Annotated in this window: 60 protein-coding genes and 1 tRNA gene (1 of these 61 only partly in view); 43 read left to right on the forward strand and 18 right to left on the reverse strand. The window is 65.0% G+C overall.

Annotated features, from left to right (window positions below):
• A partial coding sequence (locus tag Q1U94_RS01120; protein ID WP_300541057.1) for an RluA family pseudouridine synthase occupies positions 1-995 on the forward strand: 995 nt, incomplete at its 5' end.
• Here the strand turns inward: Q1U94_RS01120 and Q1U94_RS01125 are convergent.
• Positions 992-1,315, reverse strand: coding sequence for a DUF1244 domain-containing protein (locus tag Q1U94_RS01125; protein ID WP_300541059.1), 324 nt, complete (start codon positions 1,313-1,315; stop codon positions 992-994). The genes Q1U94_RS01120 and Q1U94_RS01125 overlap by 4 nt on opposite strands.
• A 109-nt stretch (positions 1,316-1,424) precedes the next feature.
• On the opposite strand from Q1U94_RS01125, the gene Q1U94_RS01130 reads away from it, so the two are divergent.
• From Q1U94_RS01130 to Q1U94_RS01145, 4 genes are read left to right on the forward strand one after another with little or no spacing between them, the layout of a single operon-like run.
• Positions 1,425-2,120, forward strand: coding sequence for an HAD-IA family hydrolase (locus Q1U94_RS01130; RefSeq protein ID WP_300541061.1), 696 nt, complete (start codon positions 1,425-1,427; stop codon positions 2,118-2,120).
• Positions 2,117-2,884: an ATP12 family protein gene (locus Q1U94_RS01135; RefSeq protein WP_300541063.1), complete on the forward strand. Its 768-nt coding sequence runs from the start codon at positions 2,117-2,119 to the stop codon at positions 2,882-2,884. Before Q1U94_RS01130 ends, Q1U94_RS01135 begins: the two co-directional genes overlap by 4 nt.
• Before the next feature lie 50 nt (positions 2,885-2,934).
• Positions 2,935-3,612 carry a 2OG-Fe(II) oxygenase gene (locus tag Q1U94_RS01140; protein WP_300541065.1) on the forward strand — a complete coding sequence of 226 codons (678 nt, stop codon included), beginning with the start codon at positions 2,935-2,937 and terminating at the stop codon, positions 3,610-3,612.
• Between the two features lie 21 nt (positions 3,613-3,633).
• Positions 3,634-4,158, forward strand: a complete 525-nt coding sequence (locus Q1U94_RS01145) for a GrpB family protein (RefSeq protein ID WP_300541067.1) — start codon at positions 3,634-3,636, stop codon at positions 4,156-4,158.
• A gap of 93 nt (positions 4,159-4,251) precedes the next feature.
• Here the strand turns inward: Q1U94_RS01145 and Q1U94_RS01150 are convergent, their stop codons facing one another.
• Both Q1U94_RS01150 and Q1U94_RS01155 read right to left on the reverse strand, forming a co-directional pair.
• Positions 4,252-5,043: a hypothetical protein gene (locus Q1U94_RS01150; RefSeq protein ID WP_300541069.1), complete on the reverse strand. Its 792-nt coding sequence runs from the start codon at positions 5,041-5,043 to the stop codon at positions 4,252-4,254.
• Positions 5,044-5,049: 6 nt separating this feature from the next.
• Positions 5,050-6,144: a GNAT family N-acetyltransferase gene (locus tag Q1U94_RS01155; RefSeq protein WP_300541071.1), complete on the reverse strand. Its 1,095-nt coding sequence runs from the start codon at positions 6,142-6,144 to the stop codon at positions 5,050-5,052.
• Between the two features lie 140 nt (positions 6,145-6,284).
• On the opposite strand from Q1U94_RS01155, the gene Q1U94_RS01160 reads away from it, so the two are divergent.
• Positions 6,285-7,817: an acyl-CoA carboxylase subunit beta gene (locus Q1U94_RS01160; protein ID WP_300541073.1), complete on the forward strand. Its 1,533-nt coding sequence runs from the start codon at positions 6,285-6,287 to the stop codon at positions 7,815-7,817.
• Positions 7,818-8,382: 565 nt separating this feature from the next.
• On the opposite strand, the gene Q1U94_RS01165 is transcribed toward Q1U94_RS01160, so the two are convergent.
• Positions 8,383-9,291 carry a fatty acid desaturase family protein gene (locus Q1U94_RS01165; protein WP_300541075.1) on the reverse strand — a complete coding sequence of 303 codons (909 nt, stop codon included), beginning with the start codon at positions 9,289-9,291 and terminating at the stop codon, positions 8,383-8,385.
• A 130-nt stretch (positions 9,292-9,421) separates the two neighbouring features.
• Between Q1U94_RS01165 and Q1U94_RS01170 the strand changes: the two genes are divergently transcribed.
• The 5 genes from Q1U94_RS01170 to Q1U94_RS01190 all read left to right on the forward strand — a co-directional run bounded on the left by Q1U94_RS01170 (position 9,422) and on the right by Q1U94_RS01190 (position 13,633).
• The gene (locus tag Q1U94_RS01170; protein WP_300541077.1) at positions 9,422-9,874 is read left to right on the forward strand and encodes a potassium channel family protein; all 453 of its coding nucleotides are present in this window, start codon (positions 9,422-9,424) and stop codon (positions 9,872-9,874) included.
• A gap of 90 nt (positions 9,875-9,964) precedes the next feature.
• Complete coding sequence (locus Q1U94_RS01175; protein ID WP_300541079.1) at positions 9,965-11,974, forward strand: acetyl/propionyl/methylcrotonyl-CoA carboxylase subunit alpha; 2,010 nt, start codon at positions 9,965-9,967, stop codon at positions 11,972-11,974.
• A gap of 17 nt (positions 11,975-11,991) precedes the next feature.
• The gene (locus Q1U94_RS01180; RefSeq protein ID WP_300541081.1) at positions 11,992-12,471 is read left to right on the forward strand and encodes a DUF805 domain-containing protein; all 480 of its coding nucleotides are present in this window, start codon (positions 11,992-11,994) and stop codon (positions 12,469-12,471) included.
• Between the two features lie 86 nt (positions 12,472-12,557).
• Positions 12,558-13,031 carry a DUF805 domain-containing protein gene (locus Q1U94_RS01185; RefSeq protein ID WP_300541083.1) on the forward strand — a complete coding sequence of 158 codons (474 nt, stop codon included), beginning with the start codon at positions 12,558-12,560 and terminating at the stop codon, positions 13,029-13,031.
• An 80-nt stretch (positions 13,032-13,111) separates the two neighbouring features.
• Entirely contained in the window at positions 13,112-13,633 is a 522-nt protein-coding gene (locus Q1U94_RS01190) for a hypothetical protein (RefSeq protein WP_300541085.1), read from the forward strand.
• Here Q1U94_RS01190 and lipB read toward each other — a convergent pair.
• Positions 13,563-14,324, reverse strand: coding sequence for a lipoyl(octanoyl) transferase LipB (gene lipB / locus Q1U94_RS01195; RefSeq protein WP_300541086.1), 762 nt, complete (start codon positions 14,322-14,324; stop codon positions 13,563-13,565). The two genes, Q1U94_RS01190 and lipB, sit on opposite strands and share 71 nt — an antisense overlap.
• Before the next feature lie 84 nt (positions 14,325-14,408).
• Between lipB and Q1U94_RS01200 the strand changes: the two genes are divergently transcribed.
• The 3 genes from Q1U94_RS01200 to Q1U94_RS01210 all read left to right on the forward strand — a co-directional run bounded on the left by Q1U94_RS01200 (position 14,409) and on the right by Q1U94_RS01210 (position 15,801).
• Positions 14,409-14,657 carry a FliM/FliN family flagellar motor switch protein gene (locus tag Q1U94_RS01200; RefSeq protein ID WP_300541088.1) on the forward strand — a complete coding sequence of 83 codons (249 nt, stop codon included), beginning with the start codon at positions 14,409-14,411 and terminating at the stop codon, positions 14,655-14,657.
• A gap of 63 nt (positions 14,658-14,720) precedes the next feature.
• A tRNA-Leu gene (locus Q1U94_RS01205) sits at positions 14,721-14,807 on the forward strand.
• A 151-nt stretch (positions 14,808-14,958) separates the two neighbouring features.
• Entirely contained in the window at positions 14,959-15,801 is an 843-nt protein-coding gene (locus tag Q1U94_RS01210) for an inositol monophosphatase family protein (RefSeq protein ID WP_300541090.1), read from the forward strand.
• Here Q1U94_RS01210 and Q1U94_RS01215 read toward each other — a convergent pair.
• The gene (locus Q1U94_RS01215; protein WP_300541092.1) at positions 15,793-16,440 is read right to left on the reverse strand and encodes a TetR/AcrR family transcriptional regulator; all 648 of its coding nucleotides are present in this window, start codon (positions 16,438-16,440) and stop codon (positions 15,793-15,795) included. The genes Q1U94_RS01210 and Q1U94_RS01215 overlap by 9 nt on opposite strands.
• 315 nt (positions 16,441-16,755) lie before the next feature.
• On the opposite strand from Q1U94_RS01215, the gene Q1U94_RS01220 reads away from it, so the two are divergent.
• The 8 genes from Q1U94_RS01220 (at position 16,756) to Q1U94_RS01255 (ending at position 26,015) form a co-directional block, all read left to right on the forward strand.
• A complete protein-coding gene (locus tag Q1U94_RS01220; protein WP_300541094.1) occupies positions 16,756-17,658 on the forward strand; it encodes a phytanoyl-CoA dioxygenase family protein in 903 nt (300 codons plus the stop codon).
• A 119-nt stretch (positions 17,659-17,777) separates the two neighbouring features.
• Entirely contained in the window at positions 17,778-19,169 is a 1,392-nt protein-coding gene (gene mgtE, locus Q1U94_RS01225; protein WP_300541096.1) for a magnesium transporter, read from the forward strand.
• Between the two features lie 48 nt (positions 19,170-19,217).
• On the forward strand, positions 19,218-20,165 hold the full coding sequence (locus Q1U94_RS01230; RefSeq protein WP_300541098.1) for a kelch repeat-containing protein: 948 nt from the start codon (positions 19,218-19,220) through the stop codon (positions 20,163-20,165).
• 66 nt (positions 20,166-20,231) lie between these two features.
• Positions 20,232-22,076, forward strand: coding sequence for a hypothetical protein (locus Q1U94_RS01235; protein WP_300541100.1), 1,845 nt, complete (start codon positions 20,232-20,234; stop codon positions 22,074-22,076).
• Between the two features lie 63 nt (positions 22,077-22,139).
• The gene (locus tag Q1U94_RS01240; RefSeq protein WP_300541102.1) at positions 22,140-23,312 is read left to right on the forward strand and encodes an isovaleryl-CoA dehydrogenase; all 1,173 of its coding nucleotides are present in this window, start codon (positions 22,140-22,142) and stop codon (positions 23,310-23,312) included.
• A gap of 86 nt (positions 23,313-23,398) precedes the next feature.
• Positions 23,399-24,652 (forward strand): serine hydrolase domain-containing protein, encoded by a 1,254-nt coding sequence (locus Q1U94_RS01245; protein ID WP_300541104.1) that lies wholly within the window; start codon positions 23,399-23,401, stop codon positions 24,650-24,652.
• A 75-nt stretch (positions 24,653-24,727) separates the two neighbouring features.
• Positions 24,728-25,432: a flavodoxin family protein gene (locus tag Q1U94_RS01250; RefSeq protein ID WP_300541106.1), complete on the forward strand. Its 705-nt coding sequence runs from the start codon at positions 24,728-24,730 to the stop codon at positions 25,430-25,432.
• Between the two features lie 73 nt (positions 25,433-25,505).
• On the forward strand, positions 25,506-26,015 hold the full coding sequence (locus Q1U94_RS01255) for a lysozyme inhibitor LprI family protein (RefSeq protein ID WP_300541108.1): 510 nt from the start codon (positions 25,506-25,508) through the stop codon (positions 26,013-26,015).
• On the opposite strand, the gene Q1U94_RS01260 is transcribed toward Q1U94_RS01255, so the two are convergent.
• Together Q1U94_RS01260 and Q1U94_RS01265 are read right to left on the reverse strand one after the other, a co-directional pair.
• Positions 26,012-27,757, reverse strand: a complete 1,746-nt coding sequence (locus tag Q1U94_RS01260) for a patatin-like phospholipase family protein (RefSeq protein WP_300541110.1) — start codon at positions 27,755-27,757, stop codon at positions 26,012-26,014. The two genes, Q1U94_RS01255 and Q1U94_RS01260, sit on opposite strands and share 4 nt — an antisense overlap.
• 86 nt (positions 27,758-27,843) lie before the next feature.
• Positions 27,844-28,479 (reverse strand): hypothetical protein, encoded by a 636-nt coding sequence (locus tag Q1U94_RS01265; protein WP_300541112.1) that lies wholly within the window; start codon positions 28,477-28,479, stop codon positions 27,844-27,846.
• A gap of 327 nt (positions 28,480-28,806) precedes the next feature.
• Between Q1U94_RS01265 and Q1U94_RS01270 the strand changes: the two genes are divergently transcribed.
• The 8 genes from Q1U94_RS01270 to Q1U94_RS01305 all read left to right on the forward strand — a co-directional run bounded on the left by Q1U94_RS01270 (position 28,807) and on the right by Q1U94_RS01305 (position 37,056).
• Positions 28,807-30,414: a carboxyl transferase domain-containing protein gene (locus Q1U94_RS01270; protein WP_300541114.1), complete on the forward strand. Its 1,608-nt coding sequence runs from the start codon at positions 28,807-28,809 to the stop codon at positions 30,412-30,414.
• A gap of 134 nt (positions 30,415-30,548) precedes the next feature.
• Complete coding sequence (locus tag Q1U94_RS01275; RefSeq protein ID WP_300541116.1) at positions 30,549-30,860, forward strand: hypothetical protein; 312 nt, start codon at positions 30,549-30,551, stop codon at positions 30,858-30,860.
• A gap of 120 nt (positions 30,861-30,980) precedes the next feature.
• Positions 30,981-31,373 (forward strand): hypothetical protein, encoded by a 393-nt coding sequence (locus Q1U94_RS01280; protein WP_300541118.1) that lies wholly within the window; start codon positions 30,981-30,983, stop codon positions 31,371-31,373.
• Positions 31,374-31,500: 127 nt separating this feature from the next.
• Positions 31,501-32,295, forward strand: coding sequence for an enoyl-CoA hydratase-related protein (locus Q1U94_RS01285; protein WP_300541120.1), 795 nt, complete (start codon positions 31,501-31,503; stop codon positions 32,293-32,295).
• Between the two features lie 96 nt (positions 32,296-32,391).
• Complete coding sequence (locus tag Q1U94_RS01290; RefSeq protein ID WP_300541206.1) at positions 32,392-33,168, forward strand: DUF817 domain-containing protein; 777 nt, start codon at positions 32,392-32,394, stop codon at positions 33,166-33,168.
• Positions 33,169-33,174: 6 nt separating this feature from the next.
• Positions 33,175-35,175, forward strand: a complete 2,001-nt coding sequence (locus Q1U94_RS01295; protein ID WP_300541122.1) for an acetyl/propionyl/methylcrotonyl-CoA carboxylase subunit alpha — start codon at positions 33,175-33,177, stop codon at positions 35,173-35,175.
• 101 nt (positions 35,176-35,276) lie between these two features.
• Complete coding sequence (locus tag Q1U94_RS01300) at positions 35,277-36,230, forward strand: hypothetical protein (protein ID WP_300541124.1); 954 nt, start codon at positions 35,277-35,279, stop codon at positions 36,228-36,230.
• Between the two features lie 103 nt (positions 36,231-36,333).
• The gene (locus Q1U94_RS01305; protein WP_300541126.1) at positions 36,334-37,056 is read left to right on the forward strand and encodes a hypothetical protein; all 723 of its coding nucleotides are present in this window, start codon (positions 36,334-36,336) and stop codon (positions 37,054-37,056) included.
• Here the strand turns inward: Q1U94_RS01305 and Q1U94_RS01310 are convergent.
• Entirely contained in the window at positions 37,053-37,478 is a 426-nt protein-coding gene (locus Q1U94_RS01310; RefSeq protein WP_300541128.1) for a hypothetical protein, read from the reverse strand. The two genes, Q1U94_RS01305 and Q1U94_RS01310, sit on opposite strands and share 4 nt — an antisense overlap.
• Positions 37,479-37,587: 109 nt before the next feature.
• Here Q1U94_RS01310 and Q1U94_RS01315 point away from each other — a divergent pair, with 109 nt between their 5' ends.
• Positions 37,588-38,025 carry a DUF1489 domain-containing protein gene (locus Q1U94_RS01315; protein WP_300541130.1) on the forward strand — a complete coding sequence of 146 codons (438 nt, stop codon included), beginning with the start codon at positions 37,588-37,590 and terminating at the stop codon, positions 38,023-38,025.
• 4 nt (positions 38,026-38,029) lie between these two features.
• On the opposite strand, the gene Q1U94_RS01320 is transcribed toward Q1U94_RS01315, so the two are convergent.
• Genes Q1U94_RS01320 through panC form a run of 3 tightly spaced genes read right to left on the reverse strand, consistent with a single transcriptional unit; the run spans position 38,030 to position 40,203 of the window.
• Positions 38,030-38,461: a hypothetical protein gene (locus Q1U94_RS01320; protein WP_300541132.1), complete on the reverse strand. Its 432-nt coding sequence runs from the start codon at positions 38,459-38,461 to the stop codon at positions 38,030-38,032.
• A gap of 51 nt (positions 38,462-38,512) precedes the next feature.
• A complete protein-coding gene (locus Q1U94_RS01325) occupies positions 38,513-39,286 on the reverse strand; it encodes a glutaminyl-peptide cyclotransferase (RefSeq protein WP_300541134.1) in 774 nt (257 codons plus the stop codon).
• A gap of 50 nt (positions 39,287-39,336) precedes the next feature.
• Positions 39,337-40,203, reverse strand: coding sequence for a pantoate--beta-alanine ligase (panC, locus tag Q1U94_RS01330; protein ID WP_300541136.1), 867 nt, complete (start codon positions 40,201-40,203; stop codon positions 39,337-39,339).
• A 133-nt stretch (positions 40,204-40,336) separates the two neighbouring features.
• On the opposite strand from panC, the gene Q1U94_RS01335 reads away from it, so the two are divergent.
• From Q1U94_RS01335 to Q1U94_RS01350, 4 genes are all read left to right on the forward strand, one after another.
• Positions 40,337-40,909: a hypothetical protein gene (locus Q1U94_RS01335; protein WP_300541138.1), complete on the forward strand. Its 573-nt coding sequence runs from the start codon at positions 40,337-40,339 to the stop codon at positions 40,907-40,909.
• 48 nt (positions 40,910-40,957) lie between these two features.
• On the forward strand, positions 40,958-41,845 hold the full coding sequence (locus tag Q1U94_RS01340) for a division plane positioning ATPase MipZ (RefSeq protein WP_300541140.1): 888 nt from the start codon (positions 40,958-40,960) through the stop codon (positions 41,843-41,845).
• Positions 41,846-41,848: 3 nt separating this feature from the next.
• Positions 41,849-42,310, forward strand: a complete 462-nt coding sequence (locus Q1U94_RS01345; RefSeq protein WP_300541142.1) for a DnaJ domain-containing protein — start codon at positions 41,849-41,851, stop codon at positions 42,308-42,310.
• Between the two features lie 64 nt (positions 42,311-42,374).
• Positions 42,375-42,593 carry a hypothetical protein gene (locus Q1U94_RS01350; RefSeq protein ID WP_300541144.1) on the forward strand — a complete coding sequence of 73 codons (219 nt, stop codon included), beginning with the start codon at positions 42,375-42,377 and terminating at the stop codon, positions 42,591-42,593.
• 6 nt (positions 42,594-42,599) lie between these two features.
• Here the strand turns inward: Q1U94_RS01350 and dprA are convergent, their stop codons facing one another.
• From dprA to Q1U94_RS01370, 4 genes are read right to left on the reverse strand one after another with little or no spacing between them, the layout of a single operon-like run.
• The gene (gene dprA / locus Q1U94_RS01355; protein WP_300541146.1) at positions 42,600-43,760 is read right to left on the reverse strand and encodes a DNA-processing protein DprA; all 1,161 of its coding nucleotides are present in this window, start codon (positions 43,758-43,760) and stop codon (positions 42,600-42,602) included.
• Positions 43,757-44,380: a glycerol-3-phosphate 1-O-acyltransferase PlsY gene (gene plsY, locus Q1U94_RS01360; protein ID WP_300541148.1), complete on the reverse strand. Its 624-nt coding sequence runs from the start codon at positions 44,378-44,380 to the stop codon at positions 43,757-43,759. The genes dprA and plsY overlap by 4 nt, the downstream gene beginning before the upstream one ends.
• 7 nt (positions 44,381-44,387) lie before the next feature.
• Positions 44,388-45,674 carry a dihydroorotase family protein gene (locus tag Q1U94_RS01365; protein WP_300541150.1) on the reverse strand — a complete coding sequence of 429 codons (1,287 nt, stop codon included), beginning with the start codon at positions 45,672-45,674 and terminating at the stop codon, positions 44,388-44,390.
• The gene (locus tag Q1U94_RS01370) at positions 45,671-46,633 is read right to left on the reverse strand and encodes an aspartate carbamoyltransferase catalytic subunit (protein WP_300541152.1); all 963 of its coding nucleotides are present in this window, start codon (positions 46,631-46,633) and stop codon (positions 45,671-45,673) included. Before Q1U94_RS01370 ends, Q1U94_RS01365 begins: the two co-directional genes overlap by 4 nt.
• A 152-nt stretch (positions 46,634-46,785) precedes the next feature.
• On the opposite strand from Q1U94_RS01370, the gene Q1U94_RS01375 reads away from it, so the two are divergent.
• Together Q1U94_RS01375 and Q1U94_RS01380 are read left to right on the forward strand one after the other, a co-directional pair.
• Positions 46,786-47,295, forward strand: coding sequence for a GNAT family N-acetyltransferase (locus Q1U94_RS01375; protein WP_300541154.1), 510 nt, complete (start codon positions 46,786-46,788; stop codon positions 47,293-47,295).
• A 42-nt stretch (positions 47,296-47,337) separates the two neighbouring features.
• Positions 47,338-48,297, forward strand: coding sequence for an MBL fold metallo-hydrolase (locus Q1U94_RS01380; protein WP_300541156.1), 960 nt, complete (start codon positions 47,338-47,340; stop codon positions 48,295-48,297).
• Positions 48,298-48,455: 158 nt separating this feature from the next.
• Here Q1U94_RS01380 and Q1U94_RS01385 read toward each other — a convergent pair whose 3' ends face one another.
• The gene (locus tag Q1U94_RS01385; RefSeq protein WP_300541158.1) at positions 48,456-49,373 is read right to left on the reverse strand and encodes an AEC family transporter; all 918 of its coding nucleotides are present in this window, start codon (positions 49,371-49,373) and stop codon (positions 48,456-48,458) included.
• A gap of 76 nt (positions 49,374-49,449) precedes the next feature.
• A complete protein-coding gene (gene ruvX, locus Q1U94_RS01390; RefSeq protein WP_300541160.1) occupies positions 49,450-49,905 on the reverse strand; it encodes a Holliday junction resolvase RuvX in 456 nt (151 codons plus the stop codon).
• A gap of 101 nt (positions 49,906-50,006) precedes the next feature.
• On the opposite strand from ruvX, the gene gatC reads away from it, so the two are divergent.
• The 6 genes from gatC to gatB form a co-directional block, all read left to right on the forward strand.
• Positions 50,007-50,294, forward strand: coding sequence for an Asp-tRNA(Asn)/Glu-tRNA(Gln) amidotransferase subunit GatC (gene gatC, locus Q1U94_RS01395; protein ID WP_300541162.1), 288 nt, complete (start codon positions 50,007-50,009; stop codon positions 50,292-50,294).
• Positions 50,295-50,300: 6 nt separating this feature from the next.
• Positions 50,301-51,776, forward strand: coding sequence for an Asp-tRNA(Asn)/Glu-tRNA(Gln) amidotransferase subunit GatA (gene gatA / locus Q1U94_RS01400; RefSeq protein ID WP_300541164.1), 1,476 nt, complete (start codon positions 50,301-50,303; stop codon positions 51,774-51,776).
• A 4-nt stretch (positions 51,777-51,780) separates the two neighbouring features.
• Positions 51,781-52,038 carry a hypothetical protein gene (locus tag Q1U94_RS01405; RefSeq protein WP_300541166.1) on the forward strand — a complete coding sequence of 86 codons (258 nt, stop codon included), beginning with the start codon at positions 51,781-51,783 and terminating at the stop codon, positions 52,036-52,038.
• The gene (locus Q1U94_RS01410) at positions 52,035-52,325 is read left to right on the forward strand and encodes a hypothetical protein (protein WP_300541168.1); all 291 of its coding nucleotides are present in this window, start codon (positions 52,035-52,037) and stop codon (positions 52,323-52,325) included. Before Q1U94_RS01405 ends, Q1U94_RS01410 begins: the two co-directional genes overlap by 4 nt.
• Positions 52,326-52,541: 216 nt before the next feature.
• Positions 52,542-52,898, forward strand: coding sequence for a DUF559 domain-containing protein (locus tag Q1U94_RS01415; RefSeq protein WP_300541170.1), 357 nt, complete (start codon positions 52,542-52,544; stop codon positions 52,896-52,898).
• A protein-coding gene (gene gatB, locus Q1U94_RS01420; RefSeq protein ID WP_300541172.1) for an Asp-tRNA(Asn)/Glu-tRNA(Gln) amidotransferase subunit GatB crosses the window boundary here: on the forward strand, positions 52,895-54,153 show its 5' portion. It continues 235 nt past the right edge of the window; the window shows 1,259 of its 1,494 coding nt (coding positions 1-1,259); its start codon is at positions 52,895-52,897; the stop codon falls past the right edge of the window. Before Q1U94_RS01415 ends, gatB begins: the two co-directional genes overlap by 4 nt.

The raw sequence follows: 54,153 nt of genomic DNA on the forward strand, positions 1-54,153 counted from the left end.
GCATGAGTGGCGTTCAGACCCTGAAAGTGGCGCCGTCCGAAGACGGCTCCCGCCTCGACCGCTGGTTCAAGCGGCGATTTCCGCATGTCTCGGCGGTGATGGTGCAGAAGCTTTGCCGGAAGGGGCAGATTCGCGTTGATGGTGGCCGGGTGAAGGGGGACAGCCGGGTCTCTGCCGGCCAGGAAATACGGGTTCCGCCACTGCCGGAACCCGGCGAAAAGCCAGACCGGCCGCGCCTCTCGCCGGAGGACATCGCCTACGTGAAATCCCTCGTCATCTACGAGGATGACGAGCTGATTGCCTTCAACAAGCCGGCAGGTCTCGCCGTTCAGGGCGGATCGAAGACAACGCGTCATCTCGACGGACTGCTTGATGCCTTCGGCAGCGGGCTCGACCGGCCACGCCTGGTCCACCGGCTCGACAAGGATACATCCGGAGTCCTTATCGTCGGCAAGGGCCCCAAGGCCACCGCCCGGCTGGCCAGGGCCTTTCAGTCGCACAAGACGAAGAAGACCTATTGGGCGATCGCCATCGGCGTGCCCAAGCCCAAGCTGGGCGAGATCAAGGGTTTCCTGAAGAAGGCCGCCGGAGCGGGTGCGGATTCCGAACGCGAGACCATGGTCGGCGCCGCCCACGGCGAGGAAGGGGCCAGCCATGCACTGACCCGTTATGTCGTCGTTGCCGAGGCAGGCCAGAAGGCCAGTTGGGTGGCGCTGCGCCCGGTGACGGGCCGGACGCACCAGTTGCGCGTGCATCTTGCCGCCATGGGGACGGCGATCCTGGGCGACAGAAAGTACACCTGCGACCGCCCTGCGCCCGAGGATCTCGACCGGCGCCTGTGCCTGCATGCGCGCCGGCTGGAGATCCCCCGCGAGAAAGGGCCCCCGATGGTCATTACGGCGGGCCTGCCCAAGCCGCTCCGGAAAATCTACGACACGCTGGGTTTCGATGAACGCGAGATCGACGAGTCGACGATCGAGGAAGATCTGGCCTAGGCTTTGCCCTTTGCTGCCTGTTTCGCCTTGAAAGCCGCCAATTTCTCCGGGCTGGTCCCGGCCTGGTATTTCGCTTTCCACTCGGCCGGTGACATGCCGTAGACGCGTGCTCTGGCATCATCCCTGGATATCTCGACGCCCCGTTCCATCGCAGCCTCTCGCCACCAGTCGCCCAGGCAGTTGCGGCAGAAATCGGCGAGCAGCATGAGGTCGATATTCTGAACCTCCTTGTGCGCGTCGAGATGCGCCACCAGGCGCCGGAAGGCGGCGGCGTCCAGTTCGGTGCGCTGGGCGTCGGTGAGGTCGCCAGGATGGGTCATGGTGTCGGGTCTCCTCTCGCGGTGATGCATAGCTAGCATGACGCGGGCCCGGCTTGCCAAGCCGGCAAGGGGCGCCTATCGAGCGGCTGTTGCCGCAAGGGAGTCCGCCATGTCCGCACCGTTGAAACTCGCCATCTGGGATATCGACGGAACGCTGGTGGACAGCCGGAAGGTGATTCAGCGGGCGATGGAGCAGGCGTTCTTCCGCGCCGGGCTGCCGCCGATCGAATACGATCGCACGCGCACCATTGTCGGCCTGGAACTCACCGAGGCGATCATGCGGCTGGCGCCGCCCGATTATCCGGCCGAACGCATTCCTCATCTGGCGACCTTCTACAAGGAGGCGTTTGTGGAACAGCGGGCCGAGCCCGGATTCGAGGAGCCGCTCTATGAGGGCGCACTGGATACCGTACAGCGGCTGGCAGACGAGGGCTGGCTGATGGGTGTGGCGACGGGCAAGGCCCGGCGCGGCCTGGACATTGTGTTCGAACATCACGATCTGCATCGCTATTTCGACACGTTCCAGACTGTTGACGGCGGTCCGGGCAAGCCGCATCCGCGCATGGTTCTGGATGCGCTGAGGGAGACCGGGACCGATGCGCACCAGGCGGTAATGATCGGCGATACGCGGTTCGACATGGAAATGGGTCGCAGCGCGGGAGTGCATGCGCTGGGTGTAAGCTGGGGCTTTCACACCGAAGACGAGATCCGCGACGGCGGTGCGCATGCCGTGCACCATGACTTCACCGCGCTGAACGCCGCGCTGGACGCATTCGGGGCGGCTGTGGAAGAGAGCGCGGCATGAACGAGAAATACGAGACCAAGCCGGGCGTTCGTCTGCCCAGGCCCGAGGATGTCCGCCCGAAGCGCTTCTACAAGACCGTGACCGTCGAACGCGCTGAGACGGGCTGGGCTGTGCTTCTGGACGGGCGCGCCGTTAGGACACCGGGCAAGAACACCCTGGCGGTGCCCGTCGAAGGCCTGGCTCAGCTGATTGCGGGGGAATGGGCTGAGCAGGGCGAGCGTATCGACGCGCCGGCCATGCCTGTTACCCGGCTGTGCTTTGTCGCGCTGGACCGGATGGCCGGAGCACACGAGGAGACCGTGGCCGAGGTCACCAAATACGCGTCCACCGATCTGTTGTGTTTCCGCGCGCCGGAACCTGCAGACCTGGTGGCCGCGCAGGCGGCGGCCTGGGATCCGATGCTGGCGTGGGCGGAAAGGGCGCTGGATGCGCATTTCGTTGCGGCGACAGGCGTGCTGCCCGTCAACCAGGATCCGGTCGCCCTGCAGCGGGTAATGGCGAAGGCCGCCGGACAGGATATCTGGCGCCTGACCGCCCTGGCCCATGCCGCGGCAATCTGCGGGTCGGCGATCCTGGGGCTGGCACTCCTGGACGGCGAGATCGACGGCGGTGAAGCCTTTGCGCTTTCCAGCGTCGATGAAGCCTATCAGGCCAGCCAGTGGGGCGAGGACGCGGAAGCGGCCGAACGCATGGCGCTCCTCAAGCGCGAACTTGTCGCCGTGGAGCGGATGCTGCGCGCATTGGACGCGGTGCAGGCGGCTTGATGGAATGGCGCACTGAGTTAGTTTGACAGCGATTTCCGGAGTTGAATGTCATGGCCGACAGCGTTGCGAGCGAACCCAGATCCGCCGGCAGGACGGGCCCCGGCGGTATGCTGGATTTCGACGTGCTGCGGGCGGCCGAGTTGCGTACCGAGCCCTACAACTATTTCGTCGCCGAAGGCGCCGTGACAGCGAATGAAGCGGCAGATGTGCGCCGCGATTATCCGGTCATCAACAAGCCCGGCTATCTGCCGCTCTCCAAACTGGAGGCGGCGGGCGAATTCAAACGGCTGATGGACGATCTGATGTCGGCGGAGCTGGCGCAGGTCCTCACCGACAAGTTCGGTGTCGATTTCACCGAAAAGCCGCGCATGATCACGGTGCGACGTCTGTCCCAGCTCTCCGATGGTCCGATCCACAATGATTCGAAGTCCAAGATCCTGACCATGCTGACCTATTTGAACGCCGAATGGGACGGTTCGGGAGCCGGTTGTATCCGCGTGCTCAACGGGCCGACGGATTTCGAGGACTTCACCGAAGAGGTGCCGCCCCTGGCCGGCTATGTCTTCGCATTCCTGCGCGACGACCATTCCTGGCACGGCCATCTGCCTTTCGAGGGCGAACGCTATGTCGTGCAGACGACCTTCCTCACATCCCAGGAAGAGCTCGATCGCAAGGAAAACCGCGGCGGCCTGCAGTATTTCCTGAAGAAGCTGAATCCCTTCCAGTAAGCCGTCGTATCGGGGCAGATCATGACTGCTGTCGTCGTGCCGCACGACCCGGCCTGGGCCGGTGCATTCGCACAGGAGGCCGAGGCGCTGCAGGATGCATTTGGGGCGATCGCTGTCCGGGTCGAGCATGTCGGCTCGACGTCAATTCCCGGCATCCTGGCCAAACCGGTCATCGACATCCTGGTCGCGGCAAGCGATCTCGGCGCAGTCGATCGCCTCACCGGTGCGCTGTGCGCCCTCGGCTACGAAGCGAAAGGCGAGTACGGGATCGCCGGCCGCCGGTATTTTCGCAAGTCGAACGCCGCCGGTGTCCGTACACATCATGTGCACGTCTTCCGGGACGGTGTGCCCGAAATCGCCCGCCATCTCGCCTTTCGCGACTATCTGCGCGCCCATCCCGGAATTGCGCGTGTGTACTCCGATCTCAAGGCCGACCTGACGGCCGGACAGGGCAGGAATGGACGGGACTACCAGGATGCCAAGAGTGACTGGATTGCTCGCACCGAAGCCGAGGCGCTGGCCTGGAACGCCGGACGGCGTGGGTGACCGGAAAACGCAGAATCCGGTTCTGTGGTCGCAAGAGCGGGACCGCACACTCATCCGGCGCCGACGTAACGTCAGCGATACTGCTGAAGCGTGCTAGCGTGCAGCGAGCATGCGCAACGGTCGGGAACGAAACCTGAGCCGGCCATCATCGAGCCGTTTCCAGACCAGGAAGGCTGTGACCATCAGGGCCAGTTCGGCCAGTTCCTGAAAAATGTGATGCCCCATGAGCGCCGCGGTAAGAACAAGCAGGGCCCGCAGCGGCAGCAGGACGGTATCGCCGTCGCTCGCCTCGACCAGCGATCCCAGCCGCGCGGCGCCGATCATGAGCACCACGCCGGCGAGGAAATAGGCCAGTTCCATCGTCGATGGCGTGATGTAGTTGTGCAGATTGAACTCCTCCTGGAGGTTGGTCCTTGCGACCGCTTCAGGCGGGGTAAAGCCGAACCAGTGTTGCCCCCAGCTGACTTCCTCGCCAAAGGCGAGCACCAGCAAAATGCACATCAGCACGAGGCTGACTGGACCGAATGCCATACTGCGCCGGTGACTGCCCAGGCGGCTTGCGACCAGTATTACCGGGAAAAGCATGAGCGTGACGGTCAGGTTTTCCACCAGTCCGCCATCGCCGACATCGGGCCGGAAGACGCCGGTTATCGGCATATGGGCATGATGGATCAGGTTGAGAGGGACCAGGAGTGCGAGCGCGGCGATGAGCAGCAGATCGGCGGTGGCGAACTGGCCGACGAGGCCGGCGGTGCCGAGCCTTTGCGCCCCGCGCATCAGACTTCTGATCGCGATGGCTAGGCCGAGGGCACACAGACATATGAAGGCGACGGCCTGAAGCGGCGAATCGACGGTTCCATCCGGTGAAAACAGCATGTGCGGCATCCTCCCTCAGAATGCGTGAACGGCGGCCCATTTGTCGATCCGGCGGATCGCGCGGCCCGGCCAGCTGGCGAAGCGGCCCAGCGGAAGTTGCAGGGCGAGGCGGTCTATTCCATTACCCGCCGCGGCCAATCGACCGACCAGTGTCGGCCGGCGGATCTGTCCCGAGACGACGCCGAAGGCGGCATTGGAGAGGCGCTTCTTGAAGTCGTATTCGCCCGGCCCGAGGTGGATTGCGGTGATACCGTCTGCCGACAGCTGGCGGGCGATCTCCAGATAGAGCGTCAGGCCGGGGCCGAGATGGGCGAAGTCCGGCCAGAAGACAGGGAACCAGTAGTGCAGCACGTCCCGCGAACGCATGCCGAAATGTGCCGCGGCCAGCTGGCCGTCGATTTCGAGCGTGGACAGAACGCCGGCGAGTTCCTGGTCCCGGCACTCGAACAGGTCGTCGACCACCCGGCGGGCCCAGGAGGCCTGGAAGGTGTCGAGGGCGTGGGTGCGCCGGTATTGTCCGCGTTTGGCGGCGATCAGTGCGTCCAGTGCTTCGCGGCGCCGATCGTCGATACGGATCGTGACCGTTGCGTCCAGCTTGTCCAGCTTGCGCTGGCGGGCGCGGATATTGCGCATGGCCTTGGCATCGGCCTCGGTGCAGTCGGCGATGAAACGGTCATAGCCATGACAGAGATCGGATACCCATGAGAGAGTCGGCGGTCCGTCGCAATGACGGGCGAAGGCCGTCTGGTCGGCCAGGGCACCGTGGAAGGCAAGCACGCCGAAGCCGGCCTTCGGCAGGACCGATTCGAGATCGAGATCAGGATCGCCGGTGATCAGCCCGTGGTGATCGCCCAGCGGCCCGCCGACCGGACGGGCGACGCCGGACCGTGACAGGTGCAGCGGCAGAAACCCGGCCGGCGTGCCGTTCCGGGACACTGCCAGGACGTGGGTATCGCTGCGTGCAGCGGCCAGGATATCGGTGAAGCCGAGGGCGAAATAAGGCGAAGCCAGGGCGAAATTCTCATTGCGCATGCCGGTCCAGGCCGCACGCTGCCGGGCCGAAAGCGTATCGGCTCTGAGCATGTCCGCGCTGTAGACCGGTGCTGGCATGGAGTGCCCCCTGCTGGTTCGTGAGGTTGCGCGATGCAAGCCGTGCGCCGCGTTGCACGCACCCGCTTGATTGCCCTTGGTGAGCGGCGTCTGCTATCGAGCGGACGAACATGAAATCATCCGGGGAAGGATCCCAGTTCATGAAAGACGTGATCGAACGACTGGACGCCCAGCGCGCCGCGGCGCGCATGGGAGGCGGGGAACAGCGCATCGAGGCACAGCACGCAAAGGGCAAGCTCACCGCACGCGAGCGGATCGAGCTCCTGCTGGATGCCGGATCGTTCGAGGAATGGGACATGTTCGTCGAACACCGCTGCAATGATTTCGGCATGGCGGACAGGAAAATACCCGGCGATGGCGTGGTCACCGGCCATGGCACGGTCAACGGCCGTCTCGTCTACGTCTTCTCCAAGGATTTCACCGTTTTCGGAGGCTCGCTCTCGGAAACCCATGCCCAGAAGATCGTCAAGATCCAGAAGGCGGCCATCCAGAACGGGGCGCCGGTGATCGGCATTTTCGATGCCGGCGGGGCGCGCATCCAGGAAGGTGTCGCCTCGCTGGCCGGCTATGCCGACATTTTCCTGCAGAACACGCTGGCCTCGGGTGTGGTGCCGCAGATCTCGATGATCATGGGTCCGTGCGCCGGCGGCGACGTCTATTCCCCGGCCATCACCGATTTCATCTTCATGGTGAAGGACACATCCTACATGTATGTCACCGGCCCCGACGTGGTGAAGACGGTGACCAACGAAACCGTCACCCATGAAGAGCTCGGCGGGGCCTCGGTGCATGCGAAAAAGTCCGGCGTGGCTGACGGCGCGTTCGAGAACGATCTCGAGGCGATCGTGCAGATCCGCCGCCTGGTGGACTTCCTGCCGCTCTCCAACCGCGAGACCCCGCCGAAACGCCCGACTTTCGACGATCCGGACCGGCAGGAGAAAAGCCTCGATACGCTGGTTCCGTCCAATCCCAACAAGCCCTACGACATCAAGGAACTGATCGAGAAGGTCGCCGACGAGGGCGATTTCTTCGAGATCGCGCCGGATTTCGGATCCAATATCGTCACCGGTTTCGGCCGCCTGGACGGTGCGCCTGTGGGCTTTGTCGCCAACCAGCCGATGAGCCTGGCGGGCGTCCTGGACATAGACGCGTCCCGCAAGGCCGGCCGCTTCGTGCGCTTCTGCGACGCTTTCAACATCCCGATCGTCACCTTCGTCGACGTGCCGGGTTTCCTGCCGGGTACCAAGCAGGAATATGGCGGCCTCATCAAGCACGGCGCCAAACTCCTCTTCGCCTATGCCGAGGCGACGGTGCCCAAGCTCACCGTCATCACGCGCAAGGCCTATGGCGGCGCCTATGACGTGATGAGTTCGAAACATCTGCGCGGCGATGTGAACTATGCCTGGCCGACCGCCGAGATCGCCGTGATGGGCGCCAAGGGCGCCGCGGAAATCATCCACCGCAAGGACCTGGGCGACGAAGAGAAAATGGCCGCCCACGCGGCCGAATACGAGGACCGCTTCGCCAATCCCTTCGTGGCCGCCGGCCGCGGCTATATCGACGATGTCATCATGCCCCACAACACCCGCAAACGCCTGATCGCCGCGCTACGCACGCTGCGGAACAAGAGGTGTGAAAACCCGTGGAAGAAGCACGACAATATTCCGCTTTAGGGGTTTTGGGTTATTTAGAGGTCGCGCGAAGCTCATCCTTTAGGGCTTTGCGCGCCTTCACTCTTTCAGCCCGGTTTTCGTTGGTTGCGATTGTTTCCACCGCTCCTCCCCCAAAATTGGCCAGCGGCCAACATAAGTCCTTAAATCGCTTGCCGAGATCCCGCCTCAAGGGTCCCGCTGGCTGGCATGGGGTTTAAGGCGGGGTGCGAGCTGGGGGCTCGAGTTTTCCAACGCCTTCTTTCCCTGCAAATACTCGTGTTTTCCCCGGCCTTGTGCCGGGACCCGGTTGAGGGGGAGCGGTCTCATCGGCGGCGATGGTCCTGAAACGATGAAGAGGTGCCGGATCCGCCAGGGCCGGGAACGGCGTCAGGGAGAAGTGTTCTTTTTCTTTCCTTTCTCCACTTTTCCCGGCCACCCGCATGCGCGGGTGCAGGCTTCACCCTGCGAAACCCTGCGAAAGCGGGCTGGAGAGCCGGGGTCTACCTGCGCTCGGCCTCGTCGCTCGATCGAAGGTGAGTAGGTCCCTGTGTGTTTGGTTTGTCGCAGGACGGGTGGAAGGGCCGGGCTACCCCGCCCGCACGGCCTTCCCCAGCATTTCCCGATAGCCGTGGCTGATGCAGGTATAGCCCTCGTAATAGCCGCGTTGTGCCAGAAGCCGGTGCAGTTTCGGCAGGTTGTAGGGCGGTACCGCCGCGAACATGTGGTGTTCGAGGTGGTAGTTGACATGGTTGGGCGCGACAAGGAGGCGTTCGAACCAGCGGGCGACGGTGGTGTGGGTGTTCAGGCGCGGTTCCGGGTCGTAGCGGTCCGGGGCGACGCCGTGTTCGCCGATATTGCGCAGCCGCATGATGGCCGGATAGACGAAGATGCGCGCGACCCACCACAGCGCATAGGCCCAAAGGCCGCCGGCCAGGGCGAGAGCGGCGATCAGGACGGCGTGGAGGACAAGGTGCGGCGCCTTGGCCTTCCAGTCGGGCGCGCGCCAGGCAGCCAGAACTTCCCTGATCCCCGTCCGGCCGGTCAGGTCGCGAACGAATTTGCGGCGCAGACTGTCCCTTGTAACCGGATAGTTCTTCACCAGGACCTGGTCGGGATCCTTCCCGGTGCCGGCATGCCTGTGATGATCGAGATGATAGTCGCGATAGAGCTGCAGCGGCACGTCCACCGCCGCTCCGCCGATCCAGTTGCCGGCGATGGTGTTGAGCCATCGGGTGCGGAAGAGGGCGTTGTGGGCACAATCGTGCATGACGATGGCGAAGGACAGCTGGCGTCCCGCGATCAGCAGGATCGCCAGCACGATGGTGAGCGGGTTGGGCCAGGCGACGGCCAGCGCGAAGGCCGTCGCGAGCAGGAGGATATCGCCGCCCAGCATCAGCGCACCCTGCCAGTTTGTCGTTTTCGACAATGCGCGCAATTCGGCCCGGCCGAGACAGTCGGACAGCGCCTTGTCGTTACCCGGAATACTTGTCGGCATGCGCTTCTCCCTGCGGCGGGACTGTGCCAGAAAACAGTGTTCACTCCAAGCGCGGGGCGCCCGGGGATGGTCCGCGCCGATTGAATTCCGTACGGGGCGGGGCAAGAGTGCGGCCGAGGGGAGGTGTCCCATGCTGCAGGCCTTTTTGCTGTCCGCCGTGATGGTGGTGATCACGACGGCCATCCACATGACGGGGCTGCTGGGCCTGATGGCGCTGACCGGCAAGCATCGCAGCCGGGTCGATTCGCCGGGACACCGGATCGAGCTCGCGCTCTTCATCCTGGCCATCGTGCTGGGCGTTTTCCTGATCCATGCGCTGGAAGTGTTCGTCTTTGCGCTGGCCTTCCTCGCCTTGGGCGAGATCGCCTCGTTCGAGACCGCGGTCTATTTCTCTCTGTCCACCTTCACCACGCTGGGCATGGGCGACATCGTGCTGGACAGCCACTGGCGCATACTGGTGGCGGTGGAGGCGCTGATCGGTTTCCTGATGATCGGCTGGTCCACCGCCTTCCTGGTCTATGTTCTGGGCAAGCTGCGCACGCTGGAACGGGCCTGGTTCGTGCGCCTGGGCGAGGAGGAGTGATCTCAGCTGCCGCGCTTGCCGGGGGCGGGCGGGCCACGCTAAACCCTTGGGCATCCGGGGCGTCCGCCCGCCTTTGTCACTGGGGCCTTTATGTTCAAGAAGATCCTGATCGCCAATCGTGGCGAGATCGCAGTTCGCGTCATCAAGACCTGCAAGCGCTTGGGGATTGCCACGGTGGTCGTCTATTCCGAGGCGGATGCGGACAGCCTGGCGGTCGAGATGGCGGACGAGGCGGTCTTCATCGGCCCGCCCGCACCGGGCGAGAGCTATCTCGTGCTGGAAAGGATTCTCGAAGCGATCAAGGTAACCGGCGCCGACGCCGTGCATCCCGGTTTCGGCTTCCTGTCGGAAAACGCGGCCTTTCCCAAGGCTCTGGACGCGATCGGCGTCGCCTGGATCGGCCCGAATGTGAATGCCATCGACGCGATGGGCGACAAGATCCGGTCCAAACAGCTGGCCGCCAAGTCCGGCGTGTCGACGATTCCCGGCGCCGACGGCGAGATTACCGATGCCGACACGGCACTCGCGGCGGCCAAGGCGATCGGCTATCCGGTCATGCTCAAGGCCTCGGCAGGTGGCGGCGGCAAGGGCATGCGGATCGCGCGCACCGATGCGGAAGTGAAGGACGGGTTCAAGGCGGCGCGCAACGAGGCCAGGTCCTCCTTCGGCGACGATCGCATCCTCATCGAGAAATTCATCGAGGAACCGCGCCATATCGAGATCCAGGTGCTGGGCGACAAGCACGGCAATGTCATCCATCTCAATGAGCGCGAATGTTCGATACAGCGCCGCAACCAGAAAGTCCTGGAGGAGGCGCCGTCGCCCTTTCTGGACGCCAGGACCCGCAAGGCGATGGGCGAGCAGGCCGTCGCCCTGGCCGCGGCGGTCGACTATGACAGCGCCGGCACGGTCGAGTTCATCGTCGACAAGGACAAGAATTTCTATTTCCTGGAAATGAACACCCGCCTGCAGGTGGAACATCCCGTCACCGAGCTGACGACCGGGCTCGACCTGGTCGAGCAGATGATCCGGGTCGCCGCCGGGGAAGAGCTGGATATCGCCCAGCGGGATGTGAAGATCGACGGCTGGGCGGTCGAGGCGAGGCTTTATGCGGAAGACCCCTATCGCGGCTTCCTGCCTTCGATCGGGCGGCTGAAACGCTTTGTCGAACCCGCCGAGGGCAAGCTGGGCGAGGGCGTGCTGCGCATCGATGCCGGGGTGCGTGAGGGCGACGAGATCTCGCTTTTCTACGATCCGATGATCGCCAAGGTGATCGGCTATGGCAAAACCCGCGAGATCGCCATCGACACGCTGGCGGCGGCTCTCGACCGGCTGCATGTGGAAGGGCTGCAGTCGAACGCGCCCTTCCTCTCTGCCGTGCTGGACGAGCAGGACTTCCGCGCCGGGCGCATCCATACCGGCTATATCGGTGAGCATTTTCCCGAGGGTTTCCATGGCACAGCCCCGCGCGAGAACCAGCTCGTTGCCATGACCTGTGCCGCCGCCTTCGTGCATGAGACCCTGACCCGGCGGGCCGGCCGGACGGAAGGCCGGCTGCGTCCGGAAGAGCAGGTGACCACGCGTGAATGGGTGGTCTTCCTCGACAAGCGCCACATTCCGGTCGAGATCGAGATGACGGGCGAGGGGGGCGCCACGGTGTGGGCCCCCTCCCTGGTGTCGGAAAAGCTGACCGTGACGACCGGTTGGCGGCCGGGACGGCATCTGTTCGAGGCGGCGATCAATGGCGAGCCTGTGGCGCTGGAATTCGCCGACCGGACCGAAGGCTATCTCCTGCGTCATCGCGGTTTCAAGGCGGTGGGCCTGGTTTGCACGCCGCGCTCGGCGGAATTGCATGTACGCCTGCCGGAAAAGGAAAAGCCGGATCTGGCAAAACTTGTCGTTTCGCCCATGCCGGGCCTTGTCGTGGCCATCGATGTGGAAGAGGGTCAGGACGTGAAGACCGGTGAGCCGCTGATCGTGGTGGAGGCGATGAAGATGGAAAACGTGCTGCGTGCCGAAACCGACGGGACGATCAAGGCGATCCGGGTGGCGCCGGGGGCGTCGGTCGCGGCCGACGAGTTGATGATCGAGTTCGAATAGGCCGGAAGGGGACACCGATGGATCTGCAATACGTTCTGCTCAATCCCAATGGCCGCATCGCGCCGCGGGAGTTCTGGATCGGTGTCCTTCTGCTGATCGCCGGCAATGTCCTGTCCGGCCTGGTCCCGGTGCTGGGCGGTCTGCTCTGGCTGTTCCTTATCTATGTCGGCGTCTGCGTCTACGGCAAGCGCCTGCACGATGCCGGCAAGTCGGCCTGGATCCATGTCATTCCCTGGGGGCTGACACTGCTGATCTCCATCATCGGCGGCATGATGATCGGCGGCGCAATCATTTCGGCCGTTCTGTCGGGCGACGATTTCAATCCCTGGGCGATGGTGACTGCCGGCAGCGGGTTTGCCCTGATGATGGGGCTCTCCAACCTGGTCTGGCTGGTCTACACGCTCTGGGCCGGTCTGGCGCAGGGACAGGCCGGCGCCAATGCCTACGGCCCGGCGCCGGTCCGCACTATCGAGGCGACGGCTTCAACCGACGATTAGGCCGGGATCGCCTTAGACGCGAATTTTGGCGTGCCGATACGCGCGAGTCGCGTTAAGCTCCTCAAATCTTGAAGGGGAGGCGGCACATGGCGCTCAACGATTTCATCATCAATCCAAAGGATGCCACGCGGATCCTGTTCGGGGCCAGCGGCAAGCTGGGGCCCATGGAGTTTGCGCAGGGGCTGGTGGCCATCGTGGCCGTCAACATCCTGTTCCAGATTCTCGCCCTGCTGCCCGGACTGGGCATGCTGTTCGGCCTGATCGGCCTGCTGGTGGGACTGGTCTCGATCTTCGCCTGGGTCTGCATCTTTTCGAAGCGGTTTCACGATGCGGGCCAGTCGGGCTGGATGACGCTCGCGGCGATTGCTGTCGCCATCGTGCTGTCGATCGTGATCAACATGATCCTCGCGCCGGTCTTCGGCGTGTCGATGACAATGGACATGACCTCCATGCAGCAGGCCTACGGCGCCAACCGGATCGTCATGCAGATCCTGTCGACCGTCATCGTCAACGGTGCGCTGGGTTTCTACATGTTCCGCCTCAAGCCGAAAGCGGTCTAGCACCGGTTTCCACTTGATCGAGGGCTGCGGGGCCGCAAGAGTGCGGCCCCGTTTTCATGTGTTGGTTCCAGGGGGAAATGATGAACCCGCTCGTACTTTTCCTGCCCGTCTACCGGGCCTCGATCACGGCGTACCTGGCCGGGATTGCCATCCTCGCCTTTCTCGATTTCCTGCGCATCCAGTACGGGCTGGGGCCGGTGCCCAGATGGGTGGGCATGCTGGCGATCTGGTTCTTCGTGTTTTCCCTGCATGCCAATCGCCGCCGGCATGCCGGACGTGGTATCGGCATCGCCTTTCTCCCGCTGGGACTGGCAATCGTGGCGAAGGGGATAGGGGCCTTTTTCGCGATGATTCCCGGCGCCTATTCCGCGATGACCGAATTTGCCGCCGAAAACGGAGTCGACACGGATGACCAGCAGGCCCTGGCCGAGGCGCTGAACGATCCGGGTTTCCAGCAGGAATTCCAGCGTGCCATGCAGAATGATCCCGAACTGCTGCAGCAATTGATGAGCGCGACCGGGCCCGGCTCCTTCATCGGTTTCTGGCTGGTGATTGCCGTGTTTGCGATCTGGTTCGCACGCATGGCGAGGCCGGGCGCCTAGATCCGGTTTGGGCCACTGCGCCCAGATCCGGCGGTGCCGTCCGCCTGGCTTCGCCGAACACCTCGGTGAAGGCCAGGTGCAGCGCCGCGTCGAAATCGGCCATGGTGGCCGCATGGCCCAGATCGGCCAGGCTGGTCACACCATAGCGCGGATCGGAGATGCCGCAGGGCGTGATGCCGCCGAAATGCGTCAGGTCGGGATCGACATTGAAAGCGATGCCGTGGAAGGAGACCCACCGGCGCAGGCGCACGCCGATAGCGGCGATCTTGTCTTCCCGGCCTTCTCCGCGATCCACCCAGACCCCGACCCGGCCGTCGCGCGGCCCCGCCGTGACACCGAATTGCGCCGCCGAAGCGATCAGCCAGCGCTCCAGGTCCTGGATGAAGCGGCGCACATCGCGGCCGCGCCGGGTCAGGTCCAGCATGACATAGGCCACGCGCTGGCCAGGCCCGTGATAGGTGTATTCGCCGCCGCGGCCCGTTTCGTGGACGGGAAACCGGTCCGGCATCAGCAGGTCCTCGCGCCTGGCGCTGGTGCCGGCGGTGTAGAGCGGTTCGTGTTCGAGCAGCCAGACCAGTTCGCCCTCCCGCCCGTCGGCGATCGCGGCGGCTCGGGCCTCCATGAAGTCCACGGCGGCGGGGTAGGGGACAAAGTCCCGGGAAACGGCCCAATCGACCGGCGGTAATGCCATATCTTGTTTTCTTAACGCTGCGGAAACCGTACCGGACGAACATCAGGTTCGAATCCACGAACCGCAAGTCCCTGGGAGCTTTCCGTGAGTCAGGTCGGATCTGTCGATGTCGAAATATCGGTCCTTCTGGGTCGGTCCAAGATGCCGATTCAGCAATTCCTGCGCATGGGCCGCGGCGCGGTCATCCCGCTCGACTCGGGTGAGGACGACCAGGTGTGGATTCTCGCCAACAACCACCCCATCGCGCGTGGCGACGTGATCATCCAGGGCGACAGGATTGCCGTATCGATCACCGGTCCGGCGGACGCCAACGAATTTTTCGCTGCTGCATAAAGCGCTACAGAATACTCTTCACAAGGCGCGGCGTTGTTGCTATCTCCCGCGCCTCCATGACGTGCGGTCGTGGCGGAATTGGTAGACGCGCAGCGTTGAGGTCGCTGTGGGGTAAAACCCGTGGAAGTTCGAGTCTTCTCGACCGCACCATTCTCCCGGTGGAAATAGCACACCTGCCCGCGCCGCCCGAACCGCGCCGGGTCAATATCCGTCATGGCATGACGGGCATACGCAATCTGTGCAGGCGCGCGCGGCCGGCCCGTGGTTAGTCTCCGGCCATTGCCATTGGGAGTGCCTGACCATGCCGGTTTCCGACTTGCCCGACCTGCTGGATTTTGCCCGCCATCTCGCGGTGCTGGCGGAGCGCGAGATCATGCCCCGTTTCCGCCGGGGCGCCGTCGCGTTCAAGGCGGATGGCAGCGAGGTGACCGAGGCCGATAAGCGTGCTGAAACCGTTATGCGCGAGGCCATCGCGAAGGCCCATCCGTCGGCCGGCTTTCTCGGCGAGGAAACCGGCCGCCATGCGGGCACATCGGAGGATTGCTGGATTGTCGACCCGATCGACGGAACAACCTATTTCGCGCTCGGAATGCCCCTGTTCGGCACGCTGGTGGCGCTGACGCGGCGGGGGCAGCCGGTACTCGGCGTGATCGCCCTGCCGGCTCAGCGGGAGGTGGTCTATGCGGCCGAAGGGCTGGGATGCTGGCGGAAGGCGGATGATGCGGCCGAGGCACAGCGCCTGAGGACAGCGCCGGGCGTTCGCCTGGCCGATGCCTTTGTGTCGTCGGCCGGCCTGCACGCCAGCGAGGTCCACCCTCATGCCGGCCATGCCGCCTATTCGATCGGCCGGCTGGCGCAACGCTCGCGCAAGCTTCGCTTTCTCGGCGATTGCGGCCAGCATGCCCTGCTGTGCGCCGGGCGCATCGATCTGGCGGTCGATGCGATCATGGCGCCCTGGGATGCCGCCGCGATCATACCCTGCGTGCGCGAGGCCGGCGGTTTGGTGGCGTCGCTCGCCGGCGAACGCGATGGTCTGATAGAGGCAGGCAGCCTGGTCAGTGCCTCGTCGGATGCGCTGCTGGGCGAGTTCCTGGCGCTGGCGGAACCCGGAGCGGCCGGTTCTTCCGCGCCCGCATCAGGCTGACAGGCGCAGGGCGCCAGCAATCATGCGCCAGAGCTGGTCGGCAAGCTGGCCGGCATCGGGGCGCTGGCGCGCGCGCATGGCCTGGATGAAGCTCATCCGGCAGGCACCGGCAATGGCGGCACTGGCGATGCCGGCATCGATCGAGGCGGGGATGAAACCGCGCTTCTGGCCATCCTCGATATTGCGGCGGGACAGGTCCAGCATCGACAGGAAGCGGGCCTGTTCGGCTTCGGCGACTTCGGCAGTGCGGCTCATCCGGCCCAGGACGAGTGGAGCCATCGGGTCGGCATAAAGAAAGTCAATCGTGGCCTCCAGCCGGGCCCGCTCGCGGGTCGACCAGTCGACGGCGCCGTCATAGCGCTGGTTGGCGACCGCGTCATAGCGGTCATAGAAGGCCCCGATGACGGCTGCCAGCAGCCCGGCCTTGTTGCGGAAATAGTGATAGGCCAACCCCACCGAGACACCGGCCCGTCGGGCCAGGTCGCTCATCTCGACCTCGCCCTCGCCTTCGAGCAAGGCGTCGCGGGTGGCGTCCAGCAAACGATCGGCGGCCTTGCTGCGCGGGTGTCCGGCAACGGATCCGGGCGAGGAGGCAGACGATGAGGAGGCAGACGATGTGGCCGGGGTGGATCCGGGCATGGCAGTCACCTTTCACTTGACTCGTATCGTAGATTGAATTGAATTCAATTCAAGTCCGGATCGAGCCGATGCCGTGTTCGATCCTGTGCGTGCGGGGCGGCCCGGAGCCGAAAGCTGGCCGAAGCCGGAGAACGTCCGGCCCGGGCGGCCTCCAGAGCGGGCAGCGGCGCCTGCGAGCGCGGGGTCGGAGGCCGGGTGTGATCAAGAGGCGCGGGCCTGTCTCGGGCCTCGGCCTGCAGAGGGGCGTTCGCGCCTGGAATTGCTTAGTGTCACGGAAGGCGCGCAACAGGCGTGGAGCGGAAACGGAGACGGATGATGGTGGATACGGGCCCGGATGCGCCGGTGCGGAGCGCTGCAGCGGACGCCGCGTTGCTGGCAGCGATGCAGCCATATCTGAACGGGCGCTCTGCCGAGGATTGCCTGACCGCCTATGACCGGGACGGATATGTGATTTTCGAACGGGTTCTGGATGGCGCACACATCGATGCCCTGCGGTCGGCGCTGGCGCCCTGGCTGGAACAGAACCTGGCCGGCCGGAACGATTTCGAGGGGCTGCGGTCGAACCGGGTCTATGCGCTGCTGGCCAAATCGCCGGTTTTCGCCGAACTCGTGACCCACCCCCTGGCGCTGGCCTTTGCCGAGGCCGATCTGGGACCGTCCTGCCTCCTGTCGGCCTGTCTGGCGATCAATCTCCAGCCGGGCGAGACGGTTCAGCCCTGGCACCATGACGACGCCCATATCCAATTGCCGCGGCCGCGGCCGTCCTGCGGGGTCAGCGCATTCTGGTCGATCGACGACACGACGGAGGACAATGGTGCCACGGAGATCATTCCGGGCAGCCACATCTGGGCGGGCGCTCCGGAACAGGGCTCGCTGGAGGCCCGCAATTTCACCGACCGGGAGATCCGCGATACGGGCGATGATCCCGGCGTGCATCCTCAGGCGATCAAGGCCGTCATGCCGGCGGGATCCTTCATGGTGGCCAAGGGCACGCTGTGGCATCGCGGCGGGGCAAACCGGTCAGAAAGGCCGCGCCTGATCGTGACGCCGCAATACTGTCCCGGCTGGGCCCGGCCGCTGGAGACGATGCTGGCCGCTGTGCCGCGGAAGGCCGCGGCGAACCTGCCCGAGCGCGCCCGCGAACTGATCGGCTATTCCATCCATCCGCCCTTCATGGGCTATGTCGACGGCATGCATCCGCGGCGCGTGCTGGAATAGACGCCAGTCGGTCTCCGAAACGTCTGCAAATTGTCGTATTTGCGGGTGATGCCTCTCTCGATTTTGCGCGCGGCGGGCCCTAGTGTGACGGCCATTGGCGACAGAGCGAGGAGGGAAGGATGAGCGAAGCCGCATTCGAAGACGACCTCCTCGCCGATTCCCCGGCGCGTGCCGATACCGACCCGGAATTCGTCAGCAATCTGCGCCAGGCGATCGCCGATCAGGACGCAGACCTTATCCGGCGCATGCTCGCCCCCCTGCACGAAGCCGATATCGCCGATGTGCTGGAGCAATTGTCGGCCGGCCAGCAGGAAGTCCTGGCCACGATCACGCCCGATATCTTCACCGGTGATGTGCTGGCCGAGCTCGAGCCGGATGCGCGCGAAGTCGTCATGGCCTATCTGGATCCCTCGCATCTTGCGGCGGCGATCCAGGAACTAGACTCAGACGATGCCACCGAGGTCGTCGAGGAGCTCGACGAGGACATTCGGGCCGCCGTGCTGGCGGAGATTTCCGAAATCGACCGCGAGGCGGTCGAACAGAGCCTCGCCTTCGAGGATGAGACGGCCGGCCGTCTCATGCAGCGCGAATTCGTGGCTGCGCCGGAATTCTGGACCGTAGGGCATGCGCTGGACCATATGCGCGCCACGGACGAGGAATTGCCTGACAAGTTTCACGATCTGTTCGTCATCGATACCGGGTTCCGTCCGGTTGGCGAGATACCGGTCTGCCGGCTGTTGAGCGCCAAGCGGGACGTGCCGCTGCGCGAACTCATGGAGACTCCGCGCATTCTGGTCGACCCGGAGACCGACCAGGAGGAAGTGGCCTACCTGTTCCAGAAATACCACCTCGTCTCGGCCCCGGTGGTCGACAGCGCGGGCCGGCTGACCGGCATGCTGACCCTGGATGACATCGTCCATGTTATCCAGGACGAGAACAAGGAAGACCTCCTGGCCCTGGCCGGGGTTAACGAGGCCGGCCTGGCCGACAATGTCTACCGGTCCGTGCGTTCGCGGGCGCCCTGGCTGCTGGTCAATCTGGCCACGGCAGTGCTCGCGTCCGGCGTGATCGCGCTGTTCGAGGGTGCCATTGCCCAGGTGGTTGCCCTGGCGGTGCTGATGCCGATCGTGGCCTCGATGGGCGGCAATGCCGGCACACAATCCCTCGCCGTGGCCGTGCGTTCTATCGCCGAGCGTGATCTGACGGCGGCCAACGCCATGCGCGTGGTCTGGCGCGAACTGGCCACAGGCGCCGTCAACGGCCTTATCTTTGCCGTGGTCATGGGGCTGGTGACCGTTGTGTGGTTCCAGGACTGGGAGCTGGCTGCGGTGATCGCCCTGGCCATGGTATTGAACCTGGCATGTGCCGGCCTGTCGGGAATCCTGATCCCGCTCGGGCTGGTTCGCGCGGGCGCCGACCCCGCTGTGGCGTCCTCGGTATTCGTAACCACCGTGACCGATGTGGTAGGCTTCCTGGCCTTCCTGGGACTGGCGACGCTGGTTCTGTTGTGATGATATGGCGCCGGGCAAGGGCATCAACGAGTTTTCGGGGTGATAGGTGTGCGTTTTCTGATCTGTATTGTGGCCATATGCCTGTTGCCGGCCGATGCGGCACTGGCAGAGGGGCGCTGGGACCGAGCGGCGCGGCTTGATGCGCCGCGGGCCGGTCTGTCCGTGACGGTGCATGAGGGCCGCATTTTCGCAGCCGGCGGCTCCGGTCTCACCACACCGCGCAGCGAGTTCGAGAGTTACGACCCGGCTTATGACCGTTGGTTTCCCGAAACGCCGCTTCCACGCGGTCTGGAACAGTTCGGCATGGCCGGGATTGCCGGCCGCATCTATGCCGCGGGCGGTTACGCGCCGGACGAGACCGGCAGTGTCGGTCCCAGTGCGGCGATGTGGTCCTGGTCCCAGGAGGGCAATATCTGGCAAAGCGAAGCGGCCATGCCGGCGCCCAAGGCGGATTTCACGCTGGTTCCCGTGAATGGCCGGCTCTACGCGATCGGCGGGCTGCGCGATGACGGCTCGGTTTTTGTGTTCGATCACGAGACCCGGTCCTGGTCGACGCTGGAGGCTCCCGCCGGTGTGACGCGCCGGGGCGCGGCAGCGGTCGTCCTCGACGGGCAGATCCATGTGATCGGCGGGACGGGCGCTGCGGGTGCGAGCGCGCAACACGATGTGTTCGACCCGGAATCCGGCGAATGGACACGAGGGCCCGACCTGCCCGATGCCCGCTCCGGCGTGGCGGCGGCGGTCCACAATGGCCGCATCCACCTGTTCGGTGGTCTGGCGGCTGACGGGCGCACGACATTGCAGACCCACCTGTCCTGGCAACCGGGCGAAGGGGAATGGCTGTCCGAGCCGGACCTGCCCGCGCCGCGTACCGGTGCGGATGCGGCGGTTCTGGAAGACGGTATATTCCTGGTCGGCGGCGGATCGGGCGGTGGCTTCTTCGCTCCGTTCACCGCCCTGGATTCAACCGATGTCTTCCTCGACGATGCCAGCTGACGCGGCGGCGCCGCGCTTGCAGGGACGTCTGTCAACTGCCTGTGCGACGTCCCGAAACGGAACACGATGAAACCGCGACTGAAATCCTCTCCGGCCGCCCGCGAGCTGATCCAACGCTTCGAGCCCTTCCGGGACACAGCCGAACGTGGCCCCGACGGGCGCTGGGTGGTCGGCTATGGCCACCGGGCAGCGGCACGCCGCGGCATCAAGGTCAGCGAGGAAGAAGCCTCGCTGCTTCTGATTTATGACGTGATGCGGGCCGAGCAGGCGATCGACGAGATGACGTCGGTCCAATTGGCGCGCGGCCAGCGCGATGCCCTGATTTCCTTCGTCCACGATATCGGCCTGGACGCCTTCCGGGGTTCGGATGTGGCGCGCTATCTGTTCGAGGGGCGAATGGATGCAGCCGGCGAGGCGCTGGCCTCCCATGGCGATGGCAGCAATCCCCGCCGCGAAGCCGAAAGCGCCATGTTCCTGGCGGCACAGGCGCCTGCGAAAGTGCGGTCGCAACCCGTCGAACTGGTCATCAAGGTCGAACATCCCAGCGAGGAGCGCGTGCTGGAAGGCGCGATTGCCGGCGGCCGCGACGCCGGGCCCGTACAGGACTATGCGCCGCCTCCGCCACCCATGCCGGACCGGGCCATCACCAGCCGTCGCGAAGCCGAGGCCGAGATCGCGCGCATCCTGGCCACTGTCGAGGCCATGCCGCTGGAGGAGCGCGAGCATCTTGCGGCCGAGGACGTCATGGCGCCGATGGAGACCGTGGTTTCCGATCTGAGCGACGAACCGATCGAGGGCAAATTCCGATCCGCTGAAGCTATGCCCGAAGCAGAGGCGGCCGCCGAGCCTGTCGATGAGGAAGCCGGCGAACCGGTCCAGGCCGAGGCCTCACGCGCCGATGCGGACGAATCGGCGGGCAAGAGTGCCGAGGCACAGGTCATGGCGCGCATGGCCCAGGAGATCGAGGCCGAGGAACCGGCTGAACCGGACACGGCAGCGGCCGAACCTGAAGCCCCCGCGCCACTGGCCGATTTCAGCCTGCCGGCAGGGACGGAGCTGGGCTTTGCCCTGACCCGAATTCCCGAAGCGGAGCAGGTGGCCGGAGAAGCCGGCCCCGGCCGCGCCGGGGCAGCGCCCGTTGCGGAAGCGGAAGCGCGCGAGAAATATGCGCTCGACCTGCCGGAGGGTGTGGGGCTGGGCTATGCCTTCACCTCGGTTCTCGCAGGCCGGTTCCGGGCGGGCGCGGACCCCGCCCAAAGCGTGCCTGTATCCGACGTTCTCGGTGAGCCGGACGCTGCCGGCGAGGCTGAAACATCCGCTATCTCCGCCGATGTTCAGGACAGCGGCGTGCAGGATGCTGACGCCCAGGCCGGCGACATGCGGGAGGGCGACGCACAGGAAGACGCTGTGGCTGATATCGTCGAGCGCGCGGTGGCCGTTGCTGGGGACGGCACGCCGCCGCCTCATCCCGCCGAGACACCGGCTGAAAGTGCGGGTGCGGTGGGTGAAGTGGAGGGCGGTCCTGTCCAGGCCGAAAGCGCTACCCGGCCCGATGTCGTGGAAGGCGACCCGCTGATGCCGGGGGAGGATCCGCTGACCGGCGATGAGGAGTTTTCGCCCCGGGACCTCGCGACGGACATGCATGCGGAACAAAAGAAGCCGGCCGCCAAGCCGGATGACGGGATTTGGGGTTTCCTGTCGATCTTCATCGCCGGGTGTGTCGTTGCGGGATACGGTTTTGCCGTCACCTATGGCGATTGGGGGCGGATGCTGGCCGAGCGGACGCTGACCATGGATGCCTGGGCAACCATCGGTGGTGTATTCCTCATGGTGGCGTCTGCGTGGCCGATGATCTCGGCCATCGTGGAAAGGTTGAAACGAAACCGCCCCGATCAAGCCAAAGGCTGGTAAAGTATTTCAAGCATTTCACCGGTCTGTCTTGACCGGTCCGGCGCGCGTGATACATCGCGCGTCATGATTTCGAACCAATACCCCACGCTGGATTTCCACCTCGGCGATACCGCGGACATGATCCGCGATACCGTCCAGTCCTTTGCCTCCGACGAGATCGCGCCGCGCGCGGCCGCGATCGACGAGAGCGATGTCTTCCCTGCCGATCTCTGGCAGAAGATGGGCGATCTTGGCCTGCTCGGCATAACTGTCGAGGAAGAGCAGGGCGGGTCCGGACTGGGCTATCTCGAGCATGTCGTGGCGATGGAAGAGATCTCCCGTGCTTCGGCATCGGTGGGGCTGAGCTATGGCGCCCATTCCAATCTCTGCGTCAACCAGCTGCGGCGCTGGGGTAATGCGGAGCAGAAGGCGCGCTATCTGCCCAAGCTTGTCTCGGGCGAGCATGTCGGCGCGCTGGCCATGTCCGAACCGGGCGCCGGCTCCGATGTCGTGTCCATGCGTCTGAAAGCGGAAAAGCGCGGCGACCGCTACGTGCTCAACGGTTCGAAGATGTGGATCACCAATGCGCCGGCTGCGGATACGCTGGTGGTCTATGCCAAGACCGATGCGGATGCGGGCTCCCGCGGGATCACGGCCTTCCTCATCGAGCGCGATTTCAAGGGCTTCTCCGTCGCCCAGAAGCTCGACAAGCTGGGCATGCGCGGTTCGGAAACCGGCGAGCTGGTCTTCGAGGACTGCGAGGTGCCCGAAGAGAATATCATGGGCCCGCTCAACGGCGGCGTGGAAGTGCTCATGTCCGGCCTGGACTATGAGCGTGCGGTTCTGGCCTCCGGTCCCGTCGGCATCATGCAGGCCTGCATGGATGTGGTGATGCCCTATATTCGCGAGCGCAAGCAGTTCGGCCGCTCGATCGGCGAATTCCAGCTGGTCCAGGGCAAGCTGGCCGACATGTATGTGCGCATGAACGCCACGCGCGCCTATGTCTATGCCGTGGCCCAGGCCTGCGACCGCGGCCAGACCACGCGCAAGGATGCCGCCGGCGCCATCCTCTACGCCGCCGAGAATGCCACCCAGATGGCGCTGGATGCGATCCAGCTCCTGGGCGGGAACGGCTATATCAACGAATACCCGACCGGCCGTCTGCTGCGCGATGCAAAGCTCTACGAAATCGGCGCGGGCACCTCGGAAATCCGCCGCTGGCTGATCGGCCGGGAATTGTTCGGCGAGACAGCGTAGGATAAATCCGGGCCGGATTGTCCCGGCAGGACTGGCCCCGCTCCACGCATCTGTTATCGTTCTCATGGACGGTAACGGGGAATTCCATGACACGTATGGGTTGGCGCGGCTACGCACTGTTGGCCGGGCTTGTTGTCCTGGCGGGACTGGTCACCCTCGTGGTGTCCCAGCGCGGCTATCTTTCCGAGGGCTTCCCCTTTCTAAGGTCGGAACCCGAGATCGCGCTCCCCGGAGACCGACCCTTCAGCGAAGGCCGCGTGGCGCCCGGTCAGGAAGACAGGGCCGGCGCGGCGCAGGCAGTGCTCGAGGATCATCTCGCCACGATCGGTATGCCTGCCCTGTCTGTTGCGGTGGCGGTCGATGGCGAGATCGCCTGGTCGGGTGCATTGGGCTATGCGGACGTCGATGCCGGCCGCGCGGCCGGTCCCCAAACCCTGTTCCGCATCGGCTCCACGTCGAAGGCCGTGACCGCCACACTGTTCGCGCGGATGGTCGATGCGGGCCTGGTCGATCCCGACGCGCCGGTGTCTGCCTATCTCGACGATCTGCCCAATCCGGACTGGGCGGATATCACGCTGCGCCAGCTGGCCTCGCACACCGCGGGTATTGTCGGTTACGAGGAAAACCGGGATCTGGGCGGCTTGTGGTCGAGCATGCGCCTGCAGCGCCATTATGGCGATGCGACCGAGACGCTGGACCTGTTCGACGGATCGGATCTGTTATTCGAGCCGGGCACGGATTTCCACTATTCTTCCTACGACATCCAGTTGCTGGCGGCAGTGCTGCAGACGGTCGGCGGTGCGCCCTATCCGGATCTCGTGGACGAATGGGTGCGAGGGCCACTGGGGATCGACACGCCGCGGCCCGATGCGGAAACGCCGGAGCGCGCGGAATTCTATCACGTCTCCCCGCGCGGCACGGTGCAGCGCTGGCGGGCGGTCGATCTGAGCTCCAAACTCGCCGGCGGCGGGTTCATGGCACGGCCGGAAGATCTCGCGCGGATGGGCGCGGCCTGGCTGGAGGACGGCTTCATCAGCCCGCAAACGCGGGAGATGTTCTGGACGCCGCAAACCCTCGCCGACGGATCGGTGAACGAGCAAAGCTATGCGTTGGGATGGCGCCGCAATGAAGGCGTGCGCGGCGTCGGGGACGATCTGGTCTATGTGCATCATGGCGGCGTCTCGAAAGGGGCGATGTCCTGGCTGGTCGTGGTGCCGGAAAAGCGCATGGCTATCTCCATGATGATCAACGGCCATGTCTGGCCCTTCGGCGACTGGGCCGGCGTCTATGGGGATCTGGTGCGGATCTTTGATCCGGAGACGGAAGACCAGCTTGAGTGAGGCAACGTCAGCTCCCGGAACAGGTTGCAATGACGTGCTAGGCTCCAGGCATATCTCGCTACCTGGAGCTTCTTCATGACCGACTATTCCGATCTCAAAGCCACCTTCATCAACTGCACACTGAAGAAGTCGCCCGACGTCTCCAACACCGAAGGCCTGATGAAGGTCTCGCAGGCGGTCATGGAAAAACAGGGTGTCGCGGCCGAGACCATCCGCCTGGTCGATCACCGTATCGCGCCGGGCGTATATCCGGACATGAGGGAGCATGGCTGGGATCGCGACGACTGGCCGGAAATCTGGCAGCGCGTGAAAGCGGCCGACATTCTCGTGGTGGGCACACCGATCTGGCTGGGCGAGGAGAGCTCGGTCGCCCGCATGCTGATCGAGCGTCTCTATGCCCAGTCCGGGGACATGAACGAGAAGGGACAGTACGGCTATTACGGCAAGGTGGGCGGCTGTCTGGTCACCGGCAACGAGGACGGGATCAAACATGTTGCCATGAGCGTGCTCTATGCACTCCAGCATGTCGGCTACACCATTCCGCCCCAGGCGGATGCCGGCTGGATCGGCGAGGCAGGGCCGGGACCGTCCTATCTCGACGCGGGATCGGGGGGGCCGCAGAATGATTTCACCCAGCGCAACACGACCTTCATGAGCTGGAACCTGATGCATATGGCGGCGCTGCTGAAGCGTGCCGGAGGCCTGCCCGCCCAGGGCAATTCGCGCCGCGACTGGGACGCCGGCGAGCGCTTCGATCATCCCAATCCGGAATACCGGTAGACCCATCTGCAAAAGGGATGACGGGCCGAACGCCGCTTGCTAGCGTCGAGCCCGGAAGACGGGAGAGTGTGCGGTGACGAAAACCGTGTTGGCATTGCTGTTCGCGGCCGGCCTCGCTGCCGCTCCGGCCTGTGCGTCCGCGCCCGCCGGTGGCGGCCAGGGCCAGATGCCGCGCCTGTCGGCCGGCGATACACTGGCCATGTGTTTGCATCGCCATGACGCGATCGATGCGCGCCATGCCTGTATCGGCGAATATGCGCGGGCCTGCATGACGCTGTCCGAAGGCGGTGAGACCACTTCCGGCATGATACGGTGCTACGACGAGGAGCGTGCCGTCTGGGATGCGCGGCTCGATGCGGCCTATGCGGCGCTGCAGGGCGGTCTGCCGGACGTTGCCGTCACGGCTTTGCGCGATGCGCAACGGGCCTGGATCGTCTTGCGCGATGCGGATTGCGCCTTCCGCGCGTCGCTCAATGCCGGCGGCTCGCCGGCCGATGTCGAGGCTGCGGTGTGCCTGATGCTGGAAACGGCCGAACGCACGCTCGTGCTGCAGCGCTGGCAACGGGAAGAAAGTGCGAACTAGGGCGTATCTGGCGGCAGGCCCAGCATTGCCCTTGTGGCGTCGTCGATCCCGGCCAGCATGCTCTGGGCGGCTTCGTAACCGGCCTCGACGGTTTCGTCGAAACGCTCCCATTCACGGATGTCGACCGGCGTGTCGGGCAGGATGAGAAGATCGGCGGCTTCACGGCCGATATCGCGATGGTCGGCCACGCCGACCGTGGCCGCGCGCATCAGCAGCGAGGCGATGGGCGGCGGCGATTTGAAGCCATGCTTGCGCACCCAGCCGAAGAAATTTGGCGGATCGATGAAATCGTCCGGATTGAGGCCCTGGGCCCGGGTGACGTCGACGCCGACGACGGCGCCGCGATGGAAGGAGCGCATTTCCCGGGCCGGGAAATTGGTGAAGACCGCACCGTCGACCAGGATCTGCCCGTGTACGACGACCGGCGGCAAGAGGCCGGGAATCGCGATCGAGGCTCGCAGCGCATCGCGCAGGCGCCCCGAACGGTGCACGTGCGGCCGGCCGGAGGCGAGATTGGAGGAGAGGCAGAAGAAGGGACGCGCCATTTCGGCGATCTCGACGTCGCCGAAATGCTCCTTGAGCCTCATGTCGACCTTTTCGCCCTTGGTCATGGAAATGACGGGCAGGGTCCAGTCGTCCAGCGGATTGCTGTCTACGAAGGCCTTGCGGATCCGCCATTCCAGCTCGTCATCATCCCAGTCCAGGGCAATTCCGGCTGCGACGATGGCACCCATCGATGCGCCGCCCACGAAATCGAACGGCATGCCGGCCTCGCGCAGGGCCCGGATCGCGCCGAGATGGGCGTAGGCGCGGGCGCCGCCGCCGGAGACGACGAGTCCGACCGACTTGCCGGCCAGGGTGCGGGCGAGCCGGGCGGTATCGGCGCGGTGTTCCTTCTGGCGCCAGTGGAAAACGCGTGCTGCGTCCGACGCATCGGCCCAGTCCTGCGGCCGCGAGGCAGCCTCGACCCCGCCCGGATGCAGCAGCACGACATCGAGCAGTTTCAGCCGCATGGCGGGCGAGGGATCGTCGGGCAGGAGCGGGGAGGAGGGGCGCGCATCGGCCCGAGCGAACAGCCACAAGCGGTCCGCCCGGCCCATGGCGCGCCGCGCCCAGGCCGGATCGGAGAAGCGGGCGGTCAGGAGCACGATATCGTGCGCCTGTTCCAGCCGGTCGAGCTGTTGTCCGGACCAGTCGGCACAGCTTTCATCGGCAATGGCGCAACTGCTTCCCATGCCTTCCAGCGCGGCCCTGAGTTCCTTGGCCCGATAGTCCAGATCGATGGTGGGAGAGGTGGAGATCAGGGCAAAGACGCGCGGTTCCGAACCGGCCGAGCGGCCATGCCCGCGCAGGCGGGCCAGCATCATGCGCGACAATTCGCGCATCAGCCCGGCATGTTTCGAGGTCAGCCGTTCGAAACTGGCCTTGGGCAGGCGCACCAGTTCCGAATCGCGCAAGGCATAGACGCTGGCCGAATGAGGCGTTTCGTCCAGCAGGGACATTTCGCCCACCGGTTCGCCGGCGCGAATATAGCCCAGCAGATCGGGCCGGCCCAGCGCGCCGGCACGGAAGGCTGCCAGGGCGCCGGATCGCACGAGATAGAAGGCGTCCGCATTGTCGCCTTCGCGAAACAGGAGCTTGCCTGCGGGCAGGCAGAACCATTCGACCTCGTGTTCGACGGCGTCGAGCACGGATTTCTCGATCCGGTTGAGAAAAGGCAGGAAGGACAGGTTGAGGGGCATGCCGCTCGCCGAAGGCTGGTATCGGAGGGCACTCTAGGGGCGCGGCGCAGGTATATGAAGAGGGACGCGCCGTGCGGCGCGTGCGGTCAGAAACGGCGGCGCAGGACCAGGTGGCCCACCGGGCGCACCGAGCGCGACTGTGTCTCTCCGACCGCTTCGGCGCTCATATCGTCGAGATCTTCCAGCAGGCGCATGCGTTCGCCTGTCTCCGGGTCGAACAGGACGAGCTGGTCCTCGCTATTGTCCTGGAAATAGGCACCGCCTTCCACCGTCAGGCTCCAATTCTCGATGGAGCGGACCGTGACGCCGGCCCCGAAATAACGGGTGAGTGTGTCGATGCGGCTGCGATCGGTGTCCTCGGTGAGTCCGGCGTGCGGGAAGGCCGCCCAGGCCGGCTGGCCGTCCTGGCGGTTCCACATCGGATAGCGGGCCGGGTCACGCGGGGTGACGGTACCGGCAGACAGGAAGAAGTCCTGCCCGAAGGGGTAGAAATCGATCTGGCTGGCGATGGCCGATATCTCGCGGTCGTCCGATGCCGATTCTGTCAGGATGACGGGGGTGGGCGAGGCGGTCTCCGGCGTCAGGCGCCAGCGAATCGTTCCGCCGGCCTCGGCGCCAACCGGAGCGTTCAGCCAGGCTTGCGAATCGGCCGATGTCTGGGCATGCGAAAGGGGGCTCGACATTGCGATAAACGCAATCGAAACAAGAAGCTGCTTGCGCATCGTCACCTCCCATGAACGATCCGGAACGCCAGTCTAGCGAATCCGGCTCGCTATCCCCATCAGCCTGTTCGGGAGAGCTGAATCACTGGTTAAGCCGGCGTCCCTGTCATAACTCATCCATACTGCCGGCCGGTTAAAAACCTACGTGAGAAGTGTGTCGGTTCCAAGGCGGTCTGCGCGTTAAACGTGCAGGTTATCGACAGGTTCCATCGCTTCATGCGTTTTTTTAACGGGCGCCAGGGCGCAAACCGCATGAAGCGGCAATTGCGCAACAGGGGCCGGGCGGGTTAAGCAGCGCCGTTGATTGACCAATTCAGGCCGCACCCCATGACCCAGATCGTTTCCGCCATCAACCCGCAATCCGACGCATTCCGCGAGAATGCTGCGGCCATGGACGCCCTCATTGCCGATCTGCGCGCGAAGACGGCCGAAGCGGCGCGTGGGGGATCGGAACGTTCGCGCGATCGTCATGTCTCTCGCGGCAAACTCCTGCCGCGCGACCGGGTGGAGCGCCTGCTCGATCCGGGTTCGCCATTCCTGGAGATCGGCGCGCTGGCGGCCAACGGCATGTATGAGGGCAATGTGCACGGCGCCGGCATGATCGCCGGTATCGGGCGTGTGTCGGGCCGCGAAGTGATGGTCGTGTGCAACGATCCCACGATCAAGGGCGGCGCCTACTATCCGATGACGGTGAAGAAACATCTGCGCGCCCAGGAAATCGCGATGCAGAACCGCCTGCCCTGCGTCTATCTGGTCGATAGCGGCGGGGCCAACCTGCCGCACCAGGCCGAGGTCTTTCCCGACCGCGATCATTTCGGCCGCATCTTCTTCAACCAGGCGAACATGTCCGCCGAGGGCATTCCCCAGATCGCCGTCGTGATGGGCTCGTGCACGGCGGGCGGCGCCTATGTACCGGCCATGTCCGACGAGACGGTGATCGTGCGCAAGCAGGGCACGATCTTCCTGGGCGGGCCGCCCCTGGTGAAGGCCGCGACGGGCGAGGAGATTTCCGCCGAGGATCTGGGCGGTGCCGATGTCCACGCCCGGGTCTCCGGTGTGGCCGACCATTACGCCGCCAATGACGAGCATGCCCTGCACACGGCGCGCCGCATCGTCGGCACGCTGAATTCGGGCAAGCAGATCGGTCTGGACGTGCGCGAACCGCGTGAGCCGAAATACGACCCGGACGAACTCGGCGGCATCATCCCCACCGATACGCGCGCGCCCTATGACGTGCGCGAGGTGATCGCCCGCATCGTGGACGGGTCGGAATTCGACGAGTTCAAGAAGCTCTACGGCGAGACACTGGTGACCGGTTTCGCCCGGCTCTACGGCATGCCGGTCGGCATTATCGCGAATAACGGCATCCTGTTTTCCGAAAGTGCCCAGAAGGGCGCCCACTTCATCGAGCTGTGCGCCCAGCGCGGCATCCCGCTGGTCTTCCTGCAGAACATCACCGGATTCATGGTGGGCTCGAAATACGAGGCCGGCGGTATCGCCAAGGACGGCGCCAAACTGGTCACGGCGGTGTCGACCTTCAAGGGCCCGAAATTCACCGTCATCATCGGCGGTTCCTACGGAGCGGGCAATTACGGCATGTGCGGGCGCGCCTATTCCCCGCGTTTCCTCTTCATGTGGCCCAATGCGCGCATCTCGGTGATGGGCGGCGAACAGGCGGCATCGGTGCTGGCCACGGTCAAGCGCGACGCCATGGAAGCGCGTGGCGAGGACTGGCCGGCCGAGGAAGAGGCGGCCTTCAAACAGCCCATCCGCGAGGGCTATGAGAAGGAAGGCCACCCCTATTTCTCCACCGCCCGGATGTGGGATGACGGAATTATCGCACCGGCCGACACGCGCCGTGTGCTGGGCCTGTCCCTGTCAGCGGCGCTGAACGCCCCGATCGAGAAGACGCGGTTCGGCGTGTTCCGGATGTAGCGGGCTTAATATTTCCAAAAACTCAAAGCGTTGCGCGAGAACACCGTTCGATAAATCGCGTGACAAAGTGTTAAAGTTTGTTAATATCCGCCGTGTGAACCCGGATGTTTGCGGGTGAGGGGGCGTTTGTATCCATGCTTGAACAGGTGTTGAGTTTCGCCCGGGAGGGCTTTGCCGAAGTCAACGCCGTGCTCGGACTTCTGGTGGCCGTCGTGGCCGCGTTGACGATGACGGCCTGGGCGCGCCTGCCCCTGATCGCGGGGGGCGCCGTGCTGGCGCATGTGGTGCTGGAAACGCTGGCGCCGGTCATTGCCGAATCCGGCGGCTTTCACCTTCCCCCGCTCCTGGAACCTCATTTCTGGCGCTATGTCGGGGTGTTGTTCGTGGGTTATCTGATCGTGGTCGGAATTCTTTTCGCGATCAAACGGGTTGTGGTAAAAAGTTAACGAAATTCGCCTGACAGGAGAACCTGCTTTCCAAGGGCGGCATTTCGACAGATCGTTAACGATACGGCTCCGTCTTGGGGTAAGCTGGGGCCGAGTTCAGTGGCGGAAGGGGACCGCGCAATGGAATTTCTCGATCAAATCATGGGTTATCTTCAGCCCGTTATTGACTTTTTCATGCCGGGGCTGCTGGCGCACGCCGGAGACGGCGCTGTGGTGGACTGGATGCCGCTGGGTATCCAGCTGGGCGTGATTGCCCTGGTGCTGGCCCTTCTGATGCGTGAATTCGGTGCCATTCTGATTTTCACCGTGGTGGGTGTGATCATCCACGTCATCGTCGATACCGTCATGCCGATGGTGCGCGGCGGCGGTGCGGACGGTTTCGATTTCAACGCCTTCATCCAGCAATTCACGCAGACGGACTACCTGCTTTATCTCGGCGCGATGGCGATCGGCTATCTGATCGCGATCACCGTGCTGTCGATCCTGAAGGGTCTGGTCTTCCGCGGCGACTGATCCGCTGAAATTCGGGCAAGGATGAGAGGCCGCCGGCTTTGCCGGCGGCCCTTTTTCATTGTTGATGGCGTGTTGTGGCGGTAAGCCAGAGACAGAATGAACCCCGCAGAGAATAACGGAGATTCCCATGTCCGACGCGCCCGTCCTGCTCGATGTCAGCCCGGCCGGTGTGGCGGTGATCACACTCAACCGCCCCGACAAGCACAATGCCTTCAATGCCGAGGTGATCGCGTCCCTGTCGGATATGTTCGAGACGTTGCGTGCCAATGAGGACGGTGTGCGTATCGTTTTCCTGCGGGGGGCCGGCAAGAGCTTTTCGGCGGGCGCCGATCTCGACTGGATGAAGGCCGCAGCCCACTATACCGAACTCGACAATGAAGAGGACGCCATGGCGCTGGCGACCATGCTGCGCCGCCTCTACGAACTGCCTCAGCTCACCGTGGCGCTGGTTCACGGCGCGGCGATGGGCGGCGGCGCCGGCCTGCTGGCGGCCTGCGATGTCGGTGTGGTGATGAAGGACGCCAGCATCCGCTTCTCCGAGGTGCGCCTGGGCCTCACTCCGGCAACGATTTCGCCGTTCGTGGTTCGTGCCATCGGCCCGAAATGGGCGCGTGCCCTGTTCGCCTCCGGCGAGGGTTTCGACGGGTCCTTCGCCGAAAAGATCGGTCTTGCACAATACGCGGTGGAGAACATGGAGGAGATGACCCAGATGGAGGAGCATCTGGCCAAGCTCGCCTTTTCCGCCGCACCGGGGGCCGTTCACGATGCCAAACAGCTGGTCGAGGACGTGTTCGGCCGGGAGATCGATCACGGCCTGGCCGTCCACACTGCCAAAGCCATTGCCCGGCGCCGGTCGTCGGAAGAAGGCCAGGAAGGCCTGGCTGCCTTTCTCGAGCGGCGCATGCCGAACTGGGCGGAATAGGCGGGCCCTGCGCTGACCGGTCTGTCCAATCCCCGCAATTGGCTCCATGTCCGGCGCGAGGCGCTCAGGGCCTGGTTCGTACGCGGGCCCTGGACGCTGGGCGCCTTTGAATTCCTCGCCTTCGGCATCAAACAGGCCTGGGCGTGCCTGTTTGGCGGGCTCATGCTGGCGCTGCTTCTGGGCACATTCCTCTGGTATCCGGGGGGTGCCGTCCTGGCGCGCTATGATTTTCTCACGCTGGCGGCCCTGGCGATCCAGATCGCGCTGGTTGCGACACGGCTTGAGACCTGGGAGGAGGCGAAGGTGATCGCAGTCTTCCACGTTGTGGGCACGGCGATGGAAGTGTTCAAGACCTATGCAGGCAGCTGGGTCTATCCCGAGGACAGCCTGCTGCGGATTGCCGGCGTGCCGCTCTTTTCCGGCTTCATGTATGCCGCGGTCGGATCCTATCTGGCCCGGGTCTGGCGGATCTTCGAATTCCGCTTCGACCGCTTTCCGCCTCTATGGGTGCAATATCTTTTGGGAACAGCGGCTTATGTAAATTTCTTTCTGCATCATTTCTGGTTCGATTTCCGCCATGCCCTGTTCGCTGCGACCGTTCTCATCTATGGCCGCTGCGTGGTCTGGTTCCGGCCCGACCGGGCGCACCGGCCCATGCCGCTGGTGATCGGTTTCGTACTGGTCGCATTGTTCATCTGGTTCGCAGAGAATATCGGCACATTCGCCCGCGCCTGGTCCTATCCGGGTCAGGAGCTGGCCTGGCACATGGTCTCGCTGTCCAAGCTGGGGTCCTGGTACCTCCTGATGATCATCAGTTTCGTCCTGGTGGCCGCTGTGCAATACCGTCACAAAGATCCACAGAGCGAGTCCTAGACCTCCATGATCAAGACGCTCCTCATCGCCAATCGCGGCGAGATTGCCCGCCGCATCATGAAAACCGCCCATCGCATGGGTATTCGCTGTGTCGCCGTCTATTCCGAGGCCGACGCCGATGCGCCGCATGTGCGCGAAGCCGATGAGGCCGTACTGCTCGGTCCGCCGCCGGCGTCGGAGAGCTATTTGCTGGCGGACAAGATCATTGCGGCCGCGAAACAGACCGGCGCCGATGCCATCCATCCCGGCTATGGCTTCCTGTCCGAGAATGCCGACTTCGCCGAGGCCTGTGCGAAAAACGAAATCGTATTCGTCGGCCCGCCGCCCGGCGCGATCCGGGCGATGGGGCTGAAGGATCAGGCCAAGGCGCTGATGGAAGAGGCCGGCGTGCCGGTCACGCCGGGCTATCACGGTGAGAACCAGGATCCCGAACTGCTGGCCGATGCCGCGGAAACCATCGGCTTTCCGGTGCTGATCAAGGCCGTCGCCGGCGGGGGCGGCAAGGGCATGCGCAAGGTCGAGAGGGCAGCCGATTTCGCCGCCGCGCTGGACAGCTGCAAGCGCGAGGCGGCCAAGAGTTTCGGCGACGACCGGGTGCTGATCGAAAAATTCATCACCAATCCGCGTCATATCGAGGTCCAGATCTTCGGCGACAACCGTGGCCGGGTCGTGCACATGTATGAGCGCGACTGCTCGCTCCAGCGGCGGCATCAGAAGGTGATCGAGGAAGCCCCGGCGCCGGGCATGACACCGGCAGTCCGCCAGGCCATGTGTTCGGCCGCAATCAACGCCGCCAAGGCCGTGAACTACGTCGGTGCGGGCACGGTGGAATTCATTGTTGACGGGTCCGGTCCCCTGCGTGAGGACGGGTTTTTCTTCATGGAGATGAATACCCGTCTCCAGGTCGAACATCCGGTCACCGAGATGATCACCGGGCTCGATCTTGTCGAGCTCCAGCTCAAGGTGGCCGCCGGAGGATCGGTGCCGGAACAGGATACGATCCGCGCCCATGGCCACGCCTTGGAAGCCCGGCTCTATGCGGAAGATCCGGCCGGCGGTTTCCTGCCTTCGACGGGACCGCTCGATCGGCTCGACCTGCCGCGCACCGGGGGGGGCAAGCGCGTCGATACGGGTGTGGAGGAAGGGGGCGAGGTCTCGCTTTTCTACGATCCGATGATCGCCAAGCTGATCGCCCATGCCCCGACCCGGCGCGAGGCGGCGCATGACCTGGCGGCCATGATCGACGATCTGGTTGTCTGGCCGGTGAAGACCAATGCGGGTTTCCTGCGCCGTGCGGCCCTGCATCCGGATTTTCTGGAGGCCAAACTCTCCACCGGTTTCATCGAAACCCATATCGACACGCTGATCCCCCCGGCCGTCCGCCCGGCGGATGCGGCGTTCGCCACACTGGCCGCGCTGGATCTGCGGCCCCTGCTCGGTGCGGCTCTCGACCCGTTCGACGCGGCCGATGGCTGGCGCCTGAACGGCGATCCGCACCTGTCCTGCCGATTCGAAGTGGGTGACGAGCCCGTCGAGGCCGTGCTGTCGGTCCGGGGCGGGGAAGTGACTGTCCGGGCGGCTGGCCAGGAGAGCGTGCTGACGGATCTCGATGTCGAGGAGACGGATCTGGGTTTCCGCTTCCTCGCGCGGGTCGACGGCAAGCGCTGGCTCGCGGTCTGCGAGCGTGTCGATGCGGGCATGCTGGTCGCCTGTCACGGCCGGATGACCGCGTTCGCCGATCCGCACCCTGATGCGCTCGCGGATGCGGCCGAGGCGGGCGGCGTGGTCAAGGCTCCTATGCCCGGCAAGGTTCTGGCTGTGCATGTGAAGCCGGGCGACACCGTCGCGAAGGGGCAGGCGCTGGTCGTGCTCGAGGCGATGAAGATGGAACACGCCCTTGGCGCTCCGCGCGACGGCGTGATCGCCGAGGTCACCGTGAAGGCCGATGGTCAGGTGGCCGAGGGCGATGTGCTGGTGAGCCTGGCCGAGGAGGAGGCTGCGGCCTAGCCGAGCCGCCTTTCGCGCGCCGCTCGGCAAACCATACGCCCGTCACGCGAAACTGGCATTTTCCTTGCTCCTCCCGGGGGGAAACCAAGGGAGCCGGTTCAATGCGTGACACTTATCTGGATCGATTCACGAGCAAATGGTCCGATGAGGCGCGGCGCAAGTTTCGCCGCGAACCCGTCGTTATTCGGCATAACTATCACGAACATCACGCTTTTTCGGATATGGCGCTGGCCGCGCTGATCGAGCGGCACCCCCGCGATCTGATCGATTTCTGTACAATGGGCGACGATGCCACCGACCATGAAAGCTGGCGCGCCGGCGATCCCGGATCTCTGTCTGGCCTGGAGCTACTCGAAGCCGTGCGCAAGGGCAAGCTGTGGATCAATTTGCGTCACGCCATGGATCTCGACCCGGAATACCGGCCGATTTTCGAAAAGATGCTGGACGACATGAAAAGGGCCGACCCCGGTTTCAAGCCGCTGCTGGCCGAGGCGGGCATCCTCATCTCCTCTCCCACGGCCCAGGTCTTCCTGCATTCGGACGTGTCGGAGACGATGCTCTGGCACATGCGCGGGGTGAAGCGCTTCCGAACCTATCCGCCGCGCCTGCCGTATCTGAACACGGATGACGTCGAGGGCGTGCTGCACAAGGACAAGACCGAGGATGTCGCATTCGATCCGGCCTGGGACGCCGACGCCTTCACCGTGGACCTGCATCCCGGCATGGCCGCCAACTGGCCGCTGCACGGACCGCACCGGATCGAGAACCAGTCGGGCATCAACGTCTCCGTGCCGTTCGAGATATCCACGCCGCAGTCGCGGCTGCAGAATGCCGTCCTTTACGCCAATGGCGTGATGCGGCGCAGCTTCGGATATCAGCCCCGCTCGACGTCGACCGAGGGCTTCGGAGCCCTGGGCAAACGTCTGCTGACGGCAATGGTGAAAGTTAAAATCAAACTGCTCGGTGAACGCCAGCGGCCCATGCCCAAGAGCGAGCGGACCTTCGACATCGATCCTGCAGCACCCGAGGGGTTTGTGGACCGGCAAGTGGCATAGCCGCGTCCGGCACGAAGCGCAGGCAATCTGTCCATGATTTAAGACACAGGGCGCCCGGCAGGTGGTATCGGCCGGAGTGAGGGACCTGTATTCGGAGAGAACCATGAACAAGCTCGTCTTGCCTGCGCTGTGCCTGGCTTTGGGCGGCGTGCCTGCCTGGTCCCAGGGTGCCGTGCCGACCGAACTCGCTTCCGCGCTGGAGCGCGCCGTGCCCGAGGGAGACGATGCGCACTGGCGCTTCCTGCTGACCTTCACGGGGGCGGAGGGCAGTGTCGTCGCTCATTTCGATGGCAGCCGGCCCGTGGAGGAGCGCTGGACCCTCATCGCGCCCGACGAGGCGGGAATGTCCGATGCCCAGCGCGAAATCTGGGAGGATATCGTCGATGAAGGCGATGACGAGGGCGAGGATGGCGGCCTTTTCTTCAGCGCCGGCGATGTGGCGTTCCAGCCTGGTACGCTGGAACTGTCCGGCGGGGGGGGGGGCGGGGCGGACCTGACCTATACATTCCGGCCGCAGTTCGATCCCGAAGACGAGGAAGAGGCGGCCTTTGCCGAGCATTTGTGCGGCGAGGTGACTGTCGGCGGCGAACCGGCCGGCGTGCGGCGTTTCCGTCTCTGGGCGCCGGAAAGCTTCAAGCCGCATTTTGCGGTCCGGGTCCATGCGTTCGAAATGGAGCAGGAGTATTCCGAACTCGACGGCCTGCCGGCGCCCGTGCTGACGCGCATGACGCAGACCGTGTCCGGCAGCGCAGCCTTCCAGAGTTTCGAGGAACGTGTCGAGCTGGAATTCTCGGAAATCGAATATCTCGGCGACAGCGCCCGCTAGTGCAGCCGGCGCCAGAGGACCAGCAGGTAGAGCAGGAAAGCGATCGCGGTCTCGAGGGCCAGTACGATCCCCGACAACCGGCCATCGTAGTAGGGATTGGTCAGCAGGTTGAACCAGATTGCCGCGTGCAGGCTGACCGAGAACAGGTAGATCCACAAGGCCGTTTTCCGGCCGCGCAACAAGCAGACCAGCGCGGCCGGAATGCTGGCCAGGTAGATGAAGGCCACCGGCAGCAGGTAGAGCCGCATGTGGGCGACGATATTGCGCCCGTCCAGTCCGGCAACATGCCCGTCCCACCAGCCGGCCCATACCACCGGAATCGCCAGCAGCCAGAACGCCACCCAGGCGGTCTGAACCAATAATAGAACACAAGCGGTCGCATAGGCGGCCGAAACCGCGGTGCGGGACGTCGAACGCGACATGAAGATTATCCCCGAATCCCCGCCAGGGAGCGTAGGGCGCGCGCAGCACCGCTGCAAACCCGGTTTGCGTGATTTTGACCGCGCCGTGGAGTCGGCCTAACTCTCGGTCATGGCCATGAACCTTGTGAAACTCTGTGTCGGCGTCTCTTCGGTGGAACAGCTCGAGGCCCACCGGGCGCGTGAAATCGCGGCGCGACAGGCTGCCGGAGAGCCGCCGGTCATGGTGCATGTCACCCGCATGACGCCGGCCCGTCGCGAAGAGGTGGAAAATGGCGGTTCGCTCTACTGGGTGATCGCCGGCTCGATCCAGTGCCGCTCGGAGATCGTGGCGCTGGAAACGCTTGAGGGCGACGACGGGATCAAGCGCTGCGCCATCGTCATGGCGCCGGACGTCATCCGCACCGCACCGACACCGCGGCGGCCCTTTCAGGGCTGGCGCTATCTGAAGCCGGAAGATGCGCCGCGCGATCTGGCGGGGCCGGGCGAGGGCGGCGAAGGCCTGCCCGAAGATCTGCGGGCCAAATTGATGGAAATCGGTGCCTGGTAGCGCGTCAGCGCAGGCGTCCGGCGCGCAGGAGAAGCACCAGCAAGGTCAGAATCAGGAATTCCATAGGCAGGATGAGGACACCCAAATCGCCCGAATAATAGGGATTGCCGAGCAGGCGCAGCCACAGCGTAACATGGGAAACGATCGCAGCGGCATGCGTGTAGAGGCTCAGGCGAGAGCGCAATAGTATCAGACCCAACGTCACGTACATCCAGACGGCCATGGAGGTGAAAAGGGCATAGTCCAGCGCATTGAGCGAGGTGACGGCGTTGTAGACGTCGATGCCGAATGCCTGCAGCGGGCTCGGGTTCACAACGATTTTGATGATCCAGAAGACCCAGACACTCAGATAGATATCCAAGGCGACGAGAAGGCCGATGGCTGCCCAGAACAGGAACTTGAAGCCGGTCAGGTCTGGTTGGTTACGGGCTCGCATAGGTTCTCTTCCGGGCGCTCGGGACTGTGTGGCATGCCGCCGGGACGTTTGCTACCTGACTTCGGTTGAAATCCGTATTTCATGCAGAACCGGCCAGAGTTTGCCGGTCACATAGATCCGGCCTGTTGCCGCATCCCAGGCAATTCCGTTGGCAACGGCGTCGCGGCTGCCCTCAAGATTGTCCGGAACAATGTCTTCCAGATCGATCAGGCCGGTGACGGAGCCGGTCCCGGGGTCGATGCGAACGATCATCGTAGACTGCCAGACATTGGCCCAGATTTCCCCGTCCACCCATTCCAGCTCATTGAGGCGGCGTACCGGCCGCCCGTTCAGCGTCACGTCCAGCGTGCCGGTTTGCTCCAGCGTGTCGGGGTCGAGATAGCGCAGGCGCGCGCTGCCGTCGGACAGGACAAGACGGGAGCCGTCATGGGTCAGGCCCCAGCCTTCGCCGGGATAGCTGAAAGTGCCGATCCGCTCGAATGTGTCGGCATCGAAGATGAAACCCGTTTCCGAGACCCAGCTGAGCATGAAGATACGGTCGCCGAACCGAACCGATCCTTCGCCGAAATAGGGCGGTTCGATATCGGCCTGCTGCTGAACGTCGCCCGTGTCCAGCTCGACGCGCCGCAGACTGGACCGGCCGATCTGCCCGGTGCTCTCATAGAGCAGGCCGCCATGGATGAAGAGGCCCTGGGTGAAGGCATCGGGGTCGTGCGGATAGGTGGCGACGATCGCGGCCCGTTCGACGGACGGTGATTGCGCGGCGGCGGCCGGCAGCAGGAGGGTGAAACTGGCAAGAGCGGTCAGAAGGGTGCGGGCGAACATGAACGGTTCCACGGGCTTGTCGGTTCGCAAGCTTAGCCGGAAATCGGGCGTCAGGAAGGCCGTTTCACCGCTATATTGTCGATGAGCCGCGTACGTCCCAGCCGGACGGCACCGAGTACGCGCGCATTGCGGTCGATCGGCCCCTCGTCGAGCGGGGCGAGGGTCGCCGCACACCGGGCCTCGATATAGTCCACGGCGTCGAACGCGTCCTGCGCGGCTTTCAGGGCGTCGGCCTGAGCGTCGGCCCGGGGCGTGCCCGCCGTCAGCGCCGCGGCGAAAGAATTCAGAATGGCGTTCAGCCGGGCTGCGCGTGCGCGATCGTCCGGCGAGAGATAGACATTGCGCGAGGACATGGCCAGGCCGTCCGCTTCGCGTACGGTTTCTCCGCCGACGATATCGATGGGGAAGTCGAGATCCCGGACCAGCTGCCGGATCACCATGAGCTGCTGATAGTCCTTTTCGCCGAAGAAGGCCATGTCGGGGCGGACCTGGTTGAAGAGTTTGGCAACCACAGTCGCCACCCCGTCGAAAAAGTGAGGCCGGGCCTCGCTTTCCAGCCCCTCTGCAGCCCCCCCGAGCGAGACGGTCGCCGAATACCCCTCCGGATACATGATCCCGTTTGCCGGCAGGTAGATGAGGTCGCACTTTGCTGTGGCCAGTTTTTCCGCGTCCTCGACGACGGTACGCGGATAGGCGTCGAGATCCTCGCCGGGTGCGAATTGCCTGGGATTGACAAAAATGCTGGCCACCACACGATCGCAATGCGTCTTGGCGAGGCGGACCAGGGAGATATGGCCGTCATGAAGCGCGCCCATCGTGGGTACGAAGCCGATGCGTAACCGGTCCTCGCGCCACGAACGGATGCGGGCGCGCAGGGCGGAAACGGTGGTGGCGTGAGGTATTTGAAGGTTCAGCATGGCGGGTCCGGAGCACTGACCGCTTGGGGGATAATAATAAGCGATGATTGAAGCAAGCAGTCCGACTCGTTCTATACACAGCGCCATGAAAATCCTGCCTGTTTTTCTTTTCGCCCTGGGTCTTGCCGGATGCATGACCACAAGCGACCCCGCTATCAGCGATCCGGCCGCGATCGAGGCGCAGGTCGCATCGACGGGGCCGGCCCGGCTGGCCGATGCGACGGCGCGTGAACTGGCGCACCTCGCGCGTTTCCAGCCCGAGACACTGGAGGGGGTCTATCCGGAGTTGCGGGCCCTGGCGGCGGCCCTGGTCGGCGCCAGCGCCAATGGGGAGGCCGGCGAGCCCGTGGAATTTCCCGTGGCTCCGTCGCCTGCGGGCGACAGGCCTGCTCCGGCTGCCGAAATGGCCATCCTTGAGATGAGCGGAGCCCGGAGCCTGATGCACGCCGTGCACCTGGCTTCCTACCGGCGCGAGGACATGGCACGCCGCGGCTGGGCGGAATTGCGCGCCGCGCATTCAATGCTGGCCGATCTGGACGCGCGTCTCGAACTCGCCCATATCCCGGACCAGGGCGATTTTCTGCGGCTCAAGGCGGGGCCGCTGGACAGCGCGGACGGTGCCCGGGCGCTCTGCCGCGAACTGGAGGCAGCGGGCCGGTATTGCCGTGCCGTCGATTTCACCGGCCGGCCGCTGACGGATCGCTGAGCCACACATTCGCGGCCGGGAGGGGGCCGCGAAAGGGATTGGGTTGTCATGACGAAACACACCGGCTTCCGTCTGCCCTCGCGCCCCCTCGGGCGTGTGCGCGAGGGCATTCGCGAAGCGCATGTCATTGTCGTGGGCAATGAAAAGGGCGGGGCCGGGAAATCGACCGTCGCCATGCATCTTGCTGTCGCCCTGATGCGGATGGGCAAGTCGGTCGGCGCGATGGATCTGGACCTGCGCCAGCGCACTTTCGGGCGCTATCTCGGCAATCGCGTGGCCTGGTGTGACAAGCATGGGCTCGGTCTGCCGCGGCCGGACGAAATCGCCCTTGCGCCGTCCACTCACCGGGATCTCGACCTGGCCGAAGAAGAGGAAACCGAACGCTTTTCCGAGGCCCTGAGCGATCTGAAAACGCGCTGCGACTTCATCGTCATCGATGCGCCGGGCGCCGACACGCTCTATTCCCGTCTGGCCCATTCCAGTGCGGACACCATCATCACGCCGGTGAATGACAGCTTCATCGATTTCGACCTCCTGGCCGAGATCGATCCGGAAAGTTTTCAGGTCGGCAAGCCCAGCCTGTACAGCGAGATGGTCTGGGAGTGCCGCAAGCGCAAGGCGGCGCTGCAGAAGCGCTCGATTGACTGGGTCGTGATGCGCAACCGCATTTCCATGCTGGACGCCCGCAACAAGCGCCGTGTGGGCGAGGGACTGAAAATGCTGTCCCAGCGCATCGGTTTCCGCCTGGCGCCGGGCTTTGCCGAACGTGTCATCTATCGCGAACTTTTCCCGCTGGGGCTGACCCTGCTGGATCTCACCGAAGACGGGTCGACCGTGACCTTCACCATGAGTCACGTGGCGGCGCGCCAGGAATTGCGCGACCTGCTGATCGTGCTCAAACTGCCCGGTCTCGAAGGGCAGACCATTCCGTTCTAGATCATGATTGCCTTTGTCTTCGGATCCCTCCTGCTTGCCGCCTGCCTGGGCACGGCCTGGTGGTTCTCGCGCAAGAAGACCGAGGATGCGGCGCGGCTGGTGCGGATGATCCTGGGCAGCGGGGCGCTGATCGCCGGCGTGGTGATCAGCCTGCGCGGCGCGGTGGCGCTGGGGGCGCCGATCGGCCTGTTCGGCCTGGGCATGCTGGGCCACGCGGCCCGCAAACCCCAGCGCGGGCAAGGCGGGTCGCAGGGACCGGCGCCGGCGCAGCCGGGCCGCATGAGCCTAGCCGAAGCGCGCGAGATCCTCGGCGTGGATGCGGACGCCGATGCGGATACGATTCGCCGGGCGCACCGGCAGTTGATGAAGAAGATTCATCCCGATACCGGCGAAGGGTCGGCGGCTCTGGCTCGCCAGGTCCAGGAAGCCCGCGATGTATTGCTCGATCATCTCGGGGAGATGTGACCGCCATCACAGGTTGTGCTATATCCTGAGGTTGTATCGTAGCGTCAATCGGAGGGAGAGCGGGATGGGCAGGCGCAAGCCAAAAGGCGATCTGTTCGGCTATACCAAGGTGCCGATCTATCCGCACGGTGAGGACGCCGACCGCATCGCGCTCGATATGCGGGCCCTGAGCGAGCAATGCTATCAGGCACGACTGTCGCGCTCGGCGGCCCTGGCCGAAGTGGCCGCCCTGATGGTCGAGCTCGAGGGCCTGCTGATCGAAAACGAGGACGAGGCGCGCTGACCCCGGTCAGGTCCGCTGCACCAGCCCGCCCGGCAGCCGGGCCAGCGATCCGTCGAATTCCAGCTCTATCAGCACGGCCTGGACGGTGCCGACCGGCAGGCGGGCCTGGCGTGCCAGCTCGTCCGGCGAGACCGGGGCCGGCGAGAGCAGGGCGCGCACCCGGTCGGCCGGGTCCGCGGCCTCCGGCATATCATGCTCAGGCGCCGCCGCAGGTGCCGTGTCGTCAGTCGCGTCAAGCCAGGACCAGTCGGGCTCGCTGGCCGCGCCGCTGTCGGCCAGTCCGGGCGGGGCCGGCAGGGTCTGGGCCGCGGCGAGGACGGCGAGCACGTCCTCGACACTTTCGATCAGATGGGCGCCGTCACGCAGCAGCTGATTCGACCCTTTCGCGCGCGGGTCCAGCGGGGAACCGGGTACGGCCATCACGTCACGGCCCTGTTCGGCGGCAAAACGGGCGGTGATCAGCGAGCCCGAGCGCAGGGCGGCCTCGACCACCAGCGTGGCCTGGGAAAGCCCGGAGATCAGCCGGTTGCGCCGCGGGAAGTCCCGCGCCGTGGGCACCCGGCCCAGGGGCGTTTCCGAGACCAGCAGGCCCTGTTCCGCTATGGCATCGTGCAGACCGGCGTGTTCGCGCGGATAGATGTGATCGATCCCGCCGGCCAGGACGGCCACGGTTCCGGTTTCCAGTGCACCGGCATGGGCCGCCCCGTCGATGCCGCGAGCCAGGCCCGACACCACCGTCACGCCCTCGCGACCCAGCCCGTGTGCCAGTTCGCGGGCAAAGCGCAGCCCGGCAACGGAAGCGTTGCGCGCGCCGACCATGGCACAGCAAGGCCTGTCGGCGAGGGCCGGATTGCCCATGGTCACGAGGGCCGGCGGGGCCGCGGGGATGGCGGCCAGAAGCGCCGGGAAGTCCGGATCGGGCGGGATTATCAGGCGGGCGCCGAAGGTTTCGACCGCGTCCAGCTCGGCCTCGATGGCTTCACGCGCCGGGATGCCGGGCGGCGGCTTTCCGGCCTTGCGGGCACGGCCGGGGAGGGCGTCGAGTGCGGCTTCTGCAGTTTTGTAGCGTGCGATGAGGCGGGCGAAATTGACCGGGCCAAGCCCGTTTGTGCGCGCCAGGCGCAGCCACATCACCCTTTCGGTGTGGCTGGGTCCGCCTTCGCTCACCCGGTGCCGTCATCGGCGGGCCCGGCCGCCTTCTTGCCGCCGATACGTGGCTCCTCGCCCTTGATGAGACGTGCGATATTGGCCCGGTGCAGCCAGTAGATCAGCCCGGTGAGACAGGCTGCCATGATGGCGGCGTCCGGTCGGCCGAGCAGCCAGGCGGCCATCGGTGCGGCCAGGGCAGCGGCCAGTGCGGACAGCGACGAAATGCGGAAAATGGCGGCCATGACCAGCCACGTCCCGATGACAATCAGCCCCACCGGCCAATAGACCACCAGCATGGTTCCCACAAAGGTGGCCACGCCCTTGCCGCCCTTGAATTTCAGCCAGACCGGAAAGCAGTGCCCGATGAAGGCGGCGCCGCCGGCGACGAGCCCTGCAGTGGTGTCGAAGGCGAATCCGAAGACCGCCGCGGCAATGCCCGCCTTGCCGGCATCGAGAAGCAGCGTGGCGGCGGCGAGGTCCTTGCGCCCGGTGCGCAGTACATTGGTCGCACCGATATTGCCCGAACCGATCGCGCGGATATCGCCCAGCCCGGCCAGACGTGTCAGCACCAGTCCGAACGGGATTGAGCCGAAGAGATAGCCGCCGAGGGCCGCGATTGCGAGGTATAGGGGTTGCATGACCGATCTACGTCTTGTGGTTGTGTATCGTGACTCCGCGGACGAAAGTTTGCAAGACCCGCCCCTGGAAACGCCGTCCGGCCCAGGCCGTATTGCCGCGCGCGGAGTGGAAGGCTTCCGGCTTGCACACCCAGGGCATGTCGCCGTCGACCAGGATCAGATCGGCCGGGGCGCCGGCCGCAATGCGGCCCTGCGGCAGGCCCAGCAGGTCAGCCGGGCCGCAAGTGAGGGGGCGCAGCGCCTCAGCCAGCTCCAGATCGCCCTCATGCACCAGGCCGAGCATGGCGCCCAGCAGGGTTTCCACGCCCATCGTCCCGGCAATCGCCAGGGCAAAGGGTTCGCCCTTGTCGTCATAGGGTGTGGGACGGTGATCGGAAACGACCGCGTCGATCTCGCCATCGGCGACGGCCCGGACCAGAGCGAGCCGGTCGGCTTCAGAGCGCAGCGGTGGATCCATGCGGAACGCACTGTCCAGCCCGCCCGCATCGACCTCGTTCAGCGTAAGGTGGGCAACCGCCACTGTCGCTGCGATTTCCAGATCGCGGCCGCGGGCGCGGCGCAGGGCGTCGAGCCCGGCTTCGGTCGAGAGGCGGTCGATCATCAGGCGTCCGCCGGTGAGTTCCGCCAGCGCCGCATCGCGTTCGATGGCGATGCGTTCGGAGACGGCGGGTTCGGCCGGCAGGCCCATGCGGGCCGACCAGTCGCTCTCCAGCGCCACCGTGCCGTCGCACAGGGCCGCATCGGCGGGCCGCACCGACAGCCAGACGTCGAACTGGCTGGTATCGGCCAGCAGCCGCCGCATTGTGCGGGTGTCGGCGACGGGCCTGTCGCCGTTTCCGGCATAGACGGCCCCGCCGCGCACCATCAGGCCGATCTCGGCCATTTGGTTTCCGACCAGCCCCGTTGTGGCGCCGCAGGCGGACAGCAGGCGCACGCCGTGCTGGCCCAGACCGCGGGTCATGCCGGCAAATCCGTCGGCCTTGTCCAGCGGCGAGCGGTCATTCGGTGCCAGCACCAGCGTTCCGATCCCGCCCGCCGCCGCGCCCGCGACCAGCGTGTCCAGCGTTTCCCCGTCCGGTGTCAGGGCCGGTTCCTTGGCTGCGCGCAGATCGATCAGGGCCGGGGCGAGAATACGGCCCCGGGCATCGATCACCTCGTCGGCAGCGTCGATATCGATCTCGCTGCCGGTCTGGGCAATCACACCGTCTTCGACAAGCACGCCGCCGGGCGCGTCGTGGCCGGAGGCCGGATCGACGAGGCGAGCATTGATGATGGCCAGGCTGGTCGTGGTCATGCCCCGGCCTCCTTGCGGATCACGCCGCCGATCAGTTCCAGCACCGCCATGCGCACGGCAACCCCGCTCTCGACCTGTTCCAGAATCACGCTCCGCTCCGGATCGTCGGCCAGCTTGGTATGGATTTCCGTGCCCCGGTTCATCGGCCCGGGATGCATCACGAGCACATCGGGCGAGCAGGCCTCCAGGCGTTCATGGGTAAGGCCGAAAAGGTGGAAGAATTCCCGCCCCGAGGGCACGAAGCCGCCGGACATGCGCTCCTTCTGCTGGCGCAGCGCCATGACCGCGTCGCACCCGGTCAGCGCGTCGTCGAGATCGTGGAAGACATCGCAGCCCCACTGGTCGACGTCCGGCGGCAGGAGTGTGGGCGGGGCGCAAAGGCGGATTTCCGCACCGAGAATATTCAGGAGGCCGATATTCGAACGGGCGACCCGCGAATGCAGGATGTCGCCGACGATCAGGATGCGTTTGCCGCCAACCTCGCCCCAGTGCTGGGCGAGGGTGAAACTGTCCAGCAGAGCCTGGGTGGGATGTTCGTGCATGCCGTCTCCGGCATTGACGACTGCAAGACCGGTCCGGTCGGCGAGAAATTTAGGCGCGCCGGTGGCGGAATGGCGCACCACCATGATGTCGGGCCGCATTGCCGCCAGGGTCCGCGCTGTATCCGACAGACTCTCCCCCTTTGACGCCGAGGAACTGGCCATGGCGAAGTTCACCACGTCGGCACCCAGCCGTTTGCCGGCCATCTCGAACGAGCCTTGCGTGCGCGTGGAAGCCTCGAAAAAGAGGTTCAGCACGGTCAGGCCCTGGAGCACGCCGGACGACTTGTCCGGTGTGCGGTTCACCGCCAGCCAGTGTGCGGCGCGTTCGAAAATGATGCGGATATCAACGGGATTGAGATCGGCCACCGAGACGAGGTGGCGGTGGGGGAAATCGTAGGAAAATGCGGCGCGGGTCATCCCGCCTCCCGTATCGTCAGGCCCCGGAAAGATGTCTGCGGCGGTATAGGGGCAGTCGCGACACGGGGCAAGCCGACAGGATTTTTCGATCGCCTGCTCTTGCGCACCCTTGCCGGCTCACACAGATAACCCTGTCCATCAGGGAGGGCATCATGATCGAAATCAGACCGATGGCGCCGGGCGATGCGGACGCCGTGCTGCGCATCTACGGCGAGGGCATCGCGACAGGCCACGCGACCTTCGAAAGCACGACCCCGTCCTGGCCGGAGTTCGACGCCGGCAAGCTGGCCGAGCCCAGGCTCGTGGCGGTGGATGACGGCGAGATCCTCGGCTGGGCGGCGCTCAGTTCGGTCTCCTCGCGCTGCGTCTATGGCGGTGTCGGCGAGATGTCGGTCTATGTCGCCGAATCGGCGCGCGGGCGCGGTGTGGGCCGGGCCTTGCTGGCGGGCATCGTCGAGGCGTCCGAGGCGCAGGGCATCTGGATGCTGCAGGCCGGCATTTTCCCGGAGAATACGGCGTCGATCGCCTTGCACGAGCGATACGGTTTCAAGCGGCTGGGTGTGCTGGAGGGGCTGGGCAAGATGCCGCACGGGCCGCTGGCGGGACACTGGCGCGACGTGCTGCAGATGGCCCGGCGCAGCCGGGTGGCGGGTATCGACTGACGGGGCTTGACCCGTCCGTCCGCATCGCCTCTCGTTTCGTCCATGAAAACTCTCTGCGGCGCGCTGGCGCTTTTCCTTGTTCCGACAACAGCGCTGGCCCAGCCGGAGGCCGAGCCCCGCTGTACGGTCGAACTTGTCGTACTCGGTGTGGCCCAGGACGGCGGTGCACCGCAAATGGGCAATCCGGACGATCCGGCCTGGGCCGATCCCTCCCTGAGACGGCTGGCCACCTCGATCGCCGTCGTCGACCGCAGCCGCGAGGAGCGCTATCTGTTCGAGGCCACACCGGACATGCGCGAGCAGTTGCAGCGGCTGGACGAGTTCTACCCGGTCGACACGGCGCCGGGGCTGGACGGGATATTCCTCACCCACGGGCATGTCGGTCACTATGCCGGGCTGATCTTCCTGGGCTTCGAGAGCATGGGCGCACGCGAAGTGCCGGTGCATGTGATGCCTTCCATGGGGGCATTTCTCTTCTCCAACGGCCCCTGGGACCAGCTGGTGCGCTATCAGAACATCGTGCTGGAGGGCATCGAGGCGGGCGAACCTGCCACGGTCGGCGCGCTCACCGTGACACCGTTCGAAGTGCCCCATCGGCAGGAATACACCGAAGTCGTCGGCTTTCGCATCGAGGGGCCGGACCGCACCGCGCTCTTCCTGCCCGACATCGACAGCTGGGAGGAGTGGGAAACGTGGCCTGCGGGTGAACCGGCGCGCATCGAGGAGATGATCGCCTCGGTGGATGTCGCCTATCTGGACGCCACCTTCTTTGCCAACGGCGAAATCCCCGGCCGCGACATGTCGGGATTTCCCCACCCCTTCATCACCCATTCCATGGACCGCTTTGCGGACCTGCCGGCCGAAGAGAAGGCCAAGATCCGCTTCATCCATTTCAACCACACCAACCCGGTCCGCTTCCCCGACGCACCGGAGCGGGAGCAGGTGTTCGAGGCCGGGTTCGGCCTGGCGGACGAGGGCGAGCGGTATTGTCTGGGGGATTAGATCGCCATCCTCCCCCTTGATGGGGGAGGGGGACCGACGCGCAGCGGCGGTGGAGGGGGTGAATCCCGATGCTGGCAGGGTCGCCGCCACCTCGCCCCCACCCCTTCCGTCCGGCTTTGCCGGACACCTTCCCCATCGAGGGGAAGGATGAAAATCCCCTAGCCCAGCAGCCAGAGCCAGAACGGGATGGTCACGAAGCAGAAGAGCGCTGACGCCGTGATGTCCCCGGCGGAATAGGGCGCGTCGCCGCCCATCTGCTTGGCCAGCACATAGGCCGAGGCGGCGCCAGGGCTGGCGCCGGTGAGCAGGAGCACGGTCAGAGGCACGCCTTCGATGCCCAGCGCCCGGCCGATGCCGTAGAAGACCAGCGGCGCGATCATCAGCTTGAGAAAGACCGACAGGGCCAGAAGGCGCGGACGCGCCTTCATGGCGGTGAAGTTGAGCCCGGCGCCGACGGCCAGGAGGATCAGCGGCAGGGCCGCCTGGCCCATCAGATCGATCGTGCCCGTCACCATCACGGGCAGCGGGATATTGCCCAGATTGACGATGCCGCCGGCGGCCGAGCCCAGGATCAACGGATTGGTGGCGATGCGGTAGAGAATGGAATTCCATTGCGGCCTGGCCCCGTCGCCCCACACCGCCAGCACGGCAACACACTCCATGTTCACCAGCGGGATCGAGGCCACCATGACCAGGGCGACGAGGATCTCGCCCTCATCCCCGAACAGGGCGATGCCCAGGGCCAGGATCAGCAGCCCGTTCCAGCGGCAGGTCGCCTGGAACAGGCTGGTGAAGGTGGGATTGGGGATCGTCAGGAAGGGTTTCAGGGCCAGGGTGAGGCCCGCCATGGCCAAAAAGCCCAGCATGGCCGCCGCGATGAAGGTGCCCAGCTGGATATCGCTCAGATCGGCATGGCTGATCGATGAGAACAAGAGCGCCGGCGACAGCCCCAGATAGGCCAGGCGCGATATCGGTCCCCAGCTGTCATCGGGCAGGAGATTGGACCGGCGCAACAGCCAGCCGATGAAAATGACGCCGAAGACGGGGACGAGGGCGGTGACGATGGGTGATTGCATGGCGACCCTTAATTATTGTGCTTCGGGACCGTGGTCATCCTTCCCCATCGGGGGGAAGGATGGTTTGAGCCTGGCCTCACCCACCGGTTTGCGCCAGCCGGTCCAGCGCGCTCTGCAGGATATTCGCTGCGGCATGGGCGTCGATGATCTCGCGGCGCTTGTCGCGGCGCACGCCGGCGGAAATCAGCTTTTCCTCGGCCTCGAAGGTGGACAGGCGCTCGTCCTGGAAGACAAGGGGAATATCGCGCAGGCGCAACAGGTTGCGGGCCATGGCCTTCGCGGACTGGGCGCGTGGCCCCTCGCTGCCATCCATATTCACCGGCAGGCCCATGATCAGGCCGGCAGCCTCGCGTTCGTCCATGAGATGGAAGATGCGCTCGGCATCGGCGGTGAATTTGGTGCGCCTGATCGTCTCGACCGGTGTCGCCAGCCCGCGCGAGGCGCCGCAGGCGGCGACACCGATGGTCTTTGTACCCGGATCGAGAGCGATCAGCGGGCCGTCCGGCAGGTCTTCGAGGGCGACAATGGGCATGGCGGCGAGATGCGCCGTGCACGTGCAGCCGTCAAGCTTTCTTGCACCCGCGAAGGGCGGTTGCTACTCAAGCGGCTTCGAATATCCGGAGTGATTTTCCCATGTCCGTCACCGCCGACGATGTGCGCCGCATTGCGCGTCTCGCCCGACTGGCCGAACCCGAGGACCGGGTCGAGGCGCTGGTCGGCGAGCTCAATGGAATCCTGAACTGGATCGAACAGCTGAACGAGGTCGATGTCGACGGCGTGCAGGCCATGACAACACCGGTCGCCTTCCCGCTGCCGATGCGCAAGGACGAGATCACCGATGGCGGCATCCGCGACCAGGTACTCGCCAACGCTCCCCGGTCCGACGAGGGCTTCTTCGTCGTGCCGAAATCGGTGGAGTAGGGGCTCATGAGCGATCTTCTCAAACTCTCCCTCGACGAAGTGTCCACAAAGCTGAAGGCCAGGGAGGTTTCGGCCACCGAACTGGCGCAGGAGGCCTTTGCGGCCTGCCGGGCGGCCCAGCCCAAGCTGAATGCGTTCACCGCCTTCGACGAAGCGCGCAGCATGGCGATGGCCAGGGCCGCGGACGACCGTATCGCCAAGGGCGAGGGCGGGCTGCTGGAAGGCGTGCCGCTGGCGATCAAGGACCTGTTCGCGGTAGAGGGGATCGATACCTCAGCCTCGTCGAACATCCTCAAGGGCTTCAAGCCGACCTACGAGTCAACTGTCACCTCCAAATTGTGGAGCGAGGGCGCGGTCTTCGTGGCCAAGACCTCGATGGACGAGTTCGCCATGGGCTCTTCGAACGAGACGGCGAATACCGGTCCCGTGGTCAATCCGTGGCGCGCCAAGGACAGCAATGAAAGCCTGACACCGGGCGGGTCCTCCGGCGGTTCCGCGACGGCGGTGGCCGCCGATCTGTGCTTCGGCGCGACGGGCACGGACACGGGCGGATCGATCCGCCAGCCGGCGGCGTTTACCGGCACGGTCGGGGTGAAGGGCACCTATGGCCGCACCTCGCGCTGGGGCGTCGTGGCCTTTGCCTCCTCGCTCGATCATCCCGGTCCCTTTGCCAAGACGGTGAAGGACAGTGCAATCCTGCTGCAGGCGATGTCCGGACACGATCCCAAGGATTCCACCTCCCTGCCCAATGCGGTGCCGGACTTTGTGGCGGCCTGCGGCGGGTCGGTGAAGGGGCTGAAGATCGGCGTGCCCAGGGAATACCGCGTCGACGGCATGCCCGAGGAAATCGACCGCGCCTGGCAGCAGGGCATCGACTGGCTCAAGGCTGCCGGTTGCGAGATCGTCGACATCTCCCTGCCGCACACGAAATACGCCCTGCCGGCCTATTACATCGTCGCTCCGGCGGAAGCCTCGTCCAATCTGGCCCGCTATGACGGCATGCGCTACGGCAACCGTGTCGAGGGCTCCGATCTCAACGACACCTACGAGAAGACGCGCGGGGCCGGTTTCGGCCATGAAGTGCAGCGCCGCATCATGATCGGCACCTATGTGCTTTCGGCCGGCTATTACGATGCCTATTATCTGCGTGCCCAGAAAGTGCGCACGCGCATCCTGCAGGACTTCCACGACGCTTTCGGCAAGGTCGACGCCATCCTGACGCCGTCGGCTCCGTCGGCGGCCTTTGCGCTGGGAGCGAAATCGGACGATCCGATCGCGATGTATCTGAACGACGTCTTCACGGTGACGGCCAACCTGGCCGGCGTGCCGGCCATGTCCGTGCCTGCGGGCCTCGACAAGTCCGGCCTGCCGCTGGGCCTGCAGGTGATCACCCGCGCCCTGGACGAGGAGACCATGTTCAAGGTCGGCGCGGCGCTGGAGGACAGCGCCGGTTTCACGCACAAGCCGGAGAAGTGGTGGTAGGCGGATGAGCGACCGGCCGGAGAAGCCCTACAGCACGGCGAACGACTGGATCAATCGCGCGATTGTCCTGGTCATTGCGCTGATGTGTCTCATCTTCGGCGTACCGCTGGTGGGCGGCAGTGCCCTGAGTTTCACTACCATGATAGCGGCGGGCGAATGGCCCAATCCCTGGACCATCGTCGCGTTCGGTATCGGGCTGGCGCTGTGCGCATTCGGCGTGGTCGTCGGCTGGAGCGCCCTGGTGCCGCGGAGGAAGGCATGAGCAAGCCGCTCCACCCCGCCATGAAGCTCGCCCGCCCGGCCTTCCTGGTCGGCGCGCTGCTGGTGCTGGCGGGTGTCGTGGTGTTTCGGGGTATCGCCCCGCTGGAACCGCGCAATCTGTGGACCGTGCTGCTGGTCACGCCGGGCGTCGGCTTCCTCTTGTTCAGCGTGACGGTGAAAATGGCCGGCCGGGTCCTGGTCGCGGCGATGAACACGCCGGAGGACGAGCGGCCGAAATGGGACGATGACGAGGATGAGGAGGCGGGGACACACCCTCCTTCCCCTTGATGGGGAAGGTGGGCCGAGGCGAAGCCTCGGGTCGGAAGGGGTGAATCCCGGTGCTGGCAGGTTTGCTGCGTCGTCGCAGACACCTCGCCCCCACCCCGTCCACCACGCCTTCGGCGCGGTCCCCCTTCCCCATCAAGGGGAAGGATGGCTGTAACGGCCGTCACGGCCTGGAGCGCCGCCCCAGAGGCAGGCTGCACCGGTTGGATGGAGACAGCCATGACGGGCCGGCCGGTCAGGCTCGCGCGTGCTCTGCGAAAGCGGATGACGCCGCAGGAAGTGAAGATGTGGAGCGCGCTTCGGGCCCTGAAGCGCCAAGGGTATAGATTCAGGCGGCAGGTGCCGCTGGGGCATTACATCGTCGATTTTGCCTGCTTCGATCCGAAGCTGGTCATCGAGGTCGATGGCGGACAACATACGCTCGACGGTCACAAGCGGCGCGATTTGGAACGCGACCGATGGCTGGCAGGGCAGGGATTTGCGGTCCACCGTGTGTGGAACCACGAGGTGAACGACAATTTCGATGGCGTCATGGACGCCATCGGCGAGTATCTGCGAGGCAAGGGCGCAAGATGACCGAACATACCTACCGCCTGCCGGGTGCGACCGGCGATTGGGAAGTCGTGATGGGGCTGGAGATTCACGCCCAGGTGGTTTCGAAGGCGAAACTGTTTTCCGGGGCGGCGACGGCCTTCGGCGCGGCGCCGAACACCCAGGTCTCACTGGTCGATGCGGCGATGCCGGGCATGTTGCCGGTGATCAATGAACATGTTGTCGAACAGGCCGTGAAGACCGGTCTGGGCCTCAATGCCAAGATCAACACCTGGTCGCGCTTCGACCGGAAGAATTATTTCTATCCCGATCTGCCGCAGGGCTATCAGATCTCGCAATTCCAGTTCCCCATCGTCGGCGAGGGCGCTATCGAGTGCGAGCGCGATGACGGTTCGCGCTTCACCGTGCGTATCGAGCGGCTGCACCTGGAACAGGATGCCGGCAAGTCGATCCACGACCTCGATCCGAATTCGACCTATGTCGATCTCAACCGCTCCGGCGTGGCGCTGATGGAGATCGTCTCCAAGCCGGACATCCGCTCGCCCGACGAGGCCTCGGCCTATGTCTCCAAGCTGCGCACCATATTGCGCTATCTGGGCACGTGCGGCGGCGACATGGAGAAGGGCCAGCTGCGGGCCGATGTGAACGTGTCGGTGTGCAAGCCGGGCGCCTACGACAAATTCCGGGAGACCGGCGATTTCAAGCATCTGGGCACGCGCTGCGAGATCAAGAATGTCAACTCCCTGCGCTTCATCCGCCAGGCCATCGAATACGAGGCCCAGCGCCAGATCGATCTCATCGAGGAGGGCGGCAAGGTTGACCAGGAGACCCGCCTGTTTGACGCCAATACCGGCGTGACCCGGTCGATGCGCTCCAAGGAAGAGGCGCACGACTACCGCTACTTCCCCGATCCCGACCTCCTGCCGCTGGAATTGCAGCAGGACTGGATCGACCAGATCCGCGTCAACCTGCCGGAACTGCCGGACGAGAAGCGCCAGCGCTTTGTCGCGCAACTGGGCCTGTCCGAATACGACGCCTCGGTGCTGGCGGCCGACAAGGACCGCGCCGCCTATTTCGAGGAAGTGGCCGAGGGGCACGATGCCAAACTGGCCTCCAATTGGGTCAATAACGAGCTCTATGGACGTATCAACAAGGAAGGCCTGACCATCGCGGATTGTCCGGTCACGGCGGCCCAGCTGGGCAGGCTGGTGGCCCTGATCGAGGACAAGACGATATCCGGCAAGATCGCCAAGGATGTGTTCGAGATCCTCTGGGCCGA

The organism is Maricaulis sp., assembly GCF_030149515.1.
In the GTDB taxonomy this organism is placed as follows: Bacteria; Pseudomonadota; Alphaproteobacteria; order Caulobacterales; family Maricaulaceae; genus Maricaulis.

Excerpts from the sequence above, each read along its gene's own strand:
- Q1U94_RS01125 (WP_300541059.1), bottom strand. The coding sequence starts at position 1,315 with ATGACCCATCCTGGCGACCTCACCGACGCCCAGCGCACCGAACTGGAC.
- Q1U94_RS01130 (WP_300541061.1), top strand. The coding sequence starts at position 1,425 with ATGTCCGCACCGTTGAAACTCGCCATCTGGGATATCGACGGAACGCTG.
- Q1U94_RS01135 (WP_300541063.1), top strand. The coding sequence starts at position 2,117 with ATGAACGAGAAATACGAGACCAAGCCGGGCGTTCGTCTGCCCAGGCCC.
- Q1U94_RS01140 (WP_300541065.1), top strand. The coding sequence starts at position 2,935 with ATGGCCGACAGCGTTGCGAGCGAACCCAGATCCGCCGGCAGGACGGGC.
- Q1U94_RS01145 (WP_300541067.1), top strand. The coding sequence starts at position 3,634 with ATGACTGCTGTCGTCGTGCCGCACGACCCGGCCTGGGCCGGTGCATTC.
- Q1U94_RS01150 (WP_300541069.1), bottom strand. The coding sequence starts at position 5,043 with ATGCCGCACATGCTGTTTTCACCGGATGGAACCGTCGATTCGCCGCTT.
- Q1U94_RS01155 (WP_300541071.1), bottom strand. The coding sequence starts at position 6,144 with ATGCCAGCACCGGTCTACAGCGCGGACATGCTCAGAGCCGATACGCTT.
- Q1U94_RS01160 (WP_300541073.1), top strand. The coding sequence starts at position 6,285 with ATGAAAGACGTGATCGAACGACTGGACGCCCAGCGCGCCGCGGCGCGC.
- Q1U94_RS01165 (WP_300541075.1), bottom strand. The coding sequence starts at position 9,291 with ATGCCGACAAGTATTCCGGGTAACGACAAGGCGCTGTCCGACTGTCTC.
- Q1U94_RS01170 (WP_300541077.1), top strand. The coding sequence starts at position 9,422 with ATGCTGCAGGCCTTTTTGCTGTCCGCCGTGATGGTGGTGATCACGACG.
- Q1U94_RS01175 (WP_300541079.1), top strand. The coding sequence starts at position 9,965 with ATGTTCAAGAAGATCCTGATCGCCAATCGTGGCGAGATCGCAGTTCGC.
- Q1U94_RS01180 (WP_300541081.1), top strand. The coding sequence starts at position 11,992 with ATGGATCTGCAATACGTTCTGCTCAATCCCAATGGCCGCATCGCGCCG.
- Q1U94_RS01185 (WP_300541083.1), top strand. The coding sequence starts at position 12,558 with ATGGCGCTCAACGATTTCATCATCAATCCAAAGGATGCCACGCGGATC.
- Q1U94_RS01190 (WP_300541085.1), top strand. The coding sequence starts at position 13,112 with ATGAACCCGCTCGTACTTTTCCTGCCCGTCTACCGGGCCTCGATCACG.
- lipB (WP_300541086.1), bottom strand. The coding sequence starts at position 14,324 with ATGGCATTACCGCCGGTCGATTGGGCCGTTTCCCGGGACTTTGTCCCC.
- Q1U94_RS01210 (WP_300541090.1), top strand. The coding sequence starts at position 14,959 with ATGCCGGTTTCCGACTTGCCCGACCTGCTGGATTTTGCCCGCCATCTC.
- Q1U94_RS01215 (WP_300541092.1), bottom strand. The coding sequence starts at position 16,440 with ATGCCCGGATCCACCCCGGCCACATCGTCTGCCTCCTCATCGTCTGCC.
- Q1U94_RS01220 (WP_300541094.1), top strand. The coding sequence starts at position 16,756 with ATGGTGGATACGGGCCCGGATGCGCCGGTGCGGAGCGCTGCAGCGGAC.
- mgtE (WP_300541096.1), top strand. The coding sequence starts at position 17,778 with ATGAGCGAAGCCGCATTCGAAGACGACCTCCTCGCCGATTCCCCGGCG.
- Q1U94_RS01235 (WP_300541100.1), top strand. The coding sequence starts at position 20,232 with ATGAAACCGCGACTGAAATCCTCTCCGGCCGCCCGCGAGCTGATCCAA.
- Q1U94_RS01240 (WP_300541102.1), top strand. The coding sequence starts at position 22,140 with ATGATTTCGAACCAATACCCCACGCTGGATTTCCACCTCGGCGATACC.
- Q1U94_RS01245 (WP_300541104.1), top strand. The coding sequence starts at position 23,399 with ATGACACGTATGGGTTGGCGCGGCTACGCACTGTTGGCCGGGCTTGTT.
- Q1U94_RS01250 (WP_300541106.1), top strand. The coding sequence starts at position 24,728 with ATGACCGACTATTCCGATCTCAAAGCCACCTTCATCAACTGCACACTG.
- Q1U94_RS01260 (WP_300541110.1), bottom strand. The coding sequence starts at position 27,757 with ATGCCCCTCAACCTGTCCTTCCTGCCTTTTCTCAACCGGATCGAGAAA.
- Q1U94_RS01265 (WP_300541112.1), bottom strand. The coding sequence starts at position 28,479 with ATGCGCAAGCAGCTTCTTGTTTCGATTGCGTTTATCGCAATGTCGAGC.
- Q1U94_RS01270 (WP_300541114.1), top strand. The coding sequence starts at position 28,807 with ATGACCCAGATCGTTTCCGCCATCAACCCGCAATCCGACGCATTCCGC.
- Q1U94_RS01275 (WP_300541116.1), top strand. The coding sequence starts at position 30,549 with ATGCTTGAACAGGTGTTGAGTTTCGCCCGGGAGGGCTTTGCCGAAGTC.
- Q1U94_RS01280 (WP_300541118.1), top strand. The coding sequence starts at position 30,981 with ATGGAATTTCTCGATCAAATCATGGGTTATCTTCAGCCCGTTATTGAC.
- Q1U94_RS01285 (WP_300541120.1), top strand. The coding sequence starts at position 31,501 with ATGTCCGACGCGCCCGTCCTGCTCGATGTCAGCCCGGCCGGTGTGGCG.
- Q1U94_RS01295 (WP_300541122.1), top strand. The coding sequence starts at position 33,175 with ATGATCAAGACGCTCCTCATCGCCAATCGCGGCGAGATTGCCCGCCGC.
- Q1U94_RS01300 (WP_300541124.1), top strand. The coding sequence starts at position 35,277 with ATGCGTGACACTTATCTGGATCGATTCACGAGCAAATGGTCCGATGAG.
- Q1U94_RS01305 (WP_300541126.1), top strand. The coding sequence starts at position 36,334 with ATGAACAAGCTCGTCTTGCCTGCGCTGTGCCTGGCTTTGGGCGGCGTG.
- Q1U94_RS01310 (WP_300541128.1), bottom strand. The coding sequence starts at position 37,478 with ATGTCGCGTTCGACGTCCCGCACCGCGGTTTCGGCCGCCTATGCGACC.
- Q1U94_RS01315 (WP_300541130.1), top strand. The coding sequence starts at position 37,588 with ATGGCCATGAACCTTGTGAAACTCTGTGTCGGCGTCTCTTCGGTGGAA.
- Q1U94_RS01320 (WP_300541132.1), bottom strand. The coding sequence starts at position 38,461 with ATGCGAGCCCGTAACCAACCAGACCTGACCGGCTTCAAGTTCCTGTTC.
- Q1U94_RS01325 (WP_300541134.1), bottom strand. The coding sequence starts at position 39,286 with ATGTTCGCCCGCACCCTTCTGACCGCTCTTGCCAGTTTCACCCTCCTG.
- panC (WP_300541136.1), bottom strand. The coding sequence starts at position 40,203 with ATGCTGAACCTTCAAATACCTCACGCCACCACCGTTTCCGCCCTGCGC.
- Q1U94_RS01335 (WP_300541138.1), top strand. The coding sequence starts at position 40,337 with ATGACCACAAGCGACCCCGCTATCAGCGATCCGGCCGCGATCGAGGCG.
- Q1U94_RS01340 (WP_300541140.1), top strand. The coding sequence starts at position 40,958 with ATGACGAAACACACCGGCTTCCGTCTGCCCTCGCGCCCCCTCGGGCGT.
- Q1U94_RS01345 (WP_300541142.1), top strand. The coding sequence starts at position 41,849 with ATGATTGCCTTTGTCTTCGGATCCCTCCTGCTTGCCGCCTGCCTGGGC.
- Q1U94_RS01350 (WP_300541144.1), top strand. The coding sequence starts at position 42,375 with ATGGGCAGGCGCAAGCCAAAAGGCGATCTGTTCGGCTATACCAAGGTG.
- plsY (WP_300541148.1), bottom strand. The coding sequence starts at position 44,380 with ATGCAACCCCTATACCTCGCAATCGCGGCCCTCGGCGGCTATCTCTTC.
- Q1U94_RS01365 (WP_300541150.1), bottom strand. The coding sequence starts at position 45,674 with ATGACCACGACCAGCCTGGCCATCATCAATGCTCGCCTCGTCGATCCG.
- Q1U94_RS01370 (WP_300541152.1), bottom strand. The coding sequence starts at position 46,633 with ATGACCCGCGCCGCATTTTCCTACGATTTCCCCCACCGCCACCTCGTC.
- Q1U94_RS01375 (WP_300541154.1), top strand. The coding sequence starts at position 46,786 with ATGATCGAAATCAGACCGATGGCGCCGGGCGATGCGGACGCCGTGCTG.
- Q1U94_RS01380 (WP_300541156.1), top strand. The coding sequence starts at position 47,338 with ATGAAAACTCTCTGCGGCGCGCTGGCGCTTTTCCTTGTTCCGACAACA.
- Q1U94_RS01385 (WP_300541158.1), bottom strand. The coding sequence starts at position 49,373 with ATGCAATCACCCATCGTCACCGCCCTCGTCCCCGTCTTCGGCGTCATT.
- ruvX (WP_300541160.1), bottom strand. The coding sequence starts at position 49,905 with ATGCCCATTGTCGCCCTCGAAGACCTGCCGGACGGCCCGCTGATCGCT.
- gatC (WP_300541162.1), top strand. The coding sequence starts at position 50,007 with ATGTCCGTCACCGCCGACGATGTGCGCCGCATTGCGCGTCTCGCCCGA.
- gatA (WP_300541164.1), top strand. The coding sequence starts at position 50,301 with ATGAGCGATCTTCTCAAACTCTCCCTCGACGAAGTGTCCACAAAGCTG.
- Q1U94_RS01405 (WP_300541166.1), top strand. The coding sequence starts at position 51,781 with ATGAGCGACCGGCCGGAGAAGCCCTACAGCACGGCGAACGACTGGATC.
- Q1U94_RS01410 (WP_300541168.1), top strand. The coding sequence starts at position 52,035 with ATGAGCAAGCCGCTCCACCCCGCCATGAAGCTCGCCCGCCCGGCCTTC.
- Q1U94_RS01415 (WP_300541170.1), top strand. The coding sequence starts at position 52,542 with ATGACGGGCCGGCCGGTCAGGCTCGCGCGTGCTCTGCGAAAGCGGATG.